This window comes from Mesorhizobium sp. M0659 (assembly GCF_040320605.1).
Lineage (GTDB): Bacteria > Pseudomonadota > Alphaproteobacteria > Rhizobiales > Rhizobiaceae > Mesorhizobium.
The window spans coordinates 1-57,671 of sequence record NZ_JAMYPY010000027.1 but is presented as its reverse complement, the minus strand read 5'-3'; the positions used below and the strand labels follow the sequence as shown (position 1 = coordinate 57,671).

The 57,671-nt window shown below is 59.4% G+C and carries 39 protein-coding genes, 17 pseudogenes and 1 riboswitch (1 of these 57 running past the window's edge); of the genes and pseudogenes, 25 read left to right on the top strand and 31 right to left on the bottom strand.

What is annotated here, in order from left to right; translation table 11 throughout:
• Both NKI31_RS28195 and NKI31_RS28190 read right to left on the bottom strand, forming a co-directional pair.
• Positions 1-165, bottom strand: partial view of a recombinase zinc beta ribbon domain-containing protein gene (locus NKI31_RS28195; protein WP_352653137.1) — the 5' end (the start) only. Its footprint begins 870 nt before the window's first position; the window shows 165 of its 1,035 coding nt (coding positions 1-165); its start codon is at positions 163-165; its stop codon lies beyond the left edge, outside the window.
• A 162-nt stretch (positions 166-327) separates the two neighbouring features.
• The gene (locus tag NKI31_RS28190; RefSeq protein WP_352653136.1) at positions 328-453 is read right to left on the bottom strand and encodes a recombinase family protein; all 126 of its coding nucleotides are present in this window, start codon (positions 451-453) and stop codon (positions 328-330) included.
• Here NKI31_RS28190 and NKI31_RS28185 point away from each other — a divergent pair.
• The 4 genes and pseudogenes from NKI31_RS28185 to NKI31_RS28170 form a co-directional block, all read left to right on the top strand.
• Positions 441-893, top strand: a pseudogene (locus NKI31_RS28185) (transposase); the annotation flags it as partial. The gene NKI31_RS28190 and the pseudogene NKI31_RS28185 sit on opposite strands and share 13 nt — an antisense overlap.
• A gap of 26 nt (positions 894-919) precedes the next feature.
• A complete protein-coding gene (locus NKI31_RS28180) occupies positions 920-1,249 on the top strand; it encodes a hypothetical protein (RefSeq protein WP_352653134.1) in 330 nt (109 codons plus the stop codon).
• Positions 1,246-1,695, top strand: a complete 450-nt coding sequence (locus tag NKI31_RS28175; protein ID WP_352653133.1) for a hypothetical protein — start codon at positions 1,246-1,248, stop codon at positions 1,693-1,695. Before NKI31_RS28180 ends, NKI31_RS28175 begins: the two co-directional genes overlap by 4 nt.
• A gap of 83 nt (positions 1,696-1,778) precedes the next feature.
• Positions 1,779-2,063 (top strand): hypothetical protein, encoded by a 285-nt coding sequence (locus NKI31_RS28170; protein ID WP_352653132.1) that lies wholly within the window; start codon positions 1,779-1,781, stop codon positions 2,061-2,063.
• Between the two features lie 884 nt (positions 2,064-2,947).
• On the opposite strand, the gene NKI31_RS28165 is transcribed toward NKI31_RS28170, so the two are convergent.
• From NKI31_RS28165 to NKI31_RS28120, 9 genes and pseudogenes are all read right to left on the bottom strand, one after another.
• The gene (locus NKI31_RS28165; protein ID WP_352653130.1) at positions 2,948-3,163 is read right to left on the bottom strand and encodes a transposase domain-containing protein; all 216 of its coding nucleotides are present in this window, start codon (positions 3,161-3,163) and stop codon (positions 2,948-2,950) included.
• Positions 3,160-4,353: pseudogene (tnpC, locus tag NKI31_RS28160) on the bottom strand (IS66 family transposase). The gene NKI31_RS28165 and the pseudogene tnpC overlap by 4 nt, the downstream one beginning before the upstream one ends.
• 308 nt (positions 4,354-4,661) lie before the next feature.
• Entirely contained in the window at positions 4,662-4,847 is a 186-nt protein-coding gene (gene tnpB, locus NKI31_RS28155) for an IS66 family insertion sequence element accessory protein TnpB (protein WP_352653141.1), read from the bottom strand.
• A gap of 165 nt (positions 4,848-5,012) precedes the next feature.
• Positions 5,013-5,471 (bottom strand): annotated as a pseudogene (locus NKI31_RS31890) (hypothetical protein); the annotation flags it as partial.
• A 118-nt stretch (positions 5,472-5,589) separates the two neighbouring features.
• Positions 5,590-6,888, bottom strand: a complete 1,299-nt coding sequence (ectB, locus tag NKI31_RS28140) for a diaminobutyrate--2-oxoglutarate transaminase (RefSeq protein WP_352653127.1) — start codon at positions 6,886-6,888, stop codon at positions 5,590-5,592.
• 1,025 nt (positions 6,889-7,913) lie between these two features.
• Positions 7,914-8,249, bottom strand: a pseudogene (locus tag NKI31_RS28135) (alanine dehydrogenase); the annotation flags it as partial.
• Positions 8,250-8,286: 37 nt separating this feature from the next.
• Positions 8,287-8,524: pseudogene (locus NKI31_RS28130) on the bottom strand (ATP-binding protein); the annotation flags it as partial.
• Between the two features lie 427 nt (positions 8,525-8,951).
• Positions 8,952-9,647 (bottom strand): OmpW/AlkL family protein, encoded by a 696-nt coding sequence (locus tag NKI31_RS28125; protein WP_502899207.1) that lies wholly within the window; start codon positions 9,645-9,647, stop codon positions 8,952-8,954.
• Positions 9,648-9,885: 238 nt separating this feature from the next.
• A pseudogene (locus NKI31_RS28120) lies at positions 9,886-10,482 on the bottom strand (prolyl oligopeptidase family serine peptidase); the annotation flags it as partial.
• Positions 10,483-10,892: 410 nt separating this feature from the next.
• On the opposite strand from NKI31_RS28120, the gene tnpB (NKI31_RS28115) reads away from it, so the two are divergent.
• From tnpB (NKI31_RS28115) to NKI31_RS28090, 6 genes are all read left to right on the top strand, one after another.
• Positions 10,893-11,456 carry an IS66 family insertion sequence element accessory protein TnpB gene (gene tnpB, locus NKI31_RS28115; RefSeq protein ID WP_352653126.1) on the top strand — a complete coding sequence of 188 codons (564 nt, stop codon included), beginning with the start codon at positions 10,893-10,895 and terminating at the stop codon, positions 11,454-11,456.
• A 955-nt stretch (positions 11,457-12,411) separates the two neighbouring features.
• Entirely contained in the window at positions 12,412-12,768 is a 357-nt protein-coding gene (locus NKI31_RS28110; protein WP_352653124.1) for a hypothetical protein, read from the top strand.
• A gap of 778 nt (positions 12,769-13,546) precedes the next feature.
• Positions 13,547-13,930, top strand: coding sequence for a hypothetical protein (locus tag NKI31_RS28105; protein ID WP_352653123.1), 384 nt, complete (start codon positions 13,547-13,549; stop codon positions 13,928-13,930).
• 9 nt (positions 13,931-13,939) lie between these two features.
• Positions 13,940-15,244: a lysine N(6)-hydroxylase/L-ornithine N(5)-oxygenase family protein gene (locus tag NKI31_RS28100; RefSeq protein WP_352653122.1), complete on the top strand. Its 1,305-nt coding sequence runs from the start codon at positions 13,940-13,942 to the stop codon at positions 15,242-15,244.
• A 496-nt stretch (positions 15,245-15,740) separates the two neighbouring features.
• Positions 15,741-16,520: a phytanoyl-CoA dioxygenase family protein gene (locus NKI31_RS28095; protein ID WP_352653121.1), complete on the top strand. Its 780-nt coding sequence runs from the start codon at positions 15,741-15,743 to the stop codon at positions 16,518-16,520.
• A 323-nt stretch (positions 16,521-16,843) separates the two neighbouring features.
• Positions 16,844-18,847: a class I tRNA ligase family protein gene (locus tag NKI31_RS28090; RefSeq protein WP_352653120.1), complete on the top strand. Its 2,004-nt coding sequence runs from the start codon at positions 16,844-16,846 to the stop codon at positions 18,845-18,847.
• Between the two features lie 800 nt (positions 18,848-19,647).
• On the opposite strand, the gene NKI31_RS28085 is transcribed toward NKI31_RS28090, so the two are convergent.
• The 4 genes from NKI31_RS28085 to NKI31_RS28070 all read right to left on the bottom strand — a co-directional run bounded on the left by NKI31_RS28085 (position 19,648) and on the right by NKI31_RS28070 (position 23,191).
• The gene (locus NKI31_RS28085; RefSeq protein WP_502899208.1) at positions 19,648-21,105 is read right to left on the bottom strand and encodes an NAD-dependent succinate-semialdehyde dehydrogenase; all 1,458 of its coding nucleotides are present in this window, start codon (positions 21,103-21,105) and stop codon (positions 19,648-19,650) included.
• Positions 21,106-21,276: 171 nt separating this feature from the next.
• Positions 21,277-21,570 carry an insulinase family protein gene (locus NKI31_RS28080; protein ID WP_352653118.1) on the bottom strand — a complete coding sequence of 98 codons (294 nt, stop codon included), beginning with the start codon at positions 21,568-21,570 and terminating at the stop codon, positions 21,277-21,279.
• Positions 21,571-21,657: 87 nt separating this feature from the next.
• The gene (locus NKI31_RS28075; RefSeq protein WP_352653117.1) at positions 21,658-22,107 is read right to left on the bottom strand and encodes a hypothetical protein; all 450 of its coding nucleotides are present in this window, start codon (positions 22,105-22,107) and stop codon (positions 21,658-21,660) included.
• An 829-nt stretch (positions 22,108-22,936) separates the two neighbouring features.
• The gene (locus NKI31_RS28070) at positions 22,937-23,191 is read right to left on the bottom strand and encodes a hypothetical protein (RefSeq protein ID WP_352653116.1); all 255 of its coding nucleotides are present in this window, start codon (positions 23,189-23,191) and stop codon (positions 22,937-22,939) included.
• Between the two features lie 343 nt (positions 23,192-23,534).
• On the opposite strand from NKI31_RS28070, the gene NKI31_RS28065 reads away from it, so the two are divergent.
• On the top strand, positions 23,535-23,747 hold the full coding sequence (locus tag NKI31_RS28065; protein ID WP_023671852.1) for a cold-shock protein: 213 nt from the start codon (positions 23,535-23,537) through the stop codon (positions 23,745-23,747).
• Between the two features lie 227 nt (positions 23,748-23,974).
• On the opposite strand, the gene NKI31_RS28060 is transcribed toward NKI31_RS28065, so the two are convergent.
• The gene (locus NKI31_RS28060) at positions 23,975-24,448 is read right to left on the bottom strand and encodes a Ros/MucR family transcriptional regulator (protein WP_023693512.1); all 474 of its coding nucleotides are present in this window, start codon (positions 24,446-24,448) and stop codon (positions 23,975-23,977) included.
• Positions 24,449-25,609: 1,161 nt separating this feature from the next.
• On the opposite strand from NKI31_RS28060, the gene NKI31_RS28055 reads away from it, so the two are divergent.
• Entirely contained in the window at positions 25,610-26,614 is a 1,005-nt protein-coding gene (locus tag NKI31_RS28055) for a glycosyltransferase family 10 domain-containing protein (protein WP_155924293.1), read from the top strand.
• 136 nt (positions 26,615-26,750) lie between these two features.
• Here the strand turns inward: NKI31_RS28055 and NKI31_RS28050 are convergent, their stop codons facing one another.
• On the bottom strand, positions 26,751-27,104 hold the full coding sequence (locus tag NKI31_RS28050; RefSeq protein WP_352653114.1) for a hypothetical protein: 354 nt from the start codon (positions 27,102-27,104) through the stop codon (positions 26,751-26,753).
• A gap of 911 nt (positions 27,105-28,015) precedes the next feature.
• On the opposite strand from NKI31_RS28050, the gene NKI31_RS28045 reads away from it, so the two are divergent.
• Positions 28,016-29,071 carry a cytochrome-c peroxidase gene (locus NKI31_RS28045; RefSeq protein WP_352653113.1) on the top strand — a complete coding sequence of 352 codons (1,056 nt, stop codon included), beginning with the start codon at positions 28,016-28,018 and terminating at the stop codon, positions 29,069-29,071.
• Between the two features lie 438 nt (positions 29,072-29,509).
• Here the strand turns inward: NKI31_RS28045 and metE are convergent.
• The 5 genes and pseudogenes from metE to NKI31_RS28015 form a co-directional block, all read right to left on the bottom strand.
• A pseudogene (metE, locus tag NKI31_RS28040) lies at positions 29,510-31,861 on the bottom strand (5-methyltetrahydropteroyltriglutamate--homocysteine S-methyltransferase).
• 94 nt (positions 31,862-31,955) lie between these two features.
• Positions 31,956-32,157, bottom strand: a riboswitch (cobalamin riboswitch).
• A 407-nt stretch (positions 32,158-32,564) separates the two neighbouring features.
• Complete coding sequence (locus NKI31_RS28035; protein WP_352653111.1) at positions 32,565-33,557, bottom strand: adenosine kinase; 993 nt, start codon at positions 33,555-33,557, stop codon at positions 32,565-32,567.
• A gap of 108 nt (positions 33,558-33,665) precedes the next feature.
• Complete coding sequence (gene metK / locus NKI31_RS28030) at positions 33,666-34,841, bottom strand: methionine adenosyltransferase (protein ID WP_352653110.1); 1,176 nt, start codon at positions 34,839-34,841, stop codon at positions 33,666-33,668.
• Between the two features lie 53 nt (positions 34,842-34,894).
• Positions 34,895-36,230: pseudogene (gene glyA, locus NKI31_RS28025) on the bottom strand (serine hydroxymethyltransferase).
• A gap of 619 nt (positions 36,231-36,849) precedes the next feature.
• The gene (locus tag NKI31_RS28015) at positions 36,850-37,194 is read right to left on the bottom strand and encodes a recombinase family protein (RefSeq protein ID WP_023690648.1); all 345 of its coding nucleotides are present in this window, start codon (positions 37,192-37,194) and stop codon (positions 36,850-36,852) included.
• Positions 37,195-37,582: 388 nt separating this feature from the next.
• On the opposite strand from NKI31_RS28015, the gene NKI31_RS28010 reads away from it, so the two are divergent.
• Both NKI31_RS28010 and NKI31_RS28005 read left to right on the top strand, forming a co-directional pair.
• Positions 37,583-37,885 carry a hypothetical protein gene (locus NKI31_RS28010; RefSeq protein WP_023671839.1) on the top strand — a complete coding sequence of 101 codons (303 nt, stop codon included), beginning with the start codon at positions 37,583-37,585 and terminating at the stop codon, positions 37,883-37,885.
• Positions 37,882-38,358, top strand: a complete 477-nt coding sequence (locus tag NKI31_RS28005; protein WP_352653108.1) for a type II toxin-antitoxin system VapC family toxin — start codon at positions 37,882-37,884, stop codon at positions 38,356-38,358. Before NKI31_RS28010 ends, NKI31_RS28005 begins: the two co-directional genes overlap by 4 nt.
• 793 nt (positions 38,359-39,151) lie before the next feature.
• Here the strand turns inward: NKI31_RS28005 and NKI31_RS28000 are convergent.
• Positions 39,152-39,646, bottom strand: coding sequence for a MaoC family dehydratase (locus tag NKI31_RS28000; RefSeq protein ID WP_031198898.1), 495 nt, complete (start codon positions 39,644-39,646; stop codon positions 39,152-39,154).
• 394 nt (positions 39,647-40,040) lie between these two features.
• A complete protein-coding gene (locus NKI31_RS27995; protein ID WP_280803210.1) occupies positions 40,041-40,316 on the bottom strand; it encodes a hypothetical protein in 276 nt (91 codons plus the stop codon).
• Here NKI31_RS27995 and NKI31_RS31885 point away from each other — a divergent pair.
• A complete protein-coding gene (locus NKI31_RS31885; RefSeq protein WP_280791082.1) occupies positions 40,203-40,727 on the top strand; it encodes a hypothetical protein in 525 nt (174 codons plus the stop codon). The two genes, NKI31_RS27995 and NKI31_RS31885, sit on opposite strands and share 114 nt — an antisense overlap.
• 31 nt (positions 40,728-40,758) lie before the next feature.
• On the opposite strand, the gene NKI31_RS31880 is transcribed toward NKI31_RS31885, so the two are convergent.
• The 3 genes and pseudogenes from NKI31_RS31880 to NKI31_RS27980 all read right to left on the bottom strand — a co-directional run bounded on the left by NKI31_RS31880 (position 40,759) and on the right by NKI31_RS27980 (position 42,503).
• A complete protein-coding gene (locus NKI31_RS31880; RefSeq protein ID WP_023822887.1) occupies positions 40,759-41,046 on the bottom strand; it encodes a beta/alpha barrel domain-containing protein in 288 nt (95 codons plus the stop codon).
• Between the two features lie 33 nt (positions 41,047-41,079).
• Positions 41,080-41,342 (bottom strand): annotated as a pseudogene (locus tag NKI31_RS27985) (thiazole synthase); the annotation flags it as partial.
• An 18-nt stretch (positions 41,343-41,360) separates the two neighbouring features.
• Positions 41,361-42,503 (bottom strand): porin, encoded by a 1,143-nt coding sequence (locus NKI31_RS27980; protein ID WP_352653107.1) that lies wholly within the window; start codon positions 42,501-42,503, stop codon positions 41,361-41,363.
• 937 nt (positions 42,504-43,440) lie between these two features.
• Here NKI31_RS27980 and hemN point away from each other — a divergent pair.
• The 4 genes and pseudogenes from hemN to NKI31_RS27960 all read left to right on the top strand — a co-directional run bounded on the left by hemN (position 43,441) and on the right by NKI31_RS27960 (position 47,568).
• The gene (gene hemN / locus NKI31_RS27975; protein WP_352653106.1) at positions 43,441-44,853 is read left to right on the top strand and encodes an oxygen-independent coproporphyrinogen III oxidase; all 1,413 of its coding nucleotides are present in this window, start codon (positions 43,441-43,443) and stop codon (positions 44,851-44,853) included.
• Between the two features lie 421 nt (positions 44,854-45,274).
• A pseudogene (gene ectA / locus NKI31_RS27970) lies at positions 45,275-45,787 on the top strand (diaminobutyrate acetyltransferase); the annotation flags it as partial.
• Between the two features lie 81 nt (positions 45,788-45,868).
• Positions 45,869-47,185 carry a diaminobutyrate--2-oxoglutarate transaminase gene (ectB, locus tag NKI31_RS27965; RefSeq protein WP_352653139.1) on the top strand — a complete coding sequence of 439 codons (1,317 nt, stop codon included), beginning with the start codon at positions 45,869-45,871 and terminating at the stop codon, positions 47,183-47,185.
• Positions 47,182-47,568 carry an ectoine synthase gene (locus tag NKI31_RS27960; protein WP_352653105.1) on the top strand — a complete coding sequence of 129 codons (387 nt, stop codon included), beginning with the start codon at positions 47,182-47,184 and terminating at the stop codon, positions 47,566-47,568. Before ectB (NKI31_RS27965) ends, NKI31_RS27960 begins: the two co-directional genes overlap by 4 nt.
• A 468-nt stretch (positions 47,569-48,036) precedes the next feature.
• Here the strand turns inward: NKI31_RS27960 and NKI31_RS27955 are convergent.
• Positions 48,037-48,162, bottom strand: a pseudogene (locus NKI31_RS27955) (winged helix-turn-helix domain-containing protein); the annotation flags it as partial.
• Between NKI31_RS27955 and NKI31_RS27950 the strand changes: the two are divergent.
• From NKI31_RS27950 to NKI31_RS27940, 3 pseudogenes are all read left to right on the top strand, one after another.
• Positions 48,160-48,519 (top strand): annotated as a pseudogene (locus NKI31_RS27950) (coproporphyrinogen III oxidase); the annotation flags it as partial. The pseudogenes NKI31_RS27955 and NKI31_RS27950 sit on opposite strands and share 3 nt — an antisense overlap.
• A gap of 145 nt (positions 48,520-48,664) precedes the next feature.
• A pseudogene (locus tag NKI31_RS27945) lies at positions 48,665-49,862 on the top strand (IS256 family transposase).
• 71 nt (positions 49,863-49,933) lie between these two features.
• Positions 49,934-50,095 (top strand): annotated as a pseudogene (locus NKI31_RS27940) (coproporphyrinogen III oxidase); the annotation flags it as partial.
• 822 nt (positions 50,096-50,917) lie between these two features.
• Here NKI31_RS27940 and NKI31_RS27935 read toward each other — a convergent pair.
• From NKI31_RS27935 to NKI31_RS27925, 3 genes and pseudogenes are all read right to left on the bottom strand, one after another.
• Positions 50,918-53,452: a two-component system VirA-like sensor kinase gene (locus NKI31_RS27935; protein WP_352653104.1), complete on the bottom strand. Its 2,535-nt coding sequence runs from the start codon at positions 53,450-53,452 to the stop codon at positions 50,918-50,920.
• 636 nt (positions 53,453-54,088) lie between these two features.
• Positions 54,089-54,465 (bottom strand): annotated as a pseudogene (locus NKI31_RS27930) (type IV secretory system conjugative DNA transfer family protein); the annotation flags it as partial.
• A 357-nt stretch (positions 54,466-54,822) separates the two neighbouring features.
• Positions 54,823-55,172 (bottom strand): annotated as a pseudogene (locus NKI31_RS27925) (DDE-type integrase/transposase/recombinase); the annotation flags it as partial.
• Between the two features lie 342 nt (positions 55,173-55,514).
• On the opposite strand from NKI31_RS27925, the gene NKI31_RS27920 reads away from it, so the two are divergent.
• Positions 55,515-56,168 (top strand): aldehyde dehydrogenase family protein, encoded by a 654-nt coding sequence (locus NKI31_RS27920; RefSeq protein WP_352653102.1) that lies wholly within the window; start codon positions 55,515-55,517, stop codon positions 56,166-56,168.
• A 283-nt stretch (positions 56,169-56,451) separates the two neighbouring features.
• Positions 56,452-57,671 (top strand): annotated as a pseudogene (locus tag NKI31_RS27915) (hypothetical protein); the annotation flags it as partial.

The window sequence follows — 57,671 nt, the reverse complement described above, 5'->3', positions numbered from 1 at the left end:
ACGTTTGCGGCCACTTTCGATGGTGATCCGGCTGCCGGTCCGGCCAAAGGCATAGGCACCGGCGTCAATCGGGTTGGTAAGAATGTGATGCACGGTGTTGTAGACGGGTAGCTTCCACACGATCGTCCGCCCGGCCGCGCGGGTGTAGTTGACGGCCGGCAGCATGATTCCCTCATGGCGTAGCGACAGATGCACCTGGCGAATGCTCTGCAAGGCGGGAAAACGCGTAAAACGAGCGTGATCGCTTCGCGCACGCGCAGATCGGGGTCCATCTCGATGCGGTCATTGCCCGCCTTCACGTAGCCGACAGCCACCGCCAGAAACAGCTCACCGCGCCTTGTTCTTTAGCGCTTCGAGCGAGCGGGCGCGCAGGATCGAAAGCTCAAGTTCGCTCATCGTGCCCTTCATGCCGAGCAACAGCCGGTCATTGGGATGACGCGCTGAAGCGTTCAAAGGGTGGTCAGTTCGCCATGCACGCCATGGCACTTCCCGGGAACCCTTACGACGGGCACACGCTCGAAAAGATCATTCCTGCGATGGAAGACACCATCGGTGCCGAGATCGAGCGCATCCTCGCCGATGCCGGCTACCGCGGCCACAACGCGCCGCAAAGCCACAAGTTCAGGGTCTTCACCGCCGGTCAGAAGCGCCGCGTGACACCGGCCATCAAGCGCCAGATGCGGCGGCGATCGGCCGTCGAGCCGGTGATCGGCCACATCAAGGACGAACACAGAATGGGCCGCAATTACCTCGCTCACACCCAAGGCGATGCGATCAACGCCATCCTGGCCGCAGCCGGCTACAACTTCTCCCTCCTGCTCAGGTGGCTGAAGACGTTTTTGTGGCTCTTGATCGCCGCGTTCCTGAACCGGCCGAAGCAGCTTGCTGCTTAGCGATCAAGATTGTTCACGGTCGACGAATGAGTTCAGCGGTTCGCCGATCGGTGCCGGTGCGCACCTTCGGGGACTGGAATGATCCGCCGCCCGGTTACGTCGAGGTCGATTTCGTGGGGCATTCAGGCACATCTTCGTCCGGCAGCTTTGTGCAGACGATGGTGTTGACCGATATTGCCACGGGGTGGACCGAATGCGTTCCAGTCCGCACGCGCGACAGCGCCAATGTGATCGTGGCGATCAAGCAGGCCCGCTCGTTCTTTCCCTTCCCCCTGCTGGGCGTAGATTTCGACAACGACAGCGCCTTCATGAACGAGTTCGTCGTCTCCTGGTGCGAAGTGAGGAACTGGAAGTGACGCGCTCTCGCGCCTACCGAAAGAATGACCAGGCGCATGTGGAGCAGAAGAATGGCGCCATCGTGCGTCGCCTGGCGGGGTATGGTCGGTTTGTCGGCGCGGAGGCAACAGCTACCCTTGGTCAACTTTATGCTGTGGTGCGGCTTTACGGCAATCTGTTCCAGCCGTCATTCAAGCTTCAGGAGAAGACGCGGATCGGCGCTCGTGTGATCAAGCGCTATCATCCACCAGTTCCGCCTGCGGCTCGTGTCCTTACACATCCTGGTGTGGCCGAGGCCAACAAGCAGCAGCTACAGGCAATGATGGAAACCGCCGATCCCGTGCTGCTGTTTGCTGGTATCCGCGCCGCGCAGGAGGAGCTTGGACGACGGGTCGATCGTCGTGGCCTGAATGCGAAGATTGAGGAGCCGGCCGTTATCGATCTGCGCGCTTCGCCGCGAATCTGAAGACGGCCTGGAAGAGTGGCGAGACGCGACCAACGCATCGGCGGCCGTATCGGCGGACCAAACCCTATCCGAAGAGACCCAGCATGTACGAGCCGTTCGAGGTGCAGATCAAGGCATGGCTCGAGGACGAGCCGGCGCTCTCGGCAGCAAGTGTGTTGCAACGCCTGACAAAGATCGACCCGTCGCGTTTCAAGGAAAAGAACCTGAGAATGGTGCAACGGCTTGTGAAGGCCTGGCGCATGGAAATGGCTGGGCTGATCATCCTCGATGGCGGTTGGATGAAGAGCTGGCCGCTATCTTCCTCCGCCGCGACGGAGGGAGATAGGGGCCATGTCGGCCCCATCGCGCTCGGTAACATTCCTCGGTGAGGCAATAGGAGGGGTCAAATCCTCACTTCGCTTGACACTTGAAGAGTTCGATCACCTACGGCCGCGATCAAGGCTGTTGAGGTCACAGGGCCGATGCCTTCGATCTTTCCAAGCCGCTGACATAATTCGCTCTTTCGAAAGAGCTCCCGAACCCGTCCTGCTATGCGTTTGTCCAGTTCGGCCAACTCCGTTTGCACTTCTCGTATCAGCACCGCACCAATTCATTGAGACCACCGTCGCTGCCCCGTGATATCAGCAAGGGCCTGGCGCAGCCGTGGGATGTCGCGGGCAATGACCACTCCATGCTCGGCTAGAAGTCCACGAACCTGATTCCCGCGGGTCACTTCAAATTTCCCCGGTTAGGGTCAGTCAAACTCCTCCACCCGCAAGGCAGGACAGAAGTGGATTTGTTAGTTTGACTTTGTTTCCCGGGCAAGGGCTTCAGCGGCTTCTTGAGGCTATAGCTGCGGATTGATCGGGATAGGGGGACGCCTCGCGACGCCGCCCCTCCACACCATCGGGCATACGGTCCGTACCACGGCGGTTCGATCGGGGTATAAGAACCAGATGACGGTTTCGAACGGTGCTCGAAAAAGGACGGGAGTTCCTAAATCATCGCGTCGTGAAAACGTGGTCCTCGATTGGCGAACCCATTGCCCACGCGCCGCGCCTTCGCGGCCCGAGGAAGCGATGGCCCGGCCGCAACGGTCACGCTTTTAAAGTCTCGTTCTGGCTGGCTACGCTGTGTGGAATGAATTGCAATCATGCCTATCAGCGAGGGATTGGGTATGCGGCGTCTCCGCCCCATTGATTTTTTGGTTGCAACGGTCAGGTCTGGCGCTTGCAGATGTTCCCATGAGCACGTCGGGGAGTCCCGGACGTGCTCATTGTGAGGCGCTGATCCCCTGCGCATAGGCCCAGGGCATGAGGGCTTCGATGTCTTTGGCGAGGTGGCCATTGGCGAGGCTGATGAAGAGATCGTGCAGGTAGGCGTATGGTTCAACGCGGTTTATCTTGCATGTGCCGATCAGGCTGGCGAAACGGGCCCAATTACGGCCGCCTTCATCATGGCCGGCAAAGAGAGCATTGCGGCGGTTCATGGCTGGACTTCTGATCGCGTTTCGACGAGGTTGGAATCGATGTCGACGCGGCCGTCGTCCAGGAACAGCCGGAAGCCGGCCTGGCGTTTCAGCATATAGGCCATGGCCTCGCCGAGATCGGACTTGCGCGAGACGCGTGCGGCCTGAGCTGTCAGCCAGGTAAAGAACTCGTCCACCAGCGGGCGGGACAGGTTCTGGCGGACAGCCCGGCGATGATCGGGATCACAACCTCGGATGCTGTCCTCGATCTTGTAGAGGGCGGCGATGCGCAACAACGCCTCGTCGACGATGGGCGAACCCTTCTTCGGCTGGGACTTGATCAGTTTTCTGCGGCCATGCGCCCATCAGAAGGCCAGCCTCAACGGATCGCCGCCCGTGCGTTTTGGCGTGGCGAGGTGGGAGTAGCCGCCATAGGCATCGACCTGGATCGTGCCGTTGAAGCCGTCGAGGATTTCTGCGGCATATTCGCCTTTACGCCCAGGCCGATAATGGAACACCACGCCCGGCGGCGCAGATCCGTTCCAGCCGCGGTCGTCGCGCAGAATAGCCCAGAGATAGCCGGTCTTTGTCTTGCCGCGCCCGGGATCCAACACCGGAGCCGTGGTCTCGTCGACATATAGTCGTGAGCCACCCTGTTTTCAGGACCATGGCCATGTGGTCCACCACCGGCGCGATCACAGCGCCCGTTCGCCCATCCAATCCGCCAAAACCGAGCGGTCGATCGGCACCCCGTGCCGGGCCATGACGAGCGCCTGCCGGTTCAGCGGCATCTGTTCTGAATGCTTGGACACGGCGATCTGCGCCAACAATGCCTCGGTCGGCCAGCTGGCTTCCAGCAAATGCGCCGGCGCCCTGGCCTGAACCACGCTCGTGCGCCCCTTGGGGCAAGCGTATTTCGGGCGGATCGTGACGATCACCTGATAGCGCGCCGGGATATGATCGAGCCGCTCCGTCCGGTCTTCGCCAATTCGGACCATGTTCCCGCAACCGCAGGGGCAGGCAAGGCTATCAGGCTCGATCACCTGTTCGACGCGCGGCAGGCTCTGGGGCAGCGCGCGCGCCATGCGTTGCCTGCGTGAAGCAGTCTTTTCGCAATTGGCTGTGCTGGCCGCGATCTTTTCCTCGACGAAGGCGATCTGGGCCTGTGTTTCGGCAATTGCCGTCTCCAGGTCCTCCAGCGCCAGTTCCATCTGCGTCGGATCGAGCTTTTCCGATTTCGGCCCGAACTTCGTGCGGCGGTAGTCCTGAACTGGCTCTCCAGCTTCTCGATCAGTTCCTTCAACTCGGTGATGAAGGCGTCCTTTTCAGCCACCACCGCCTGCTCATGCTGGCGTGCCGCACGATCGACCGACCGCTCGAACTGCACGGCCGCAAAAGCCGTCACCACCTCTAAAGGAAGGTCCGGGAACCGGCTGAGATCGATAGGCGCAGACATGCGCCTTCATAGCAAATCGAAGCAAAAAGCCCAATAAAACAACGCCAAAACCGAACCGGTGAGTCACCCTGCCGCAGTCGGCGGCGCTACCCGCTGCGCCACCACGCGTCGCCAGTCAAGACCTTCGAACAAGGCTTCGAACTGCCCCCGCGACAGCCGCATCGTTCCATCCTGCACTTTGGGCCAGGCAAAGCTGCCCTGTTCCAGGATTTTGTAGGTCAGCACCATTCCGGTGCCATCCCATACCAGGATTTTAGACGATCCCCGCGCTTCGACCGGAAGATCACAGTGATCCCGGAGTGCGGATCAAGCTTCAACTCGGTCTGCACCATCAATGCCAGCGCCTGGGATGGCCACAGCGGAAGTCCACCGGCCGCGTCGCGATCAGGATCGGTAATCGTTGGCCCGCGACGATCATGCCGTCCCGCGCATCGCGCGCACCAAGGCCGCGACCCGATCAACCGGTACATCGCCGGCGGCCTGGAAGACGGACCCGACTTGGCCTTTCACGTGGGTTCGGGTGGTGATGCGCTTGCCATCCTTCTCGATCATGACCTCCTGCAGCCGGTCCAGGTTGCGCAGCAGATCGCTCCATTCGACGCTGAAACCTGTGGCGGCGCAAGATCCGCCAATTCCTTCTGCAGCAGCAGAGCCAGGAACGAGCAGAACACGTGACTGCGGATCGCCTCATCCGAGCTGTGATAGATTGGCCGGGTGCGCATCAGCGCTTGGCCCGGCGGAATAAAACCTCTACCTGCAGAAGTTCGGGCAGCGAAGGACCGCCTGCTGGGGCGTGATCCTGGCGTTGGTCCTTAAGACGAAGATCCCGTCATAGCGGGCCTCTTGGGCCAGCTTGCCGAGATCGATCTCGAAGATAGGCCCATCCCATGGTTCTTGAGGAAGCAACCGCCCGCTTCCCAGCTCGACGTTTTCGACACGTCGGGCTGTCAGCTTCTCCTCATAGAAATCCCTGACGATCATGATTCATCTCTTACGCTGCCGTGTTCACTGTGCTGCCGATCACGCTTTCGATAGCGCCCTCGAGGATGTCGAGGCCTTGGCTAAGCTGATCCTCCCTAATGACCAGAGGTGGCAGACACTTCACGACCTCGTCTTTGGGGCCGGCGGCCTCGACAATGAGGCCCCTCTGGAAGGCGGTGCTGATGACCTGCCCGGCAACCTCGCCAGACTTCAGATCGATGCCCCGCATCATGCCACGACCTTTGGCCGACACTCGCCCTGGATCGTACTTGCGCGCGATCTGATCGAGGCGGCTTTTCAGCAGGTTGCCTTTCTCCCTGACAGACGTTGCCAAGCTGTCTGTCCGCCAGAAGTGCTCCAGGGCTGCCCGGGCGGTGACGAAAGCATGACAATTGCCGCGGAACGTGCCGTTGTGTTCTCCCGGCTCCCACTTGTCGAGTTGTCGATCAATTAGGACAAGGGCCATAGGCAGGCCATAGCCCGATATCGATTTCGCCATCGTGACGATGTCCGGGCGGAGACCGGCCGCCTCGAAGCTGAAGAAGGCATCGGTTCGGCCAACGCCGGCCTGAATGTCATCGACGATCAGCAGAGCTCCGTGCCTTCGCGCAATGGCTGCTACCTTGCGCAGCCATGCCATCCCGGCGACATTGAGGCCGCCTTCGCCTTGAACCGTCTCGACAATCACCGCAGCCGGCGCGTCTACGCCGCTCGAGGGATCCGAGAGCAAGTGATCAAGGTAATCGGCAGTGTCTACACTGGACCCAAGATAGCCGTCATAGGGTAGCCGCGTCACGCCGCCGAGCAGCTGGCCGGCGGCAGCGCGGTGGTATCGACTGCCGGTGCAGGAGAGAGCGCCAAGGCTCGCGCCATGAAAGCCATTGGTGAAGGCTATAATGGTGGGCCGACCAGTGATCTTGCGCGCTAGCTTGAGGGCTGCCTCGACCGAGTTCGCGCCGGTCGGGCCCGGACACTGGACGACGTAGTCTAATTGTCGCGGCCTAAGGATCGTCTCGTGGAATTCCCGCAGAAAAGACTCCTTGGCTTCGTTATACAGATCGAGGCCATGGGTGATGCCGTCGCCCGCAATGTAGTCTATGAGCGCGGCGGGGGGATTGTGCCCGTAGTTTAAACTCGAGCAGCCCATGAGAAAGTCGAGATAGGCCGTCCCATCTCGCGCAAACAGCTGAGCCCCACGTGCCCTCGCGAAAACGACTGGAAATCTGCGGGCGTAGCTGCGAACTTCAGACTCGAGATGGTTGAAGATCGCGAATTCCTCCTCGCGATCCGGTGCACTTTGGTGAGTCATCGTTGCCTCCTTTTTGGGTATGGCTAGGCATATCGGCGGGAATGCCTGCAGGGCTGATGGAGCGTTCGATGGACTGATGGCTATCGTGTACTCGCTCTCACGCTGTCCCTTGGTCTCGCGGTCGAACCAGAGCTTGCCGGATTGGTGCACCCAAATCCCGAGCCACAACTGCGAAGAAATTTAGATGCCCTTTCGGGAGTTCACCGTGCCTTTGATGGGCGTCACGCCCTCGGAAGCCGGGTCGTTCAGGGCTGAGAGGATGAGTTCCTTGCCCCCAAGCGCATGTTGCGTAGCTTAGGTTGCACAGCCAATGCCAAATGCAGACCGTGGAGCGGTCGCTCCGCGGGAAGGCCGACAACCAGCCAACCACCTCACCATCTCCCCCAGAAAGCACGCAGGTGGCGGCGAAATCACTGCGAGTAGCAGCTCGTAATACAGCAAGTTGCGGTCTAGTTGCGGACACTTCGCGATTAGTTCCCAATCATCGGCTGCATTAATCTCCCCGGTCTTCGGAATGTCATTCGCGGCAACTGGACGTAGCGTGGCACCGAGAAGCTCTGGCTATAAATGACCATCCGGATCCTCCAGGCGAACACCAGTGCGTGTCGCGTTTCACGAAGAGGACTGATCAAAAGTCATGCCAATTGCGCCGAGGGATCCTTAGAACTATTTTCTGAGTTTTGCACAATGACTTGACCTGGAGCGCAGCAGGCACCCAGGCCGAAAACAAAGTGTCGCGGATTCGACAGACACGACAGTAAGTGTTGGTTGCCCGACGTTTTTTCAGGAATGGCGACGGGGCTTAACAACGGGACTGGTAGCGGATCATCTTGCGACTGAGGACGGAGCAGGTCCGCCGCTCCGACAGGCGTTCAGCTTCATCGTCGACCAGCGTTTCGCGCCGACGAGCTTCACCGCGGACATTGACGGAAACAACAAGGGACGACGCCTCTGCCGATCGTCGGCAAAAAAGCCCGTCGGAACGAACCGGCGGGCGAGACGGGAGGAAACGGTTGTAACTGGAATCAGGTAGCGAGAACGGCCTTAGGCTTGACCAGTTCGTAGCCGAGCCCTTCGGCAACCGCGCGGTTGGTGATCTTGCCCTTGTGGACATTGAGCCCGTTGCGCAGGTGATGGTCGTCGATCAGCGCCTTCAGGCCCTTGTCGGCAAGCTGCAGGCCGTAATGCAGCCTCGCGTTGCTGAGGGCATGGGCCGAGGTGACTGGCACCGCGCCCGGCATGTTGGCGACGCAGTAGTGGATGACACCGTCGACTTCGTAGGTCGGATCGGCACGGGTGGTGGCATGCGAGGTCTCGAAGCAGCCGTCCTGATCGATGGCGACATCGACGAACCATCGACCGTTCCATCCCCACCTGCGCCAGCTCGACGACATCTTTGGCCGCGACAGCGGAGCGCTGTTTTCGCATGCTCTCGCCGGTCAGATCGATGCGATAGGCGTTGTGAACGAGGTGATCCAGGATGGCATCGGCCAGAGTTGGGCTTGCGATAATTTCGTACCAGCGATCCAGTAGTACTTGGCTGGTGACGATCGTTGAACGATGTTCGTAGCGATGATCTCAAGGAGATCGCGCCGCTGGTCATCGTTGAGTTTTCCGGTCCCCAATCGTCGAGTAATGTTGCGCTTCACATTACACCTCAGACATCACGTCCGGGACTGATGTCGGCAAGCATCGCTGGCAGGGACCTTCCATTAACAGCGACAAGCCATTCCTGCTCCAACGTGCGTCCAAGCACTTCCATTTGAGGCGTGAGTCGAGGCCGTGTCGGCCAGTGGTACTCTTCGTTGTCCGGTGGAAGCGGGGAGCCGCCCCTCGACAACGCTTCTTCAAGTTTCGCCCCATAATGGCTGCTATGCATCGGATGGTTATCTAGAAAGTTGATCAGAACGTTGCTCCGATTTCGGACACCGCCCCGCCCAGGCAACAACGCGACCTTTCGAATGATCCGGTCCATTCGCCCGTTCAGGGCCGACGGAAAAAGGGCGCACAAGGCGCGCCCTTCATTTCGGTCGGCTATCAGCAGCCGCCTTCACCTTTCGTTGTTAGAAGCGGTAGGTGACACCTGCGCCTATCAACCAGGGATCGAGGTCGGCCTTCCCCGTCAGCTTCGCGCCGTCGACCGTGACGTCGAAGTCTGGCTTTAGGAAAACCTTCTTCACGTCGAAGTTGACGCCCCAGTGCTGATCCACCATGTAGTCGAACCCGACCTGCAGCGCGGTGCCGAACGTGTTCTTAACATGGAGAGCATCTGCACTGCCGACGTCCTGGTTATAAAAGATCGTGTAGTTCACGCCGGCACCGACGTAGGGCTTGAATGCGCCGAAATTGGTAAAATGATACTGCAATGTGAGCGTGGGCGGCAGCAGCCAAACCTTGCCGACATTGCCCAGCGCGCCGATCGCTCCTTGGCCCTCAATGTTGGCATAGGTGGTGCCGAGGATAAGCTCCGTGGCGATGTTGTCCGTGAAGTAATAGGAGATATCGAGCTCCGGCGTAACCGTGTTTGAATAAGAAAGACCAGAGCCGGGCACTGCATTGACGTAGCCCGAATCCTCAGTGACGACCCCCAATGCTCGCAGCCGGATCTGCCAAGGGCTTGGCGCTTCCGTGACCGAGGCTCCAGCCTGCGGGACGCTCGCGGCTTGCGCAAGCTCGGCCGCCACGGCCTGCTGTGCCATCAGCATCAGGACGATGGCCGCTGTTACGCCCCGCCCCACGCCCATTCGCTTTCTCGCCATGATATTCTCTCCTTGCTCTTCAGAAATGATGCGGTGCACTATGAAAAAACCTGCTGGAACCGACGAAGCGCTCATGCGCAGTTTTGCCCTTTGTCTCCGTGCACCTATCGAACGCCATCGACTTGCCAGCCGATCGCACTGCGAAGGAAATTGGTGCCCAGGGCAATGAATGCGGCCCGCTCACGATTGTTCTTGCCGGAGACGTGCCCCCTGCGTCGGACTCGTAGAAGTAGGCGGGATAGCCGCAACGGGTGGCCATGCCATCACCAAGCGCACTGGAAAGCAGAAGCGTGTCAGGGTCGAGCCAATTAACCCCGCCCTTGGCCTCCGCGAGGTTGAAGCCGTCGACGACGAAGCTAAGAGACTCCAGATCGAATCCGCGATGCACGACCGCCTCGCTGCCGCCGCGCGACAGGCGCAGAACGGCTCTTTCCCGTCTCTCCGGCTCAAGGGACGCGCCGCCCCAGATCCAGTCCTCTCCGTCGCTAGCCGTGAGGGCGTCTAGATCAAGCAGTAGCTCCCACTGGGGCTCAACTTTCATGTAGGCGGCAAGGGTGCTCCGGCGCCACAGTCCGCGCGGATTTCCGGCATCTTGCCAGAAAATGTAGAGGTACGGGCCGCGGCGGGTGATCAAGGGAATCTTGTCAGGACGGTCGAAGATCGCTGTCAGGGCCTCACGGTCGCGATCGAACTGCGTTCCACCGAACTGCCCCTGTGTCCTGGCCGACTGGCTGGCGGTCCAGTCAACTGCCCGTTCGCCTTCTATATCTTCAAGCCAAAGATAGGAATCATCGTCGGGAGCATTCAGAGTTGGACGGAAATCGAACGCGGTCATGTCCGTACAACCTGAAGAATGAAAGCGCAAAGGCTTCCTTCCGCTCGGGAAAGCTCAGTGTTTGCGGCGGCGACCGCATGCTCGGCGAGCGTGATCATGGATGAGTCTTCTTAGTTGGTGCGGCGCGGCAGTGCGTTTGCGCATAGGACTTGCATGTGTCGTGCCAACCAGGAAAATCTTTTCAGAACAATACGATCACTTTGATAGCGCTGTGTCTTATGTCCGACATCGTCGTAGTTCCGACAATGACGGCAACGGTAGGCGCCTGATCGATATAGTGTAAGCGCGGAGCCCATCACATCTGGCGCGGCATCAGATGATGGGCGAGAGATGATGACACTGAAAGAGATGATGACACTGAAGGAGCGTGGACCTTGCGGTGTCAATTTCTATATCTGCGCCTATGTCTGATGATAGAAGTTTCCATGTTCTTGAGGCGGTTCCGAACCGGAGGCAAGCCCGCAGCGTCTGCGGCGGTCGGCGCAAGCGAAGGCACGCTGATCGAGGCGACGCTGAAGCCGGGCGCGAATGTGTCGGCGATCGCGCGAGAGGCTGGAGTGGCGACCTCGCAGCTGTTCGGCTGGCGGCGCCAAGGCGATCAAGAGCGGTGCGGTGACGCCGCAGCGGGATGCGGATCGAATTGGCTTTGTCGAGGTCACCCAAGCGGCGTCTTCAACGGTAAAGATCTGTTTGGGCGATGTGGTCATTCGGGCTGGCGCCGATGTCGGCCAGGATCATTTGGCCAGGATTATTCGCGCGGTCCGCCAGGCATGATCCCGGCCGGCGTGAAGGTGTTGGTCGCCAGCCATCCGATCGATTTTAGAAAAGGTCCCGACGGCCTTCTGGCACTGGTGCGCGATGCCAGCTCGGAGCCGTTCAACGGCGCGGTTTACGTCTACCGCGCCAAAAGAGCTGACAGAGTAAAGATCGTTTGGTGGGACGGGTCTGGGCTTTGCCTTTACCCTCGTCATTGAGGGCAACGACATGATCCCGGCGACCGTGCGTTCGGCACTGTTGCCGTTTGGTGCGCCAACTGAGCGGACTTGATGCCGAGATCAGGCAGAGCGATCAGGCTATTCTGGCCCTCGCCAAGACTGATCAATGGCACGCCGTCTGTTCCATCGCAAGCGTCCCGGCGATGCGTTGACAAACTGGGCGGATCGCTTGATGGAGACAAAGCCCTTCAAGCTGTGTCGCCGTGGCGACCGCAAACAAGCTCGCCCGTATCGTCTTCGCACTTATGCGCGACGCAACACACTATGCCGGCACACCGGCGTACCAACAGCATCGGCAAAGGCCGCGAACCGGAATCGAGGGTGACAATGACGATGGGAACAGACGAGGACACATCCTGAAAGTCTGCAGCATAGTCGGAGCTTCGAGCTCGCTCTCTTGATCAGGCCAAAGGATCAGCGGATACCATCAGGGCCAGCAGTCACAAGACTCCAGCAACAGGCCGGAGACATGACCTCACCCGCGACCATCCCATCGCTGAAAACAAACCCTTGATCAGCGGGCGCCGTCCAGACATGACTATTTTGTATTGCTCGACGGACTGCCTCTGTCGTCGTGGCGCTGCCGTGGAGAACCTGGCCCATAGTGCCTCCTTCCATTCGGAAGAAAATAATGCACCATCAAAGCTCGGGACCAAACACCTAGAGTGCCATTCAGCTTGTAGACACTCCAGCTGAAATGACGCTCTTGACCCTGCCGCTCTGAGCGCGGCACCCGTGGCAGGCGGCGCTTCCATCGTTCACTTCGCGGCACTAGGCCGATGGCGGCTGAGGAAGTGATGAGGGCAGCGCAAACCAAAAAACGTTTGCCTCGCGGCTTCGGTCCTCGGCCCTTGACTAGTTGGCGGCGATGTACAGGGATTTCCCGAGAGCCTACGTGCAAAGGCCTGCAACTGCTGAGTGAGAGGAGGGACGCTTGGACGAACACGATCCGAAGGAAGAGCTGATCGAGACGATTTTTCGCAACGGCACAATCACCGTCGTCGGCATTCTGCTTGCCTTTTCGCTCGGCTTCGTCACGCATTGGGCGGCGAACCCCATGCCATGGCGGTTCTACGACCTGTTCGCCGTTGTGCCGATCCTGGTCGGCATAACGTTGCAGTTGCGGGCGCTGTCCCTGCTACTCGACATGAGTTCGTTGCGCCGACCCATCTACGAACGCGCCAACCGCATCTTCATGGCCGGCCTTATCCTGACCGCGTGCGGCGTCGGGCTGGCCATCCTGCTCGATGTCTTCGCAATGTCGATGAAGGGCACGCTGCCCGGCGCTTGACGGCCTGTCCCTGCGCTTTGGAGCTGCCGCAATCGGCCGACGCGACGCGTCAGATCCGAGGGTTCCTAGTGCTTTCCCCAAGCAGCTCAGCCTTCTTCCCGAAGAACGCTTTCTCTAGATTGCATTAGCGGTTGTTTAGAGCGTGGGCTTGCCGGAAATTACGTCCTCGGTGGCATAACCCGCACAGCTTTTAGGGTGTTGCCAGGAAGACCGATTCGCGGGCGTGGATGGATAAATGCTTGCGTCAGGAAGAGGCTCGGCAGGTTGCGTGCGCGCATTGCCGATCTGGAGCGCGATCTCGTGGCGATTACACCTCAGGGGCGCCATCGGCGTTTCGAAGCCGGACATGAACTTCGCTATGCGAAGTGCCGCCTGAAGCGTCTCGAGGAATGCATCGCTGAAATACCGGAGAAATGTGGCCGTTAGCGCAAGCTTCGCCGCTCTCAATCTTTGCCACGCGGTCAGCTGGTCGGCGGGGAACAGATGCCGATCGTGCGGGTACTCTGTCCCGGCAGAGACACAAGGTTCTGCACTGTCCGTTCATGAAGACGTCGTGCTAGTCTCCATAAGAGAAGTATTCTGGTGCAGAAAGTGCCCGATTAGCTATTCGGAAAAAGGCGACATCGACGTGCAAATCGGGCGCCGCCGTGTGGCGTCCCCCTCAATGTCGGATTTCGGACAGGATCGTAAATCCGCCAACCCATTGTTTGATAAAGTTTACCTTCTCTGGCACGGCCCATGCATGGGACTCTGCGAACGCACCAGCGAGACGTCGTCCATGATCATGCGCACCGAAAATGCTGTCGCCGTAGTGAACACCGCGCTTTCGCCTGCCATCAAGCCGCCGAAAGGCCGGCGCGTCATGGTCGGGCCGGCGATTGGGCCGGCTTCAAACACCTTAATGGGCCTGCAAAGCGTCTCGCGTGACGGCGACGCGGGCATCCAGACGAACGGAAAGACATACGTCGTTGCCCCACGTCGCCGGCCTAACCCCTCGATTCCACCGCGCTGGAATGCTCCGGTCTACATTCGACGACGCGAACGCGCTGGGCAAATTCTCGCAAACCCGGTCGGGACCGGTGCTCCGAACGTCCGCGAGGGGGGCCAGCGGCTGCGGCCGATATTCGCCGCGAACAAACCGCCTAGTGAGAAGACTCTATAGGAGGAAGCAGTGGAGTTATCTTGCGTTGGGATCGGTGCTGGCCCGTCCAATTTGAGCCTCGCGTGTCAGTTACACGAGCAAGTTGGGAAAGGGGCCGTGTTCCTGGACCGGCAGGTCGACTTCCGCTGGCACCCAGGCAGTGCATTCGATTCCTCGGAGCTCCAGGTCAGCCACTTCAAGGACCTGGTCACTCTGGTGAATCCGCGATCAGCCTACACTTTCGTAAACTTCCTGCACGAGAACGGGCGTCTGTATCACTTCCTGAACGCACAGTTCGAAGCCGTGCTCAGAGTGGAGTTCGAACAATACCTGAAATGGGTCTTCCACAGGAACCCACTTGTGCGTGGCGGCGAGACAGTGCGCGAAATCCGCTTTGACGGCGAGTTTCGGGTGCAGACGGATAAGGCGGTTCTCGGCGCCAGAGACGTCGTGGTCGGCATTGGCAAGCAGGCGCAAATTCCGCCTCAGTTCCAGGGCTGGACTGGACGCAACCTGTTCCACTCATCTGTTTTACTGCACATCCGCCCTGAGGTGCGGAGAAAGCATGTCTGCGTGGTCGGCGGAGGACAATCGGGAGCCGAGGTGATGTTGCATCTTATCGGCCTGCCGAAAGAACGGCGGCCTGCCTCGATCACTTGGGTCTCGCAGCGCGAAAACTATCTGCCTCTGGACAACAGCCCGTTCACAAACGAGTTGTTCATGCCCTGCTTTTCGGATCGTTTCGCGGCCATGAGCGAGTCGCAGCGTAAGCTGCTCCTGCGGCGTTTCGTGCTTGCCTCGGACGGCATTTCAGAAAGCACGTTGCGGGCGATCTATCAGGCGCTCTACCGCCACGCATTTTTCGAGCCAAACCGATCCGACATCACACTGCGGCCGGGCTGCACCGTCTCGCACTGCATCAACGCCGGCGCGGGTCACAGGCTGACCCTGCAGCACGGCATGGTCGAGGTCGAAGAAGTCGCGGCTGACATCGTCGTGCTGGCCACCGGTTACGAGAACGCGATCCCAGACTTCTTCGAACCTATCGCGCACCGGCTGGAGCATATCGACAATGAATTAGCTATTCGCGAGGATTTTTCGGTGAGCTGGGACGGACCGCGTGACAGACGCATCTTCGTACAAAATGCGAGCCTCGGGCAGCGCGGCCTGGCCGATCCGAACCTAAGCCTGCTGGCCTGGCGCGCGCGCCGCATCCTCGGTAGCCTTATTGGGCGCGCGCCATGCGCGAACCCCGAGCATCCTGGCTTCATCAGCCATACCTCGATCGAGAGCTGGCCCGCCCCCGCAGCCGAAGAAATGGGCAGCGGGATATGACTCGTAGACTTTTGATCATCGGCGGTGGCATCCTAGGAATGATGTCCGCCTCCGCTGCGGCGAAGGCCGGAGGCTTCTCCGAAATTGTGACCGAACAAGTTCTTGGACCAAGCGGCGCATCGCATTATTCTGGGGGCGTGCATTTCCCCTACGGTTGTCAAGACCGTACCAGGTCGCTCACTCGAAAGAGCGCCGTGGTGTTGGCGGCCATGGCTGGGTCGGCGGTCGGATGGTGCCGGCCTCTAGCGACGCGTGTCGCGGCTGGACCGGGTGAACCGAATGATCCGGCCCAGTTTACCGAAGCCCTGGACCCGGCTGAGCCTGACATAGGCAGTCTCGCGCCGAGCTTCTGCGGACAAAATCCGTCGGAGCGGAACGCACTTAGCATCGCCGTCCCACATGCGCGGGACCGTCTCCGTGGACCCGCAACTTGCCAGCGCCCGACTGCCCTAATTGGGGTCCGACCAACCAGTCTTTCCAACTGGAGGCTTTTCGCATGTTGACTGATACACAAAGAGACAAGTGGCAGAAAGACGGATACGTCAGGCTCGAAAGTTTCTTTGCGCCTGCGGCTCAGGAAGATATCTCTAATTTTGTCGAAGATGTGTCACGCTGGGATGTCAGCGATGATAAATGGCTCATGTGGTTCGAGAAGACGACGGACAATCGAAAGATCATATCCAAGATCGAGAATTTTCTCGACTTCCATGATCCATTGCGTCGTTTGCTATTAGAAGATCAGCGCATAAAGTCAGCGGTCGAAGATTTGCTTGGCGAAAATGCGCGCAGGCTCAAGGAGTTGCTTATTTTCCACTACCCCGACAGCGGCGGCTATCTCCCGCATCAGGACATTTATCACATTCCACACAAACTCCCCGACCGGATGGTCCATGCGGTGGTTGCCATAGGCATCGACGATTCCGACCCGGAAAACGGCGGGCTTTTCTTCAGCCCCGGCAACCACAAAAAGGGGGTCTTTCCCATGGATGCCGGTGGGGTGATCTATCCTCAAGTCGCCGAAACGTTCTCGTGGGAACCCGTAGTATGGAAGGCTGGCGACATCTTCATCTTCGACGATTACGCACCGCACTACTCACGACCGAACAAAAGCAATCGTTCTCGGCGGACACTCTACTTGGTGTTCCAGCGTGCCTCAACCGGTGGGCCGACCCGCGCTGAATATAACGTGCTCAAGCGCGCCCTTAACCCGCCCGAGGGCAAAGTGGCCGATCTCGACAATCTCAAGCCCCCAAATGGCATCTTCTATCGCGATTGAGCTCACGCAGCCAGGCGGAGGCAAGCACACGAAACTGATCGACCGCTCAAAGATGCGCGGACGGTATGGCGGTCTGATTTCCGGGCTCGCGGAGCATCGGACGCCTTGGCACGTGGATTGTGGACGTGGTTGCAGGCGGTCTTCTGTGTGCCTTCAGCCCGACTAGCGCCCCCCTTGGTCGCCCGCCTGCCGGCCCAGAGCTGCACTATCCTGGCCGGGCCGCCAACGGGTCGGGCTGCCGTTTCTCTCCATGAAGTGCACTTGAGGCTGTTCGTTGGCAGCCAAAGGTCCGTCCCACTCTTCAAAAGCTTAGGTTCGTTGTCATGCGCAAATACACATTTTCTCGAACGGAGCTGTCGCGAGCGTTCGGTATCGACACGGCCACGCTTGGAACGGGCAGCGCTCGCACGGGGTTTTCGTTCGGAAAGGTTGGACCCGGGGTCACATCCGAGCCCCATCGGCACGACGAAATCGAGGCCTTCGTGGTCCTGTCTGGTGCGGGCAAGGTCACCACCGACCTTGGGGAAATCTCGGTCGGGGCCGGCGACGTCGTTCTGTTCCATCCTTTTGAAGCGCATGTGCTGCGCAATGACGGGAACAAAGACCTGGATTTCGTCGATGTCTACTGGCGGGACGGCGAGGCCGCCCTTGGTGCCGCTGCAAAGACCACGGCTCCACGCGGGCCGACCTTCGTCTTCTCCGCGCCGCCAACGCCAAATGGCGATCTGCATCTGGGGCATCTTTCTGGCCCCTATTTCGGCGCTGACGTCTATACCCGTTTCCTGCGCATGAAAGGAGTCGAGGCGTATCACCTGACCGGAAGCGACGATTACCAGAGCTACGTCGCGACACGCGCCGCTACCGATCAATGGACGCCTGCAAACGTGGCGCGCTACTATTCCGAAGAGATTCGCGCCACGCTCGCACTTCTCGATTGTGACGTCCACAGCTTCCAAGCCACAATGGGCGATGACGGTTACCGCGAATTTCAAGCCGCGTGTTTCCGAACTCTTCTGAGCAGCACGGCGGTAGATCTGCGCCAGAGCCCTGCGCTTTTCGATGCTGTGACAGGCCACTATCTTTATGAGCCGGATGTCAGAGGCCTCTGCCCCGATTGCGGCGGCTCCGCCGCCGGCAACATCTGCGAGGAATGCGGCGCCCCAAACCTTTGCCACGACCTGGGTGCAGCGCGGTCACGGCAGTCTGCCGAAGCGCCGCTGGTCGGCTCCCTCCGCCGTCCGGAACTTGCCCTGGACCGCTGCTACGACAATATCGACCGGCATCTAAGGGCATCAGGCGTCCCGCTACGCATCTTGGATGTCTTCGCGCGCCTACGCCAACGCGGCGAATTTTCAGTGCCCATTACCCACCCCTCGGACTGGGGCCTGCCGGCCGAAGGGTTCCCGGGTCAAGTGATCTGGGTCTGGCCGGAGATGGCCTTCGGTTTTCTTTACAACATCCAGGCGCTCGGCCGCTCGCTGGGTCGTGACTGGAAGGCGGAGGTGCCCGGCAGCGATTGGCAGATTGTCCATTTCTTCGGCTTCGACAATTCCTTCTACCACGCGCTACTCTACCCCGCTCTTTACGCCGAGGTCTTCTCCCACTGGACGCCGCGCATCCACTATCACGTCAACGAGTTCTACCTGCTCGACGGCAAGAAGTTCTCAACCAGCTGCCGCCATGCGGTCTGGGGTAAGGAGGTTCTGAGCCCAAAGACAGTCGACGTCGTGCGCCTCCATTTGGGCCTGACACGCCCGGAAGGGGAGCGGACGGATTTCACGCTGGACGGGCTGCGCCGCACGGAGAAGGAGGTCTTCCAAGGGATTTGGCTGAACTGGCTTGATGCGTTGGACCAGGAAATCAAGCAGGATTTTGCCGGCCGTGTACCCGATGCAGGCGACTGGAGCCCAGCCGACCGCGCCTTCTTTGCTCGGATAGAGATCTATCGCGCGGCGATGGAGCGGGCATATTCGGACGAAGGCTTCTCGGTCCGGCGCGCGGCCGCTCAGGTCTGCGATTTCGTGCGCGATTGCGTGATCTACCGTCGGGCGCGAGACTATGCGGCTGCGCGATGTTTGTATCCCGCCCGCAATCGAACTTCGCTAGCCCTTCAGACGACGGCCGCTGCGATCATGGCACCGACAGTCGCTCCGTTAATGCCCCGGTTCGCCAGAACGCTGGCGCGAGGCATCGATGGCGTCTCAACCGAAACATGGCCCCGGTCCGTCCAGCGCCTTGCACCCGGGACGCGCTTTGATCTCAGACCCGTGTTGGTGTTCTACGCCAAGTCCGGCAATCCTCATCTCGATGAGGAGGAAGCACTATGAGCCCGAAGGTGCACCAGTGAGCTGTCCCAATCTCGACCAGATTTGCGCGGCAACCAAAGCCGACCATGCCAAATATGCTGTCACTGGGGCGACCGAAGCCGCTATCAAACGGTAGAGACCAGATTAGCGGCCCTGAACCAGCGCGTCGTCGACAACCCTGGCCCGCGCCTTCGAGGACCGCTCGGCCGATCGCTTCCCAGCCCTTGCTGTTCGTGCCGCAATGCCGTGTGGGCTCGACTGCGCTGACAACCTCTGCGGCATCGGCATTCCGTCCTCCAGCCGGTCAAGGCTGTCATGCGATTCGACCCGCTTGGTCAACCTGGCGCCCTGGAACGTGCGCCGATCACCAATGTGAATGCGAATGCCTGCGTGATGCTATCTTCTATTCTGTCCGAGACCGTACCAACGCGGCATTCAGCCGAAGAACAACTGAGCTACTGACAATCGGAATGTAGCAGGTTCAAATTCGGGTCCGAAACAGAATATTGCTCACAACCAGAGTTCAGCATCCGGCATGGTGCACAAGCTTCCAATCAGACCCGCGCAACGCACAGCCCTTTGCCTGAAGTATTCGGCGAGGGCTGCCAAATCGCAAGCGTATCCTCCTTAACATTCACGAGGTCTTCGCCGAAAATGCAGACGCTTGTCGCGGGAGAGATAGATGCCTAAATTATTAGGGTGCTCCTCAGGATTGCGTGTTTGCTCCGGTATGACGGCCCTAATCGAGGAGCGATTCTACAATTTACATGTTTGGGGATCGCTCGCTGGGTACTCGGCCTGTGACCCTGCAAGCCGATGCTTCAGATGCCGCCCATGCAGAGATATTTCATTTCGAGGTAGTCCTCGAGGCCATGGCGGGAACCCTCCCGCCCGATTCCGGACTGTTTTATCCCACCGAACGGCGCCGCTTCCGAAGACATCCGGCCGGTATTTACCCCCACCATTCCATATTCCAAGGCCTCGGCGACACGCCAGACACGCTTCAGGTTGGACGCATAAAAATAGGCCGCGAGGCCGTAGATCGTTTCATTGGCATCACGCACGACCTGATCGGCATCTTTGAAGTGAATAATCGGTGCGAGCGGCCCGAATGTCTCTTCGCGCGCGACGGTCATCTCGCTGGTGACACCGGTCAGGACCGTTGGTTGGAAAAACGTGCCATTCGTGCCGATGCGTTTACCCCCGCATCGAATCGCGCCGCCTTTAGCTACGGCATCGGCAATATGGGATTCAATCTTGGCCAAAGCCTTCTTGTCGATGAGGGGTCCTATGTCCACTCCGAGCGCGAAACCGTCACCAACTTGAAGTTGGCGAGCCCGTTCAACGAATTTCTCGACGAACTCGTCATGAACGCCCGACTGGAGGTAAAGTCGGTTCGCTGAGACGCAGGTCTGGCCGGCATTGCGGTACTTCGCCTGGATGGCACCATCCACCGCGGCATCGATATCGGCGTCATCGAAGACGATGAAAGGTGCATTGCCGCCGAGCTCTAGGCTGACTTTTTTGATCTGGTCCGAGCACTGGCGCATGAGTAAGCGCCCGATCTCAGTAGACCCGGTGAAGCTGATCTTGCGGACCTTGGGATTTGTGCAAAGTTCGCGGCCGACCGCGTCACCTTCGGATGCGTAGATCAGGTTGACGACGCCTTCGGGAAAGCCTGCCTGATGGGCGAGGGCGAACATTGCTCCAGCCACCAGCGGCGTCTGTTCAGCGGGCTTGAGGACGATCGTGCAGCCCGCCGCCAAGGCTGGCGAGATTTTGCGCGCCACCATCGACACCGGGAAATTCCATGGTGTTATCGTGCCCACGACCCCGATGGGCTGCTTGATCACCAGCATTCGGCGGTCGGCCGATGGTGCGGAGATCGTCTCGCCATAGACGCGATTTGCCTCCTCGGCGTACCATTGCAGATACGCCGCAGCATGCGATATCTCCGACTTGGCTTCCGCAAGCGGCTTGCCCATCTCCGCGGTGAGAATTGCAGCGAGATCGTCGGCGTGGTCGATGATCAACTGATGCCATCGCCATAGAACGTCGCTGCGCTCACGTGTGGTAAACCCTGCCCATCCAGGCTGCGCGACATAGGCCTTGTCGATCGCAGCGCATGTCTCCTCGACACCCATATCGGGTAGTTCTGCCAGCACTTCGCCGGTCGACGGGTTGAGAACCTCAAATGTCCGCTCGCCCATCCGCGTGCCAAGTGCCGGCAGGCGATCGATGGGTCCAAACAGGTCAGGGGATCGCAGGTGACGGATCATCGGCAGGCACAGGGGCAATATCCGATTCCTCCTCAACGCGGCAGGTGTCCATAGCAGGTGCGGTGTGTATTCCGGACGTAAAGGTTCCTTATAGGGCCTCGGCCATACAGCTAGCAGACCACGGTACCCAAGTGGGAGGGAGAATACGCTACAAGACGCCTAGCGGTTCTACTAGTCGGGCTCGACCAGTCGGTTGCGCGGTGGCAGGTCCGGCCCGCGCGCAACCTTGCCATAGGTCTTCGCGGCCAGCGCCTTCACCGTCTCAGGCTCTGCGTCGCCGGCCACCACCAGCACGGCGTTGTTCGGTCGGCGGTATTCGTTGCACATCGTGAACCGATCGGTGCCGTTCAGCTTCTCCATCTCCTGCGTCCAGCCGTTCACCGGAATGCGGTAGGGCTGATTCGGCCGCAACGTCGCGTTGACCTCCTCGTCCACCAGACCTGAGGGTCCGTCTCTCTGCGCCAACGGCGCTCCTCCAGGATCACGTTTCGTCGGTCTCGATATCATCGTCGTTGAGAATGAGGTTGAACATGCGATCGGCCTCGAAGCCCATCATCTCGCCCAAAGCGATTTATAGGCAATGAGGGCGGTATTGTAGCCGCTGACTGAGACGGCTCCGTCGAACTCGCTGTCGGGGCGGTTGGGCGTCGCCCTGAAGATCAGACGCTCGAGGGAAGGGGCAAGTTCCGTTTTGCCCGGTGGCTCGTCGGCGCTGCGGACCTTGTGCCAGATCATGTGAGTGACGATTTGCGCGGGGTCATGTCGACCGTTCCATGCCATCATCGAGCAGGAAATCTTGCCGCCGTCGGTGGCGGCCAGAGCCGGAGCGGTCGTCGCCAGGCCAGGGCGGTGGCAGTGAACGGCTTGCGCAGCCAGGGGGTGATCGATGGCTCCGGTTGGAAAGGCAAGTTTCGAGGCAGTGATTTGTTCCTCATTTTCATGAACGGGCCGCGTCTTCGATCCCGTGGGAGGATCGCGGGCAGGCCGAGCCAGATGAATCATGCGGCCAGGGCTCACTCGAGCCTCATCTTGGGATGAGCCCAGGAGACCGGCGGCGGTGTTCTTGGGGGGATGGTCATTTGGAGGGATTTTCCTTGATCCGCGACGCCTTGCGGACGACCACGCATGCACCGTGCCAGATCAGAAAACATTCGAGGCATGTGGACAAGTCAGTCTGACATGTTGTGCATCCGACATTGTGGGCCATCGAACAGGGCTGAAGGCGACGCGAGCACGGCTGAGAATATCTTCTTCATTGGAAGACGATTGGGCGCGCTGCTGGGGAAGGGGGACGGGATGCGCTTCGAAGGCCGCTGCACCGACGGTCAGAATTGAAATGTTGTCGCTCCAGCGGACCGATGTCCTCGACAGTCAGACCGGGCGGTGCTGAAGGGTAGAGGCGTGAGCAGCGTAGCTAAGTGGGCGCGGACCCAGCTCGCGCGCGAAGACGGACCTGAAAAAAAACGGCGGGTGGCGACATTCGCGAGGCGCTGGAAAACGAGGTCGTAGGACTGGGCGGGAAAAACGATGCCGTTGCTGTCTTCTGGCGTGATGGCCTGCCGCGAGGCGGTTGAACAGTGATGAGTTGCTGCGGAAAGGGGAGTGTTTTCGCGGGACCTTGGTCAACGTAAGAAACAAACGTCGAGCTCGCCTTGGATGGGGGCATGCAGCACATTTGCCGCTGCAGGACAGCAGCACGGAAGCTGTCCGCGCTTGCCGTCGTCCATGGGAACCAAACAGCAGAATTTAGCGGTCGCGATTGATTTCATGTGCATAAAATACCGCCTGGTGCGCTCGGCTGCAAATGCACCCTGGCGAGTGGTCGCTTAGGTCAAGAGCATCGCGTGAGTAACAGCCTTACCCTGCTCAACCTGATGCGCGCTAACCGCCTCGCCGGATTGTGGAACTGCTCGCGGGTGGCTTCTACCACAAACAGCAAGGTCATGAAATCAAGCAGGAAGTCGTCAATCGCTTGGGCGATTGTTTCTGACTTGCCCTTGAACTGGTCCAGCAAAACGCGCGCGCTATCGATCGCTTCCACGCTGGTCGCATCGATCAACCCCTCGACCCTCTTGAAACAATCCAACTCGAAACTCCTTAAGGCGCTCCCAAGGTTTATGCACGAAGGCAGCTCCGTGAACTACCCGGCCTTTTGACCTGGCGGCACGAGCAGCGGTCGGCCTTACGTCCCGCGCCTCCAAACACGAGCCATCGACGTGGCGCTGAGGAGCGTTGGAGGAAATTGGGCGCTTCCGGCCACGCTCGAGCGGTAGTATAGGACACTGCTTGCTGGCGGCTACGCCCACAATGGAGTGCGCCAGCTGATCGGGGCTTAACAATTTTTCGCTTTTTGCTGCGCCCAACTCTCGGCTATGACTCGGACAGGCCTAATGGCCGCCCACGTGCATTGTAGAAGAAGGAACAAGTATATGACGACTGGAACGGTAAAGTGGTTCAACAGCACCAAGGGGTTTGGATTTATCCAGCCCGACAATGGCGGTCCGGATGTTTTCGTCCACATTTCCGCTGTCGAACGCGCGGGCCTCTCGACCCTCGCTGACGGCCAGAAGATCAACTATGAGATCGAGCAGGACCGCCGCACTGGCAAGTCCTCAGCTGGCAGCCTGAGCAAAGCTGGTTGAAATTTTCTCCTGCGAAGTCGCAAGAGTGGGCGTGTAGGCCCGGAAGTGCTCACTGCCGCTCGATAGGGACGAGCAAAAAGTGAGGGCAGCAGATTGCTGCATGGGTCGCGAATTCCTCATGAAACAAGTTGTTGGAAAGGAAGGCGGGGTTGGCCCCGCCTTTTTTATGCGACGGCCAGATTAAGCCGACGGCTGCAACGCTGCAGAAGGAATTTCAATTGCCGCAATCAAGCCGCGACCTTCTTGCGAGTTCGCTTCGTCGGCACCGGCGCTTCCGGCTCTCTCGGCGCTTTCGGTTTGCGGCCGAGCCCCATCGTTTTCGCCAGTGACGAACGCTTCGCGGCGTAGTTCGGCGCCACCATGGGATAATCCACCGGCAGGCCCCATTTGGCCCGATATTCACCCGGCGTCAGCCCATAGTGGGTCGACAGATGGCGCTTTAAAGATTTGAATTTCTTCCCGTCTTCAAGGGAGATGATGTAGTCCGGTGTCACCGACTTCCTGATCGGGACTGCAGGCGTAAGGGCAACCGGCTCTTGTGCAGAGATACCTCCGGCCGTCGCTCTCAGAGCCGCATGCACTTGGCCGATGAGGGCAGGGAGATCCCCCACCGGGATCGGATTGTTGGACACGTAGGCCGACACGACATCGGCGGCAAGCTCAATGAGGGTGTCGACGTTTTTTCCGGCTTCTTCTGTCATGAAACTCTCCAGGCGGTGAAACATAGTCAGCGAAGCGTCGCTTCATAGGGCCGGTTGCCGCTGAAAGCAACAATGTCTCTGACTGCGTTATTGCCAATGCTCGTCCAGAAGCGACATCGATGCGCCATATTTCGCGGCGTGACCGCTGAGCCACTCGTTGTTGGCGACCCTGCCGAGGTGCGTGGCGCGTGCCGCTCTAACTTAGCGCCGAAGTCGCTAGTAGCCTCGAGGCTAAGCGCGCTGTTTTTGTCTCGCTTTGCTTCTTTGGACTGTGAAATCGAGCGATAGTGGTCGCTTGATGGTGGGCGTCAGGGACGATGGAACAAACGTTCATTGGCAATGGCCAAAGTGATGTAAGTTCATCGCCGGTGAGCCACTCTTGCAAAGGGGCTGGGAACCGCCGCTGATAAACCTAGGACATCAATGTATTTCGAGGCGTTTCTTAGCCGGTCCTGAAGAGGCGGCAATGGCTGCGGATGACACCTGTTCCACGATATCAAACAGCGCGGCGACCGGCAGCTTCTCGAATCTGGAGCGGCTTCTCGCAAGTTGGCGCCGCGCCGAGAGGCCGGGCAAGGACAGTGAGCCGCCTGCATCAATCATACGCATCAACCAGCCAGCGACGCGTCCTCATACAGAATGCCGCGACCGGCCGTGTGATCTCGCCGGTAGTCGCCGAGGCCCTCTGCATCAAGCCTCCGGATGTGCTGACGATCAACCAGGCCAGAAGGGTCGACGTCCTGAAGCAGGGATGACATGAGTTTGCCACTATGCGCAGGCTTGCCTTGCCCTTCCGCGGCATTTTGCGGGGCCTGTGAGTTGGGCAAGCTCGGCACTTCGATCGACTTGGCGTCACCCGGCTCATCGCCATCACGCGTTTCGGTCTGGTCCTACGCCGTGACGTTGACTCCGTTCGCGATGCCATTGAACTGCCGTGGAGAACGGCCGAGGCGGAAGGGCTGATGAACCGCCTGAAGACGATCAAACGTACCATTAGGCAGCGCCGGCTGCGAACTCCTTAGGCACGCATGCTGCCACTCAGCCGGCCTAATCACCACACGAAGCGAGGAAGAACCTGGTCAAGTGCAAAGCGACAATTGCCTCGACAGCAGGTCCCGGAAGGTTTATGCTGCCCGATGTTACCGCAATCCTGGATGGCGATTGAGTACCTTCACGAGTGAAGGGAGTGGAACTGCTTTGTCGGCCAAATTGTTGACGGAACGCCCGGCGCCCATTGTTGCTACATGTCTAGATTCTTGGGGCGTTTTGGATGATGCAATCCACCACCTCACTCCAAAGGGCAGTGGAATCTGGAACAATGTCGCTTTTGTACGCACGACATCCTTCGTGCCCGATTGGCATATTGTCTTTAACTCTGCTTCTCTTTTTGGGCTCCCTGTTGATATCGAGGCGAGCCCCAACAGGACAATTTTTGCAATCGGCGAACCGCCGACGAAAGCTCATCGTGCATTTCATGAAGGGCAGGGGAAAAATACTATCGTCCTGACGTCTGACGCAGAGTTGGTTGCTCGGCAGAATGCAGCTCGCCGATTCGTTTTGTCTCCACCGATCACTCGGTCTTGGTCTGTAAACAAGACATATGACCAACTTCTGGTCAGCGAAGTCATGGATAAGCCACTTCGGCTCTCATGGATTACCAGTAACATCGCCCTGCTTAAAGGACATCGGTATCGGCTGGCGTTTCTGGAACGGCTAAGAAAGGAGCTCGATTTTGACCTGTTCGGCCGAGGTTTTCGGCTGATTGGAGATAAATGGAACGCACTCGCACCTTATCGCTACAGTATAGCGTTCGAGAATACTCGTGCTGATTACTATTTTACAGAGAAGCTTATGGACTGCTTCGTCGCTGAAACAATGCCGATCTATTACGGCAGCCCGGCAATCACGAGGTTCTTCCCTTCGGACTCTATGGTTCTGATTGACCCAGAGGACAAGAACGTAATCCAAAAAATTCAAGAAATTATCAACTCAGACCTCTGGAAGGAACGTCGCGGCGCAATAAGAGAGGCGAAGCGGCTAGTCCTCGAGAAATACAATACGTTTGCCTATCTCGCGGGCTTCATCGAAAGCGTTCAGGATAAACCCTTACCGCCAGAAATTATACACATCGAATCGCCTGAAGTTGATTTTTCGATAGACGAATGAAGTACTCCAGCGCTCGCTCCGCGTGCCCGGCGGTTGGTGGTCTCACGAGATCGGTGCGGAACGCCCGGCGGAGAATGCCTGCTGCGCAAACGGGCCGGCACGGGCGCACAAGGTCATGCGCCCCGGCTGCCGCTAATCAGACGAACTGGGGAAGGCCAGGAACGGAATTGAGGACCTCGTCCACGAGTTCGTCGCCGGCATGTTCCTTGGCGCAGGCGATCGTCTCGTTGGCGAGGGCGGCGATCTTTGCCATGCTGAGACCCTCACTCATCAATTGCTGCCCGAGCCCCATAAGGCCGCCACCCTCTGGGTCGTCCCCATGATACTTCGCTACTAATTCCGAAGCTCCCGGAATGGCCTCGATCATGCGCGCGCCGGGACCGTCGGCCGCGTGGCTCCGCAGGAAACCCAGCATTAACCCAACGGCCTTCTCTGCGACAGCCGGGCCGATGCTGGCACCAGTGGCGATGCGCGGTAAGATTTCTTCCATGCAGGGTCTCTCTCTCTTTGATTACGTTTACAAGGGGCCGGTCCGGCGCCCCGCGCCTTTGGCCGAACCACAATTGAACTCCACAAAATAGGCCAGCGGAGGTGCTATTGCGCCTAAAACCGCCTCTGTCAACGCAAGCTGCGTCGGACGTGCGTGTTTCCCAAACCGAAGATCATTCCAATTCACTTCATTACGCACTGGCAACCGCACAGTTTGCCGTGGCTCGCTTATGAGCCAATGCCCCGCGCCCGTCAAATGATGACGACAACATGGTCATCGCCTAGGATCTGTGGATCAAGGTGTGAGGCAGTTGCAGCGGGTGGACCTGCTCAAGCGCCGCGCCATCCTCGCGTGATGGGATGTTCGTAGAAGCGGAGCTATATGCCGGTGTGACGATCGATGAAGGCAGAACGGCTATTCCGCTACGACCTCCATACTGTCGCATAGACCGTCGCTGCTTAGGTATTGAAACCGCCATCGCTGGTGACATCACAATGTGCAGTCGGCGGGTGTCGACAAGGCCGATTCACGCAATCAGCAGGTCAGGAGGAACGAATGAACCCTGACGTTTCAGAAGCTCACTTTTCGCGAGGCGTGCAGCGCACATCGTGCAAGAGATTGCCAGTCTTGCGGATGCTGTCGACTTTCTCAACCTTGGCTGGAAGATCGCAGTGACCGAATCTACGAAGCCGCCCTCAGGGCGTGCTTTGATGCATAAAACCGGTTGCCAACCAGGGATACTCCTCCTCCCTGAAGTCCAATCGAGAAGAGCGATCACTTCCAAGAGGGTCCCAGCTCAGCTGCGAAAACAGGTGTGAGACCCCGTCCTCTCCCTCAAGCTGATCTAGCTCAGGGCGTTCATGAGCCGCAGATCGCATAATGGCTGCGTGGACGACGCAGGAAGACCAATTATGAAAATCCTATTCAGTACGATGGCTGTCACCTTGCTGGCACCCACCGCCTTTGCTGCGGATTGGATCCCCACCGACCTCAGAGATACGGCATTGGCCACCTTCACGGCTTTGCCATCCACCACGCCGACAGTCGCCAATAACCCGATCACCCCGGAAAAGATCGCTCTCGGCAAGGCACTGTTCTTCGATCCACGCGTCTCCGCGTCAGGCGTCTTGTCGTGCAATTCATGCCACAACCTGGCCACCGGCGGCGACGACAATCACGAAACCTCGATTGGCCATGGTTGGCAGAAGGGACAGCGCAACGCGCCGACTGTACTGAACGCTGTCTTCAACATCGCCCAGTTCTGGGATGGTCGTGCCGAAGACCTGAAGGCTCAGGCGAAGGGACCGGTCCAAGCCGGGATCGAAATGGCCAATACACCGGGCCAACTCATCGCCACTCTCAAGTCCATGCCGCAATATGTCGAGTGGTTCGATGCAGCTTTTCCGGCTGAAGCCGATCGGGTCACCTTCGACAACTTCGCCAAGGCGATCGAAGCCTTCGAGGCGACACTCGTCACACCTGCCCCGTTCGACAGCTTCCTGAATGGTGATGAGGTTGCCATGACTTCCGAACAGAAACAGGGCCTGGTGCTTTTCATGGACAAAGGCTGCTCGTCCTGCCATGCCGGCATCAACGTTGGTGGGCAAGCCTATTACCCATTCGGCCTCATGGAACGGCCCAGCGCCGAAGTCCTGCCGGACAAAGACAAGGGCCGATTTGAGGTCACCAATGCAGCCGACGATTCCTATGTCTTCCGCGTGGCGCCGCTGCGCAACGTTGCACTCACCGCGCCATACTTTCATTCGGGCAAGGTTTGGGATCTGAAACAGGCCGTCGCCATTATGGGGACCACCCAGCTCGGCGTAGTACTGGCGGACGAAGAAGTTGACCTGCTTGTTGCCTTCCTCAACTCGCTGACCGGAGAGGCACCTGACGTCGCCTATCCCATCTTACCCTCAGAAACGGCGACAACGCCCCGGCCTGTAACGCAGATCTCAGGAAAATAAGGGCCAACTGGCTGCGGACTCGCAATCGAAAATGATTGGCGATTTTTACTTGGCGACACGAATTGCGACGTCCATCTCCGAATTGGCGGGACGCTAGCGATACCCGAACCCTGCCACCTCGCCCGTAGTCTGCGCGATCAACTGGGGGCGGACAGACGCAGCACCATATATTGTCGCTGCCTGAGCGAACGCGCCAAGCAGTCTACTTTGAGAAACGACGCGTGTCCGATTTGTTCGAGGCGCGGGGCCTGTATGTCCCCAAGGAACCGATATTATAGCGTAGTGCCACATTTATATTTCTGCGGGATTAAGACACGTGCCGTAGGGAAATTGCACATTTGCGCCGAGTGGCTCATTTCCAGGAGTGTGATCGGTTTGGCATATTCCCGGCCGACATCCGCCAGCCGGCAACTCCCCACACGGTGAGGAAGAGAAGCCTCACGCCTGCACTTTCTGCCGGAGCGCGCGTGCTGCAGCGACCATGTTAATGAGGGCAGGGCGGACCTCCTCCCATTTGCGTGTTTTGAGGCCACAGTCCGGGTTTATCCACAGTTGGCCGTCGGACAGTCGCTCGCGGGCAAGCATGACTAAGTCCGAAATCTCGCCGACTTCCGGGACGCGTGGTGAGTGAATATCATAGACGCCAGGACCGATTTCGTTCGGATATTTGGAGCTCGTGAAGGCGTCCAACAGTTCCATCTTCGAGCGCGACGTCTCAATCGAAATGACATCCGCATCCATTCCAGCGATCGCGTGAATGATCTCGTTGAACTCCGAATAGCACATGTGGGTATGAATTTGAGTCGCGTCCTTTACACCCGTTGAAGCGATCCGGAAACATTCGACAGCCCAGTCGAGATAGACTTTCCAGTCAGATTGGCGCAGTGGCAATCCTTCGCGAAACGCGGCCTCATCGATCTGGACCATCCTTGCGCCGGATCTTTCGAGATCCGTCACTTCGTCGCGGATGGCGAGCGCGATCTGGCGGCAGGCTTCGGAGCGGGGTACGTCGTCGCGAACAAAAGACCAGTTGAGAATGGTGACTGGGCCTGTGAGCATTCCCTTCACGGGCTTTTCCGTAAGCGACTGGGCGAATTGCCACCAGCGCACTGTCATCGGATTGCGCCTCGATACGTCGCCGAAAATGATGGGGGGACGCACGTAGCGCGACCCATAGCTTTGTACCCAGGCATGCTGGGTGAGCGCGAAGCCGGACAACTGCTCGCCGAAATGCTGTACCATGTCGTTTCGCTCGAACTCACCATGCACCAGCACGTCCAGCCCGATCTCTTCCTGTCAGCGAATTGCAGCCTCGATCTCCTTCTTCAGGAACGTCTCATAGTCGACATAGCTCAGCTGGCCCTTCGCATGAGCGGCCCGCGCCTTGCGTACCTGCGGCGTCTGCGGGAAGGACCCGATGGTCGTCGTCGGGAACGGCGGCAGCCCGAGTGAGCCGGCCTGGACTCTGGAGCGCTCGCCAAAAGCGCTCTCTCGTCGCTTCGCGCTGTCCTCAATGCTAGCGATCGGCCCCTGAACAAGCGGGTCATGGATCCTCGTGGATGTCACGCGCGTGGCGGCAGCCTCGGCAGACGCTTTCAACGCGCCTGCCACCGCATCCCTGCCTTGGGACAGGGCCCGGGCCAGCAAGACCAGCTCGTCGGTCTTCTGGGCCGCGAAGGCGAGCCACGACCTGATGTCCGCGTCGAGTTCCGTCTCCATGCGCAGATCAATCGGCACATGCAGCATCGAGCAAGAAGGCGCGATCTCGACGCGGTCCAAGGGCCAGCCGGCGACGATCGGTTTGATGCGGTCGAGAATGGCGGGCAGGTTCGCACGCCAGACGTTGCGGCCATCGATCAAGCCAAGCGAGAGCACCAGATCCTTCGGAGCGAGCCGAGCCACCGTTTCCAGCTGCTCGGGAGCGCGCACGAGATCAATATGCAGGCCGGCCAGGGGCAGAGAAATCGCGGTTTCGAGATTGTCTCCCAGCGACCCGAAATACGTAGCCAGCATGATCTTCAGCTCGGGCGCGGCTTTCGACAGCTGGCCATAGGCGAATTCGAACGCAGCTCGTTCGTTCGGGTTCAGATCGAGGACAAGCGCTGGCTCATCGATCTGCACCCAGTCGGCTCCCGACAGCTTCAGCCTCTCCAGAAGCTGCTCGTAAACCGGCAGCAGCCGCGGTAGGAGCGCGATGGGACCGAACCCCTCGGCAGGCGATTTCGCCAGCTTGAGGAAGGTGATGGGTCCAAGGATGACTGGGCGTGTGTGAATGCCGAGAGCTTTAGCCTCGAGGAAGTAATCGACCGGCTTCGATGACGAGAGGGCGAACGTCTGATCATCATCGAGTTCCGGCACAATGTAGTGGTAGTTGGTGTCAAACCACTTGGTCATTTCCATCGCGGTTACACCAGGTCCATGAGCCTCCTCCTGGTAACCAGCGTGTCCACAATCCTCCGTCTGACCCTGGTTGCCGCGCGCCATTGCGAAGTAGATGTCAAGTGGGACCTCGCCGCTATTCCAGCCGTAACGGGATGGAACGGCCCCGACCATGGCTGCGGTGTCGAGCACATGGTCGTAAAGCGAGAAGTCGTTCGACGGGATTTTCGACACGCCGCGATCGCGCTGCTCTTCCCAGCTAGCGGCACGGAGCGCCTTCGACGTCGTGAGAAGGTCGCCAGCGGACGATGTTCCGGACCAGTAGCTTTCAAGCGCGAATTTCAGTTCTCGCCGACGACCGAAGCGCGGCACGCCGAGCGTTGCTACAGGAATTTGCTGAGAGACAGTCATGTCATACCCCGATGATTGGGGCGTCGGTGACAAGGAAGGCGCTAGCAGGCCGGCATCAACGCCGGGTTGCAGCGGCCACCGAGACACCCCGCCCGTGGACGTAATTCGCGTGGCAGGTCTCCTGGCTCGCGGGGTCATAGCCTCTACCCGTCTTCCTGAGGGTATTCGCCTCAGTGACGTGATTGGGGTTGGCTCGCCGCTAACAGTTGCGGGGGCAGCGCCGGCATCGCACCGGCTTCCCTCTTAGCTCCGCTGCGGCAGCGCCGCACGCGAGAACCACGACACGCAGACAATCACAGCAGTTCGCTCTCTTGTCAATGACGCATAACGAAATGTTTATGTCGTTATGTGATCGCGCTTTTACGCCTTTGTCTAGCATTGTGAAATATTCAGTCTGCTGCCCGCATTCGGCATCGTGGGACGTGATCGCAAGTCAAGTCCGACGGACGCCGCGAGTTCTCCGTTACCTCAGGAACCTTACTGGCCTTCCCCAAGCTGAGCTTCTGAAAATGCTGGTGACGATCTGGATGACGGTGAATGCCGTCATGGCAAGCACGCCTTGCACCGCTCCTCCAGCGAGCTTCACGGCAGCAGCATGGGTCAGTTCTCCGAAGCGAATGGCTGTCGCTATCAGCGAGCTTTGACACAGTTCCGCCACTGCGGTCATCGCGTCAGTAGGGCGGCTGATTAGTTGCCCGCGCATCTACAGCAACCCAGCCCCTTCCGCCTCGCGGCGCAAATTCTGCCTTGGCCTTGGGCCGATCTGCTGGATCACCAGGCCGGCCGCCAGCGAGCCAAGGTCGCCGCAGGTCTTGAGGTTGCGGCCCTGCGTGTAGCCATGCAGGAAACCGGCGGCGTAGAGGTCGCCGGCGCCGGTGGTGTCGACCAACTCCTTGATGGCGGTCGCCTCGATGACCACGGTCTCGTCGCCGCGCACGATCACCGAGCCTTTTTCGGAACGGGTGACGGCGGCAATCTTGCAGTCCTTGCGGATCTGAGCCAGCGCCTCGTCGAAGGATTTTGTCTGGTAGAGCGACTTGATCTCGTGGCTGTTGGCAAAGACGATGTCGACAGTGCCCGAGCGCATCAGCTCGAGGAACTCGTCCCGGTAGCGGTCGACGCAGAACGAATCCGACAACGTCATCGACACTTCGCGTCCGGCCTCGTGTGCGAGCTTCGCCGTCTGCCGGATCGCCTCCTTGGCGCGCGGCGGATCCCACAGATAGCCCTCGAAATAGGTAACCTTGGCGCCGGATGCCTTGTCGGCCTCGACATCCTCAGGGCCAAGCTCGACGCAGGCGCCGAGATAGGTGTTCATCGAGCGCTCGCCGTCGGGCGTGACGAAGATCATAGAGCGCGCCGTCGGCGGCTGTCCCTCAAGCGGCCTGGTGTCGAAGGCGACACCCTGTGCATGGATATCGTGCGCATAGATTTCGCCCAGCGCATCGTTGGAGACCTTGCCGAAGAAGGCGGCGCGTCCGCCGAAGCTGGCTAGGCCGGCCGCCGTGTTGCCGGCACTGCCGCCGGAGGCCTCGATCGCCGGGCCCATGCGGCTGTAGAGCAGTTCGGCGCGGCGCGTGTCGATCAGGTTCATCGCGCCCTTGATGATGCCGTTGATCTCGAGGAATGCCTCGTCGCACTGGGCGATGATGTCGACAATGGCATTGCCGATGCAAAGCACGTCATAATCCGGCATCAATGTCTCCGCCAAAAAAACCGAGCCGGCTTCTCGCCACGCCTGCCAGGCGCGGGTCTGCTCGGTGGAAATGGGCTTTCCGCTTGCCAATCCGTTCGCCGGCGGCTCTCACGGGGCGGCGAGTCCTGCCTCGCGACGCAATTCGTCCGCCCTGTCTGTCTTCTCCCAGGTGAAATCAGGCTCTTCACGGCCGAAATGGCCATAGGTCGCTGTATTGCGATATATAGGGCGTAAGAGATCAAGCATCTTGATAATGCCTTTCGGTCTGAGATCGAACAACTCAAGAATGAGGCGCTCGATCCTGCTTTCCTCAACCCTGGCTGTCCCGAACGTGTTGACCATGACGGAAACCGGACTGGCCACGCCGATTGCGTAAGCAAGCTGCACCTCGCACACGTCCGCAAGTCCGCTAGCGACGATGTTCTTTGCGACATAGCGGGCTGCATAGGCAGCCGAGCGGTCAACCTTGGACGGGTCCTTGCCCGAGAAGGCGCCGCCGCCATGACGACCCATCCCGCCATAGGAATCGACGATGATCTTGCGTCCAGTGAGACCGCAGTCGCCGCGCGGCCCGCCGACTACGAACCGCCCCGTCGGGTTGACCAGAATTCTGATGCCTTCCGTCTCCAGGTGGGTCGGCAGGACAGGCTTTATGATTTCCTCAATGACGCCCTCGCGGACAGTCTCTTGCGAGACCTGCTCGTCATGTTGCGTCGACACGACGATGGTATCCAGGGCGACCGGGCGCAACCCCTCATAGCGCACTGAGACTTGGGATTTCATGTCAGGACGCAACCAGCCAAGCTGTTGTGCCTTCCGGACATACGCCTGCCGTTTCGTCAAGCGATGAGCGAGCTGGATCGGCAAAGGCATCAGGGTATCGGTTTCGCGGCATGCGTAGCCGAACATGAGGCCCTGATCTCCCGCTCCCTGCTGGAGGTCTTGCCCTCTTCCCTCGTCAACGCCTTGGCTGATGTCGGGCGACTGCTCGGTGAGGGCATGAACGACGGAGCAACGCCGGCCGTCAAAGCCGACGGCCTCGTCGTCGTACCCAATGTCGAGAATCGTATCGCGCGCAACTTGGCTGTAATCCACCTGGGCATCGCTGGTGATCTCGCCAGCCAGAACGACTATCCCTGATTTTACCAACGCTTCACAGGCGACGCGCGCCTTGTGATCTGTGCGGAGGATGGCATCGAGGATGGCATCCGAGATGTTGTCGGCCAACTTATCCGGGTGCCCCGCGCCAACCGATTCGGAAGAGAACACGAACTGCCTAGCCATGAATACCTCGCTTCGGATGTTGGATGTGGTATGGGCATTTTGCTTGGCCCACCTTAATTGTCGGAGATGCCCGGGACCTCGAACGCAGCGCACAAGTCGGCAACGTCTCTTCGCACGCAGGCATGGAGATCTTCGTCGTCTGGCCGCTGGAGGACGGAGTCAATGAAGCCAGCAATTTGCACCATTTCCACATCGCGCATGCCCATTGACGTCACTGCTGGCGCCCCCAGGCGAATTCCGCTTGTGACCGCCGGATGCCGCGGGTCGCCAGGCACCATATTAAAGTTTGTGATGATTCCTGCCTTTGCTAGTCGCTCGGCATAGGCCTTGCCCGATAGTGGCCGATCGCGAAGATCAAGGATCAGCATGTGATTGTCCGTCCCCCCGGTAACCAGGTCATAACCTCGCTCAAGCAGTGCATGTGCCAGAGCCTTGGCATTCTTGACTGTCTGTTGGCCGAGCTTCGGAAGGACGGGTTCGCGGCTTCGTGCAAGGCAACCGCTAGCGCAGCGATGGCATTCATGTGAGGTCCGCCTTGCAGGTGAGGGAAGACCGCCCGGTCTATTCGTCTGGCGAGATTGTATTTGCTCTTTGTATGATACAGGGCCTGATAGCGATCTTCGTTCCTTGACAAAATGAAGCCACCGCGGGGACCGCGGATCGACTTGTGGGACGTGCTGCTGACCACGTCGCAATGGCCCACGGGATTCGGGTGCGCTCCCGCGGCAATCAGGCCGCTGATGTGCGCAATGTCGGCTACGAGATAGGAGTTCGCTTCCAGGGCAATTTCTGCCATTGCCGAGTAATCAAAGACACGCGGGTAAGCGGTTCCGCCGACCCAAATGAGCCGCGGCCGTTCCCGCTGGCTGTCTCGCGCAAGCGGTCATAGTCAATCTGCTGTGTCTTTTCATCTAGTCCATAGGGCACGCGTTGATAGTCAGTTCCGGAAAAGTTGATGGCCCAACCATGAGTCAGATGGCCCCCTTCCGGAAGGGGCAAGCCCATGACTTTGTCACCGGGACTCAAAAGCGCACGATAGACAGCCTGGTTGGCCGGCGAGCCGGAATAAGGCTGGACGTTGGCATGCTCGCTGCCAAATAGCGTTTTCAGGCGCCCAATGGCCAGATCCTCAAGCTCATCAACGATCTCGTTTCCAGCGTAGTAGCGCGCGCCGGGGTACCCCTCGGCGTACTTGTTCGTGAAAATCGAGCCGTTCGCTTCCAGCACGGCCGAGGACGCAAAGTTCTCTGAGGCGATGAGCTTGAGGGTCGTCCGCTCCTGCCGCTCCTGTCTCAGAAGCAGCTCGTGGACGCGGCAATCAACCGCGGCCAAGGAAGACCGCCCGTGGGTGTCCGGCTGTGCGATCGCGCCGTCTGCGGAGTTGTCCATGGTAGCTTCGCGCTCCAATTGGATTGACCTATTTCACGATCAAGCACGCGGTCCCTTTCGGCCGCGTGTCTCGTACCGCTTCGAGCCGCTGCAGGTCCTGTTTATGATAGCCGTCGCGATGGGGCAGGAGATCGACCAATAATTGAACCAGCCCGCCGTCGTTGGATCCTGCGTTGAGATGGTACGAGCGCCACGGAGGCTGTTCGTTGCAGCAAAGAAAGTCGGCTCTGGCGAGCAGCCGGACGTGTCGCGCAACCCGCTCTCGACACACGCTCAGAATCTCCGCTAGCTCGCAGACAGTTAGGTCCGCATGCGCACAAAGGCCCAGGATTCGAAGGCGGTCAGGATGCGCTGCCATGCGTAGGCGACTAACCAGTGTCATCATGGCTCAGGACCAAGTCCTACCGAATTTCTCATTTCGCGTTCTCCGCAGAAGTTGCGATTTCGAAGGGTTGTCCAACGACCGGACAAATCTCGGTGGCCGTGACGACCGTCGATATCCTGTGTCGAACAACAAAGGGCGTTCTTTTGCCTTTAGCCGAAATTGCAAGCAGTTCGGCCAGTCGAAGACAAGCGGGGCCACGGTTTGGAACCACTGACCTCAGACGTTGCAATAAGCCTACCATTCACAGCGAGCCGGAGTTGCTAAGAGTCTATGAATTTCCTTGAAGGATCTGTTGCAACGTTTGCCCAGCCTGGCCTGCTCCCGGTTTGCAGCGGTCATGGTCAGGCGATCCATCGCCTCTGCGAGCACGATCAGGAATTTGCCCTGCATCGCATCGCTGATCAGCTCCTGAAGGCCGGGACGCAACAGCGACCCGCCGCAGATCGCGCGGTGGGTATTGCTGTCGACGACTGTCCAGCCTTGCTTTTCAGCACGCAAGCAGCAGAGCCGCAACTGATCCTCGATCGAGGCGTCTCGGTGATTGTCAGTTGAGTAGCGAGCGCCAAGCGCGACCTTCATGAGGCGGCCCCTTACTCCGGGACGCGGTCTCGCGTCTGGCTATCCGTTTCGGCTTGAACGAAATCCCGTGCGGCCTGTCGTGCCAGCAGCCGGACCAGATGACGAAGCGTCGATCGGGCTTCGGCGACGCAGACACAGCCGATTCGCGGGCCGCGCCGGCGACCACACGAAGCTTTTCGGCTGTTGCCGTTTCGGCGCGCTATGATCGCGTTCCTGTCCTGACGCGAAATACTCCGTTTCGCGACAATGATGCCAAGTCAGTGCTTCGACAAGCTGGAATTCTATCAATAGCGCGCGTCGCGCAGGAGCCAGTGCTGGCCGATGACGGGGCACCTTGTGCTCCGAAGAAGCCATGGCTATATATCCGGATAGAGAACGGAGGCACGCGATGGGCAACACTGCACAGAAGAGAGCCATCGAGAATTATCGCTCTCGCCTGGCTGAGCGCGGCATCGCGCGGTTCGAGATCCAGGCGTTCGACGCAGACCGCGATCTGCTGCGAACTCTTGCCCGAAAATTAACGGAGAGCGGGCCGGATGCCCGACAGCTTCGTCGGACCATACAGCAAGCCGTGGCGGGTGAGCCACCGAAAGCGGGCAGCATTCTCGCCGCGTTGCGTCGCTCGCCTCTGGTTGGCTCCAATCTCGACCTCAGCCGGCCGCGCGAAGAGGGGCGCAAGATCGACCTGTGACGCGCTACCTTCTTCATACCAATATCATCAGCAACGTCATAAAGCCGGAGCCTTCGGGCTCGTTGCTGGCCTGGATGGGCGCGCAGAAGGACGAAGACCTCTTCATTGCTTCGCTTACTGTCGCCGAAATTCGCCGAGGCATCCTAGAGAAGCCGAAGGGGAAAAAGCGCAGCAGCCTTGAAACTTGGTTCGAGGGCTCCGAAGGCCCGCAAGCGCTGTTCGCTGGCCGCGTGCTGTCGTTCGACGAGAAAGCTGGCCTCGTGTGGGCGCGGCTGATGGCCAACGGCAAAGCCAGAGGCCGTTCGCGGAGCGCCCTAGACACAATCATTGCCGCTGTAGCCGAAGTCAACGAGTGTGTCGTAGTGACCGACAATGAAAGGGACTTCGAGGACGTTCAGGTAATCAACCCGCTCCGTAGCTCTGGAAGCCACGCGGGTGATGATAGCTCCAACGGTCCGGCCGATTCAATTTGAGGATTTCAGCGGCACGGAGTCCGAACGTCTCGTTCGCCTACCTTTAGCGATGGCTGGATTGATCTTGCTTAGTTCGGCCAGGGACGTCTTTTACAGTTCCGCTGAATAGCATCCCGGTTCATCTAGTCAGCTCAACCTACTACAGTTCGCACGCACGAGCGCCGCGGACAAGGCGCGATCGCAGGGACTGCGATTCGCGTGTCGAGCTCGTCCATCTTACACTCGATCTCGCCTTCGAAGGCCTCTCGCCAAACGCCACTGTAGTCCATCCCGCGTGCGCCTCGGGGGCCTTCTCATCGAGGGTTTCTCGCCACTGGTCTGGCGCGCTACCAATGGCAAGTTCGCCCGCTGGGAACTCGTCGGTCTGCACTCCCAGCTCTGGGCATCCACATCAACTGCGGAGCTCTTCATAGCCGTGTTCTGCCGTTAGCTGGCAGCTCTCGAGCTCGACGAGCAGCCGATCAGCGACACCCGCGACCTCAAGTTCGACCCGGTTGACTCGATAACACCCTATTGGCAGTTTCAGTCCGGGAGGATCTGCCCACTCCAATCACAAGCCGATCTTTCGACCCCGTGGTTGGGAATTCTCCATGAACCTTCGTGAAGAAGGAATGCAGCGCCGAAAGCCGAAGCGCTTCCGATACATCGAAGCCCCTTCCGAGTCGGAGCCCCGATTAGGCATTCCTGCCACTCTATCTAGCCGACCCCCGTGGCCGCGTTGCCGATCGGTGCGCTAGTCGCCTACATCGCCCCGGCACGTGAAGATCGTCTCTGCTGATGCTCGTTGAGCAATTCAGGCCGCCTCCGGCTGGCGTTTGATCAGCGTCAGCGTCAACCAGCGCGCGGTCAGCGCCGGCTTTTTCGAGCCCTCGATCTCAATCGTCACGCCCAGCGCCGTCTGCACCCAGCCCGACGGCCTGACCTTGACGTCGGCCAATACGAAACGGGTGCGGATGCGAGATCCGGTTTTCACCGGCGCCAGGAAGCGCAGCGATTCGAAGCCATAGTTGACACCCATCTTGCAGTTTTCGAGCGGCCGCATGGTCTCGAAAGTCATCGCCGACAAAAGCGAAAGCGACAGGAAGCCATGTGCGATGGTGCCGCCGAACGGCGTCTCGCGCTTGGCGCGCTCCGGATCGCAGTGGATGAACTGGTGGTCATCGGTGGCCTCGGCGAACTGGTCGATCATCCGCTGCGAGACCACCCGCCACGGCGACACGCCGACTTCCTTGCCGACGCTGGCCAGAAGCTCGTCGAGACTGATCGGTTCCAAGCTAATGTCCTCCATTTCAACCGTCCGAAGCGCGAGCGGCTTCATTCCGAACAGTGTCAGCCCATGCTGCACCGACTGCCGGCCATCCATCGGCAGGATGGCGCCGGTGAGATGACTGCCGTCACGGCTGCACAAATAGAACGTTCCGCCGGCAATCTCATTCGGCGCACGATGCAGCCGATCCGAACATGGCCGCAGACGGGCTGGCTTGTACCTCGGTCGCGGTGCGCGTCCTACAGGCCACCGAAAGCAGCTCGTCTTGCTACCGGTGAACATTCCGCCGGCGCCGCTATGCGGTATTGTCGCAGATTGATAAAATCAATTGTCTGGATAGGAACCATCCGTGTTTCGAATTTGGAGGAGTCCAGCAGACGGGATGGCTTGTGGTCCTTGTTGAACCGCGCCGGCCTCATTCACCAGTAGCACTGAGCCGGCAAGAAGCCCAGGTCAATGACATTGGGTGTCGACTCGGCAAAGCGGCATCAGATGCTACTTCATGATGCGGGATGGCGCTTGCCTCAAGAACCGCTCGGCCTGACGTGGAAGCCAGCACCGGATCTGGATTGTCGGTATGCGCGGATATCGCGCAGCACAGCGGCAACCGCAGCGACGATCGGATCTCAGCCGTTGCGAGCATGCCGATCTTGGTGGCGGCCACTCTGTTAGGCTGAAGCGTAGCGCGCATCTGATCCGCCACCGGACGGGGTTGCGTAACTTGGATTTCCAGGCGTGTTCATGGGTTTGCACCGTCAGCGCGCTGACAGCAAGGCAGGTGCGCACGCCACTGGAAGCGATCGTCTCGATCTCGCGGGCAATTCCAGCCCCACCGCTGGAGTCTGACCCGACAGCAACGAGCACATGCGGTTCTCGCCTCAGCGCCACTGCTCTGTCTTTCGATCCATTCTCGCGTGCGCGCTTCTGGGGCGTCGTTCAGCGCAAAGTCGGTGACCACGGCTGCGCTTTCCGCGCCAGCCTCGAAAACGCCTTCGAGACGGTCAGGTTGATGCCGCCGATGGAGACCAATGGGATCGGCGCGACCTGGTGCTTCCACTCGCTGATGCGCTCGAGTCCTTGCGACGCCCATTCATCTTCTTGAGGCTAGTTGGATAGCCTGGGCCGAGCGCCACTTACTCCGGCTCGGCCACTGGCGCCGTTTCCAGTTCGGTGCGATCGTGGATCGACAGGCCGAGCTTCAATCCGACGTATTTCATCGTCAGCATCGGCGGCAGCCAAATCCCTTTGACCAAGATGGACGAAGTCGCAGCCTTCCTCGATTGCCGTGCGCCAATGTCGTTGACGCTCACTTGGCAACCATGGACCGCGCAGGCGTCGTTCGCGCGGCGGATTTCCGTCTGCAGTCCTTTCTCGTCCATATCCTTTATCCGGAGCTGCACCAGACTGACGCCGAGCGGCACCAGCCGGTCAATCCAGCCCGCACGTCCACGACTTCATGAGAAGACGGCCCTGCCGATCGTCGGTGGGTAGCGCCGTTCGAGCATTCCCGAGCTGAAAGCTTCACGACCGGCATCGACCGCTTTGCCGAACGCACGCGCCATGCCGACGGATCGGCCGCCCTCGGGACCGCCGTGTTCAGGAGCATGGCGTCAAACCCGAGCTCCATGACGGTCGCCGCGTACGACGGCCGTCCGAGCCGTGCATCCACAATCAACGGAATGTATGGGGAATGTCCGTGCATCAACTGGACCTCGGAGCTCAACGCTTCATCGCATTAGAATGAGCGTTCGAAACGCAGGATACCGCCGACACTGCTCTTCTTGTTGGCATTGGGCCAGTTCACTTCGGAAGCTTTCACCTTTCCGACGGCGGAGCCTCCGTAGCGGTCATAGTCGAGTTCAGCCGTAACTGTGAAATCTGGAAGGAACGCATAGGCGACGTTCGCAGCGACACCATAGTTGTTGAGCTCATCACCCGAGAGCTGAAGGTTGAACGAAGCTGACTCGGTGAGCTCGTAACCGGCGCCAGCCCAGAAAGCCCAGTTCCCGCCCCAAGGTTTATAGAAACCGCGACCATGAGCGTCTACCGAATTCGTCGAGCCGTAATTGAGCTGGCCATGGGAACCGTAGCCCAACATTCCGGATAGCAACAGTTCGTTGGTGACATTGATGTCGACACGGACCTTGGCGGCCACCGATTCGTAGTTGCTATCATAAGCTGCAACGCCGGTGATCGCTCCCCAGCCATGTGCGTATTTCAAGCCGCCTACTATGTGGGGAGCGTAGCTGTCGATTGTGCCGACCACGTCCGAGCCTTGTTCCAGCGAAACCACGGCCGAAAAGCCGTTCCCTGCGTCCAAGTAGTACTGAACCACATTGGTATCGAAAGCGCCGTACGGAGCCGGCGTCTGGTTCAGTACATCACCCGCGCAGCCAATAAACATGTCGAAAGCCGACCGGTCCTTACCAACTCGCAGGCCACCAAGCTGAATCCAGGCGATAGTCAGGCTGCTGCCTCCGTTCAACGCATAGGACCGAGAACTGTCCGAAACCGATGTCTGGTGGCTGCCGAAGTTCACGCGGGTTTCGGTGTAGGTCTTCAACGTCCCGCGTTCGGTCTCCTGGCCGGTCCAGGTTTTCAATGTGAAGCGTGTGTTGTTTTGCCACGCGCTCTGATGCTCACCAGTCCTCACATCCGAGGTTCTTGAGTGGTCAAACAATCCGACGTTGTAACGGACAGAGCCGCCGATTCGCAGGCAGGTCTCGGTGCCTGAAATGTAGACGTAGCCCGAGCCGTAGACGTCGCAGATCTTGACGTACTCAGTCGGGTGAGGCTCGGCGGCGGTGGTGACGGCGCGGGCGTTGGAAACGGCAATCAGTGCCGCAGTCGAGCCGAGGAGGAGGCTCCTAATGGTCATTGTCGATCTCCGCATTGCTAATAAAGTGATGGGCGCGAGTGATTCTGTTAACAACTTTGAAACGTGCGCAGTTTTGCTGAGCCGTCAGCTAAGCCCTGAAGGAAGATCTAGGATGTACTATGGTCAATGTTGTTCAGTATTTGGTTTTAGCTGCCGATAACATAATTATCGGCGAAATGGAGGTATGCAAAATTTTGTACAATCATCACAGTCTACTCAGCTGGTAGAGGTAGGCGTGACAAAGGGTCCTGCATTCGACCGCAAATGACGTGCCAGCCTGACGACCAGCTGCGGCTTGAAGCTCAATTGTGCGGGCGGACCTTGGTTCGCACTTCCTTGTTTTTGCCTTGCGGATCCACCCAAGCACGAACGGCAAATGTTTCGGCTACGGTTCGACTGTTCGCTTCGCGACAGTTTCGTTCAATGGGGACAGCATTGTTTGTGGTGAGCCCGACGTTGAGGCATCATGCGGCGGCACCCCTCGGCGCGACGCTGTCATTTTGGCGAGCTGATGGTCGACAACTACGCGCTGCAGCCTTGCACCAAAGCCAGTAGGGCGCCTGCCTTGGCATTGCGGCGGACCGGACTGTCGCGTCGAGCAGGTTCTCGTCCTGAAAGCGGCGCGCCACAGTTAATGCATCTTGCCAGCAATTCAAACAACGAGCTCATCGAGACGGCAGAGATCATTATTGGCGGCGCTAGCTGGCGTGCAAAGTCCGGACCCAACACCGTATTGTCTCAGCGTGTGAGGGTTTCGGCGGGAACACCATCGTCAGTCGCTGACCGAGAGCGCTCTGACCATCGCTGTCCAGCCAAGACTGAACGCCGCCCCATTGCTAAAAAATTTCGAGCCCAAAGCAGGACGGACTGACATAGCGCAACGACGCAGGCGAGCGCAGCGGTAAGGTTGGATGTTACCAGCATGGGACCGTGACCGTTGCAGACCACGAAATTTCGAGAGGCCCGGCTGCCTTGGTACACTATCTATCCAGCTGTGTCGGAGTTCTCTGGGGCGGTCGGCGCCGAGGCTTATGAGGAATGGCTCAGGAACCTGCCGGCGGATGATCCGGTGTCACTCTATCTGCACGTTCCGTTCTGCCGATCAGCCTGCTGGTATTGCGGCTTCCCAACCACCATCACCCGCCATGATGCGCCCATCCTCAACTATCTGGCAGCGCTGCGTGACGAGACCAGTCTGGTTTCGGAGCGAGTGCCGAAGACGCTGCCCGTGAGCGACATACATTTCGGCGGCGGAACGCCGTCTCTCATCGGACCAGCCGAGTTCCTCGCTCTGATGGAGTTCCTGCGATGCCGCTTCGCCATCTCGGAAACAGCTACGGTCGCCATCGAGATCGATCCACGCACGCTCACGCCCGAGATGGCGGAAGGCTTGGGAGCGGCCGGCGTGAACCGCGCGAGCCTGGGCGTACAGAGCTTCGATCCCATTGTTCAAAAAGCGATCAACCGAATCCAGAGCGAGGCCCAGACGTCGGCTGCCGTGAAAGTGCTGCGCCGGCATGGAGTAAACCGGATCAACTTCGACCTCATCTACGGCCTGCCGCGTCAAACGGCGGAGTCGTGCGTCGAGACGGCGAGGGCGGCGGTCGCCATGCGCCCCGACCGGCTTGCCTTGTTCGGCTACTCGCACATCCCATCCCAAATAAAGAATCAGCGCCTCATCGAGGCGGAATTTCTTCCCGACAGCGCTGCCCGCGCTGAACAGTATGCGGCTGTGGCCGTGACGCTGATTGCCGCCGGCTACCGACAGATCGGGCTCGACCATTTCGCCTTGCCGGACGACGAGCTCGCGCTGGCACAGGAAACAGGTCGCCTGCGACGTAACTCGTTGGGCTACTCGGCCGATACCTGCAGAACCCTGATCGGTTTGGGCGCGTCGGCTATCGGCCGCATCGGCCAGGGGTACGTTCAAAACGAAGTTACACGGGATTTCTACATCAAGCACATCGCAGCTGGCCGACTGGCGACATCGAAGGGCCATCGCCTCACAGACGACGACCGCGTGCGAGCCGCAATCATCGAGCGATTAATGTGCGATTTCGAGGCTGACGTGCCGGCAATCTGTGCCGCCCACGGATCTGATCCGATCCGTCTTCGCGGTTCAGATGAGCGTTTGGCGATGCTGGCCAAGGACGGAATAGTGGACTTCGAAAACGGTTTTGTCCGCGTACGGCGGGAGCATCGCTTTGGGATTCGCGCTGTCGCTGCCGCATTCGATGCTTTTAGGGATGGCCTTATGTATCCCGCAGGTGAGGGCAAGCACACAACGCGGAAGATAACACAGGAGTATCTTTTGCCGGAGAGAACGAGTTGCCGTAGTGAAGCGCCGTAAAATGTCGACAGAGGCGTTGGTGGCGACAGGCGCGACAACGCGCATGGCGATCCTAGCGTGATAGCCGACACGATGCCGGCCTGTTCCAGTTTGCGCAGCCGCATCCAACACGCACTTATACCTTTCCGGCCTGTAGCAAGCTCTGTCGGCAGCGCCGATCGCAAAATGATCCGCTACCCGTCCAGTTGTTAACCCCATCGCCATTCCTGAGAAAACGCCAGCCCGACACCTTACGGTCGTGGTTGTCGGATCCGCGACACATTGTTTTCGGCCGTACCTGCTGCACTCCGGGTAAAGTCATTGAACAGAATTCAGAAAAAATGTTCCTAAGGCTCCCTAGGCGCAATTGGCATGAGTTTTGAGAAGTCCTCTTCGTGAAACGCGACGCGAGGCGGCACTGGTGTTAGCAAGGATGATTTGAATGGTCAGTGATAGCCAGAGCTTCTCGTTGCTGCCCAACGTCCAGTGGCCGCGAGTGACATTCCGAAGACCGACGGAATTTCATGCAGCCGATGTATGGGAACTCATCGCGAAGTGCCCGCAACTAGACCGCAACTCGCTGTATTGCGAGCTGCTGCTTTGCAGTGATTTCGCCGACACCTGCGTGCTCGCTGAGCGTGCCGGGGCGGTGGTTGGCTGGTTGTCGGCGTACCGGCGGCCGAGCGACCCATCCACGCTGTTCGTGTGGCAGATTGCTGTGCATCCTGAGGTACGCAACACAGGGCTCGGTAAGGGACTGATCGTGTCAGCCCTGAACAGACCATCTTGCGACGGCGTGACGCACATTAACGCCACGGTGACGCTCAGCAACCCGACCTCCGGATTGTTTTTCGCCGCCGTGGCTCGGGACCTAGCTGCGCCAATCCGGCAGGCTCTGTGCTTCGACCGAGACATCCATTTTAAGGGACAGCATGAGAGCGAGTACACGATAGCCATCGGCCCCATTGTACGCTCCATCAGCCCTGCAGGCCGGCCCGCGGGTCTGCCTAGCCAATACCTAAATAAGGAGGCAGCGATGACTGACCGAAGCACACCAGATGTAGGGGAGGAATTCGCGATCTTCAACCACCTCGAGTCCGAGGTGCGCAGCTACGCCCGTAGCTTTCCCGTCGTTTTCGCGAGGGCACGAGGGGCCCAGCTGTTTGCGCGAGATGGGAAGGCCTATCTCGACTTTCTCATGGGCTGCTCGAGTTTAAACTATGGGCACAACCCCCCGGAGCTGAAGTCCGCGCTCGCAGACTACATAGCGAGTGACGGCATCACCCATGGCCTCGATCTGTATAACGAAGCCAAGGAATCTTTTCTGCGAGAATTCTACGAGACGATCCTGAGGCCGCGACAACTAGACTACGTCGTACAGTTTCCGGGTCCGACCGGCGCCAACTCGGTCGAGGCTGCCCTCAAGCTAGCACGCAAGGTCACTGGTCGGCCCAACATCATAGCCTTCACCAACGGCTTTCATGGCGCGAGCCTCGGCGCTCTTTCCTGCACCGGCAACCGATACCACCGCGCGGCCGCCGGTCAGCTGCTCGGCGGTGTCACGCGACTACCCTATGACGGCTATCTTGGATCCGCTGTAGATACCGCCGATTACCTTGATCGCCTGCTCTCGGATCCCTCCAGCGGCGTAGACGCGCCGGCGGCGGTGATTGTCGAGACAGTTCAGGGCGAAGGCGGCCTCAATGTTGCCGGGACGGCGTGGCTACGCAAAGTAGCAGTCATTGCGCGCAAACACGGAGCTCTGCTGATCGTAGACGACATTCAGGCGGGTGTTGGCCGGACTGATGCGTTCTTCAGCTTCGAAGCGGCCGGTCTCCGCCCGGACATCGTCACAATGGCCAAATCGATATCTGGCTATGGCCTGCCGATGGCCCTCGTTCTAATTGATCGACAACTCGACAAGTGGGAACCGGGAGAGCACAACGGAACGTTCCGCGGCAATTGCCACGCTTTCGTCACCGCCCGGGCAGCCCTGGAGCACTTCTGGCGGACAGACAGCTTTGCAGCGTCCGTCGAGAAGAAAGGCAATCTTCTGGAAAGCCGCCTTGAGCAGATCGCGCAGAAATACGACCCAAGCCGAGTGTCAGCCAAGGGTCGTGGCATGATGCGGGGCATGGATCTCAAGTCTGGCGAGGTTGCCGGGCAGGTCATCAGCACCGCCTTCCAGAGGGGACTCATCGTCGAGACCTCTGGTCCCAAAGACGAGGTCGTGAAGTGTCTGCCACCCCTCGTTATTGGGGAGGATCAGCTTAGCCAAGGCCTCGACATCCTCGAGGGTGCTATCGACAGCGTCATCGGCAGTGAACACCGCAGCGTAAGAGGCGAAACATGATCGTCAGGGATTTCAATGAGGAGAAAAAGACAGCCAGGCGGGTTCAGACGACGAGCTGGGAAAGCGTGCGATTGCTTCTCAAGAACGATGGGATGGGCTTTTCCTTCCACATCACCACGATCCATCAGGGCGCTAGGCTCAAGATGCACTATCGGAACCACTTTGAGGCAGTCTACTGCATCTCTGGAACCGGTTCTATCGAGAATCCGCAGGCGGATGAGGTCCATGTCGTTCGACCGGGCATCATCTATGCACTCGATAAGCATGATGCTCACTTGTTGTGTGCAGAGACCGAATTGCTGCTAGCCTGCGTCTTCGTTCCTCCCTTGGCCGGCAGCGAGGTGCATGATGAGACCGGCGCCTATCCTCTCACTCCGAGGTGACTTGATCGCCAAAGGGAAGCTCAAACCAAAATGGATTGGGGCCCGGCAGAATAACGGTCTTGATTGCGGCGTCTTCGTGGTGGACGGCACGCGCGAGCTGGTTCATCGATTCGGGACGAAGAGCGGCCAGACCAGCTGCTGCCGCTGCACCTCAACTACTCATCGCCGATCGGCAGGCGCTGCAAAACCGACTGAGGGGCGGGCGCTTGCCGCACGAGCTTGCCGCAACCCCCGCGGAAGCTTTTGTAGCAGCTGGGTCGCAGGTGCACACGCAGTCTCGTAAGAGCAGCAAGCCCGACAAGTCGCGCCAGCGCCTTTTAAACGGCACTTGGGCAAGACGCGCGAGGCCCAGGACGGACTGACGAGTACACTTAACAGGAGCAACCTCGTGAACAGCAGGGCGTAATTGATCAGGCTGGCACTGTTGGAAGGCTTGATCAGCCTCATCACCCCAATCTCCAGCATAGCTCACTGCCACGCGGCTAACATGACTCCATAGTACCCTGCGCCACGGGATGCTTTGACCAGGCGAGGGTTGACCGCATCAGCCTCCAGCTTTCGGCGCAAGCGCATGATCAGGACATCGATACTTCGCTGATTGCCACCGGCTACCGAGAGATCGGGCTCGACCATTTCGCCTTGCCGCACGACGAGCTCGCGCTGGCACAGGAAACAGGTCGCCTGCGACGTAACTCGTTGGGCTCTGCCGATACCTGCAGAACCCTGATCGGTTTCGGCGCGTCGGCTATCGGCCGCATCGGCCAGGGGTACGTTCAAAACGAAGTTACACGGGATTTCTACATCAAGCACATCGCAGCTGGCCGACTGGCGACATCGAAGGGCCATCGCCTCACAGACGACGACCGCGTGCGAGCCGCAATCATCGAGCGATTAATGTGCGATTTCGAGGCTGACGTGCCGGCAATCTGTGCCGCCCACGGTCGTGTCCCATCAGGTGGTGTAGCTCGGCGGTAGCGAAGCCGCTCACGAGCGCGCCGTTAGTAGCGCTGTAGCGAGCGAGCGGCGTGTGGGTGGTCATCGGCGCTTTCCGGTAGGGTTTGGTTGTTGACGCCAACCCATTTCGGAAGGACCACCGATGACCGGCGACATGATGAACCTGCGCACGCTCATGGAGAAGACCCCGGATGCCGATCTGCTGCGGGAGATGATCGGCTTTGCCGCCGAGCGACTGATGGAAATGGAGGTGGGCGCGGCCACCGGCGCCAGCTATGGCGAGAAGAACCCGCTGCGGCTCGCCCAGCGCAATGGCTACCGCGACCGGGACTGGGAGACGCGGGCCGGCACGGTCGAGCTGCACATCCCGAAGCTCAGGAAGGGAAGCTACTTCCCAGGTTTCCTCGAACCGCGCCGCATGGCCGAGAAGGCGCTAACCGCCGTCATCCAGGAAGCTTATGTGCAAGGCATCTCGACCCGGTCGGTTGACGACCTGATCAAGGCCATGGGTATGAGCGGCATATCCAAGAGCCAGGTCTCGCGGCTGTGCGAGGAGATCGACGGGAAGGTGAAGGCCTTCCTCGAGCGGCCGATCGAGGGCGATTGGCCATACCTGTGGATCGACGCCACTTACCTGAAGGTCCGCCGCGGTGGGCGGATCGTCTCGGTCGCCGTTATCATCGCCGTCGGTGTCAACGCGGACGGCCGGCGCGAGGTACTGGGCATGGAGATTGGCACCTCGGAGGCCGAGCCGATCTGGACAGAGTTCCTGCAAGCTGACACGTCGCGGCCTGCGCGGCGTCAAGCTCGTCGTCTCCGATGCTCACTAAGGCCTCAAGGCGGCCGTCACCAAGGTGCTGTGCGCGACATGGCAGAGGTGCCGCGTCCACTTCATGAGGAACGTGCTGGCCCATGCCGGCAAGAGCGGCCGCAGGGTCGTCTCAGCCTTCATCGCCACCGCTTTCGCCCAGGAAACGCCCGAGGCCGCGTCCGTACAATGGCGCGCCGTCGCCGACCCGATCCGGCCGAAGGTGCCAAAGCTGGCGACAATCATGGACGACGCCGAGCCCGACGTGCTGGCCTAAATGACCTTCCCCAAGGAACATCGCGCCAAGCTCCACTCGACGAATCCGATCGAACGTCTCAACGGCGAGATCAAGCGGCGCACCGCGGTCGTCGGAATCTTCCCGAACGACGACGCGATCGTGCGCCTCGTCGGCGCAATCCTGCTCGAACAGAACGATGAATGGGCAGTGCAGCGGGCCACATATATGACTCTGGAAACGATCAGCCAGATGAGCGATGATCCCCTGATCAGCCTGCCAGCCGTGGCGCGCTGATCAGCCCGGCCCATGCCGGAGAGCACGGCGACTAATGCCGCCAGCTACACCACGCCGCGGGACACGATCCCGCCCACGGATCTGATCCGATCCGTCTTCGCGGTTCAGATGAGCGTTTGGCGATGCTGGCCAAGGACGGAATAGTGGACTTCGAAAACGGTCTTGTCCGCGTACGGCGGGAGCATCGCTTTGGGATTCGCGCTGTCGCTGCCGCATTCGATGCTTTTAGGGATGGCCTTATGTATCCCGCAGGTGAGGGCAAGCACACAACGCGGAAGATAACACAGGAGTATCTTTTGCCGGAGAGAACGAGCTGCCATCGTGCGGTGCCCGGTTAGTAGTGAAGCGCCGTAAAATGTCGACACAGGCGTTGGTGAACTGGACCGAACGACGAGAACAGCCTATCCAGTGTGTTGTCGGCAGTTAGTTCGAAAGTCCTGCTACACCCGATCCGATGCCTCTCAACGCCGAGGCCGCACCTCCGTGCCGAAGCCGGCCTCCCCAATGGTGGGTCGAGCCTTCGCTTACCCCGTGCTTGCCTCACAGATCCGCGACCGAGAACCCAGCCTCATGCTCCCGCCCTGCCGGGGCCTAGGTCCATCAAGCATGAAAGGAACACGTCGGAACCTGGGATATCGCTTGCCCGGCCGGGCGGCGATAGCCTTGTCGGGGCAGGCGAGGAGCCGTAGCCGAGTGATGAACGCACAGGAGAAGTCTGGCGTGAATGGGGCGATGATTGTCAAGCTTTGCTTTTCGTCAACCATCTTGCATGACCGATTGGCGACCATCTCCTCGTCCCCACCTTATATTACCCGTCGCCTGTCGCCGCCAGCGCGCAGTGACTTGTCAAGGATGGAGGCCCGCAGAACCCATCGCGCGGCGACTTGTCCTTGACGGTCACGAGCACGGCGGCAGGTTTGCCGTGGTCGGGGAGCCCTTCCTTGGGCGGAAGCCGGGTGCGCAGAGATCGTCCGACGCTCTTGTATTTGCTGGATCCCAGCCGGCTCCGCCTCCGATTGCCTCGGTAGCTCGGTAGCCTGAGCGCGTCGGCGGCATCATGCCATTATCATCCTACGAATTGCATGCTCCATCGTCCTGGACGAGACCGGTTTGGCTAGCCAAAGGACGAAGGTCTGATTACCAGATGTGATCGGCATGGGGTCGCTTCCACCAACGACGATGATCGGCACCGTCATCAGGGTGGTACGTACGGCTTCGGGCTGTCCTGGCCCGAGGAAAGTCGCTTGATCGAAAATGAGGAGGTCGGCTGCCTTCCCGCTCTCGATCCACTCGCAAAGACTTTCGAAGGTCGCGAAGCCGACAGGCTTATAACCAAGCGCGGCGATCTTATCGTTGTAGATCTCCAACGCTGCTGGATCGGGCTCCACGACTGCAATGATTTCTCCATTGCCAAGTGATCCATCGTATGGACCGGAAGCGCTATCAGCTCTGACCTGCTCCTCAGCGCAGGCCGGTAAGTAGAGATCGAAGCGTGTACCTCGGCCAACAGCCGAGGTGACGTCAAGGCATCCTGCGAGCGCGCTCACATGGCGGTCCACTGCAGCAAGACCCAGTCCGGTCCCGCCGACGCGAGAGCGCGTGGTAAAAAAGGGCTCAAAGATGTGCGGAAGCACCGAACTTGCGATTCCTTGGCCATCGTCGCTGATGGAGAGGAGAACGTAATCTCCCGGTTTCAAGGTGCCCTTAGCCACGGGCTTCGTTTGACAGACGTGAGCGCGAGAAACGCTAATCTGGACACGGCCCTCATTCAAGAGAGCCTCCGACGCGTTCTTGCATAGATTCATAAGGATTTGCTGTAACTCGGTCGGGCTGCCCTCGATCACCGTTTGCCACTCGTTGATCTTGAAGTTCAACTGAACATCCGCACGAACTGTAACCCGCAGCAATGGCGCGAGATCCATTACACTCTCCGAGACGTCGAAAGGCATCGTCACGCGCTTCCGAGTTCGGCTTAGTGACAAAATTTGATCAATAATCAGCTTGGCTCGGTTGCTGGCCAAGATAATTTGGCCGATGTGGCCCCGAATTCTCGAGGGGCGGCGCACAAGACCTTTAGCCATCTCTGCGTAGCCGACTATTGCTCCTAGAACATTATTGAATTCATGTGTAACGCCGCTTGCGATTGTGCCGACAGCCGTCAGCCTTTCCGCATGCTCCCATCGACTCTCAAAAAGGTTACGTTCCGTGTGTACACGTTGCATTTCAAGATGGTTGCCTAAACGCACAGTAGCGCTCGCCAGAACCAGGAGGTCGTCTGTGGAGGGTGGTGAGCGATCTCCTTCAAAAACAAGGATACAAACCGCAGCCTGCTGATCGGAGGCCCTGCAACCAACAATTTGACAAACACCGGTAGTGCCTACGGCAGTCCGAACCACTTCCGACGCCGGAACGACGCGAAACACTGGCTGTTCCGGGTGTACAAGTGAGACGACTTCATGGATTAGCGCGGCGTTCCAGACGCGCATGCGCTTGTTCGCGACAAAGTACTCGGTATTCCTGCTGATACTCGGATCCACCAGAGCAAGCGCGCATTGATCCGCATCGAAAACGCATTGAATGAGTCTAAGCGCTGCTTCGGTGGAGAAGCGCCGCGAAGCCTTCGTTGCTTGACTGTCGATGAAACAAGCTTCGATCTCACTCATCGCCGCTTCAAGCTCTAACCGCCTTTCCAACCGGTTCGTCCGCACATGCTGCGTGGAGGCTCGAATGGTCGCAAACAAGCAGAGGCATATGGACACCAAGCCAAAGAAAAGTCGTGTACGCTGCGCTTGCGCGCTGGCGAAGCTGTAGGCTTTCAGATGTTCTCGCTCCAATTCGGCAGCCTTGGCGAACGTGTCGAAGGATGGGATCCGATTGACAGCGCGGTCCAACCTCAACATTGAGGACAGGATAGCGCGGCCCTCGCGGGCAACATCCTCCGTGACTTGGTCCTGGCTAGGAGGAAGTCGGCGGAGAGACTGATCGATTTGTAATGCGAGGCTGAATCCCGGTCTGGCCGAAAATTGAAGGATCAGATTGGAAAATTCAGGCCTGTTCGACACTCCCCCCCGAAGGCGATTAGCCGAGCGAGCAAAGCGTACGAGAGAGCTTTGCAGAAGCTCATTTTGCGCGGCCGAGGCCGAGATGGCAGCTTCTGTGTTTTCGAGGGACTTTTTGAGCTGTGCAACCAACCTGGAGTGCACCCCGGAGCTCTCATTGGGCGAAATCTCAACAAGGCGTTGGTAGTTTTGAAGGTTCCTTTTTAATGCTTGCCCGGTAGAAGCAACGGAACGGAAGTCCAATACCATGTCGGCGCGGGCGACGTCTCGCTGGAGCAATGCGTAGTTGATCTGAATCGTCCGCAGTTCGCTTAGGACCGCCTCGTTGATCTGGGGGTCTTGCCACTGTATCGCGACCAAGAGCGCAACCGAGGCCACTAGGGCCATCACAGAAGCTTTGTCGGTACTGAGCCATTTTTCCCAAACGAACGGCGTTTGAGCCGCGGTGCGTGCCTTGCGAAGGTCCGATTTGAATTCTAGCTCCCCATCGCGTCGGTGTGCGGCCGGATGCTGCTGGAACAGGAAAGCCAAGTGTACCTCTCCCCCTCAAATAGGCGGTGTAGACACCGTTGCACTCTGCCCCCATGGCCCGCTGACCTTCCATTGAATCGCGGGCGTTTCGACCTCGACGGCGAGGCGCCAGCACAAGGCGGGCAACTGATCGCAGTTTTCGGAACTGGTCTTCCGAGAGATCATCGAAGGGGCATACAAGCGCACGCCTGCAGCAGCCGAGGATGATACCGGCCGGTCAAACGCAACTGGCGAGGGCCGGATCTGTTGTTGGCTGGCAGCTAACACTGGCGGGGCGGCGGCCTCGGCGTGCCTAGAGCCGGCTGCTGCGAAAGCGTCCGACACGCTTCCCTTGGGGTCATCCCGTCCAGCGGGCATCCTTGGATCGCTGAAAAAAGACGAGGCGGCTTGATGATCCTGCCCTCGCTGAAGCACCTCGCGAAACCCCTGTTCCAGTCGCAGAAGCTCCTCTGGACCGGTAGGCGGCTCGTCAGCTCGACCATCGAACAGCGGCCGGAGCGCCTCGGACACGTGCTGCTCAAAGCCCACTCGCCGGGCCTGGACCGCTTGCCCGTCTTCCAAGCCGGCGTCCTGCACCTGCGACAAAGCTGTTACACGGGATGGATTACTATTTCGCGGGTTCATACTAGCCTCACATCAAACTGTATCGTCAAAGTCCTGCGCCAATTCACACAGCGGGTCACCGAGTTGAGATTCTGCGGAGAGCGCCTCCTCTGCTCCCGTCAAGGGCGCCGGCTCCGGGAGGGCGCCTGTCTGGCTTTCAAAGATGCGTTTCAGAATGCGATCCGAAAAATATCGCACCTTCCTCAGTTTTAATGGTGGCAGACCTTGATGAGAACAATCTCGTACTCGTCATCGAGCAGCCGAACCTGTTCGGGACGCAACAGCGGTGCACCTTGATGTGAATTCTGAATGTTCCAGTCGAACGTTCGCGCCTGGCTGTAGGAAATCGATTGGGCTTGAAATGTGAATCCACCGATAGCTTTGGAAATGTAGTTCGGAGTCTCGTCATCTACCTCGATGTTCCTAGAAGCGCGCCGGCAGCCCGGGCGGGGGGCTTGGGGTTAGACTGCCAGCGCACGCCACTCATAAAGAGCGGCCTCTTTTCGCGGTTCGGACACCCATAGTCAACCCGGCAACGTCTGGATGCCCGCTGTGCTTTTTGCAAAGCGGCGATGCCGGGCATATCGGCCGATCCTGTCTAGGATGGTGTGGCCACTCTCGTCGGCCGAGTTGATGCTCCAGCCACTATCGCCTTGCCGACCAGCACGAGTTCGCCGCGTCGGTTTGGCGATTTGACGACATAGGTTTGTTGGTCGGGCTTGTCACGTTGTCTGAAATTGGCCGGCCGAGGGCTGCTGCTGCTGAATTCATGCGGGCGTTCCAGTCACGGCCTTCGATTCGGCGATGGCTTGCAAGCGATGAACATGTATGGCGAGAGCAGAACGTTTGGGGCGGGGCGGGACGAAGAGGTTGCGGAGGGCTGACAAGGTCGAGACGAAGCGTTGCAGGCCTCCCGGCGATCGGACCCCTGCATCATCCGCTCCCGTTTTCGCGGCGGCACATGGGAATTCTCCGCTCTGTTGTTCAACCCCTTGTGCGACCGGTGCTCGACGTCCGGCATCATCTGTCGCTTTGCCGCTCCATACGAGCGAAGCTAGTCGGTGATCATGCGCTTCGGCGCGAGCCCCTGCTTCTTCCACAGCCGCGTCAGCAAGCGCAACCTCTCGCAGGGTGCGCTCTCAGAATTCGTTCCTGCGCAGCGGCGTTGTTATCTCGATACTGGATAAGCGTCGACGAACCTACGCGTCAGCGGACGCGAAATCCTCACCATCCTTCTGCATCGCGCTATTTGGCCTGCCGAAAACCCAATTTCGCCGGCACGCTGCCGCTGAATACGATGATCATCTCGCATTCTTGCTATGGAGGCTGTCGTCCTTCCTGGGCACGCGGCTGACGGCGACGAAAGCGGGTTTATTCATGCAACACCCTTTTTGGCAGGCAAGCTGGAGGACTTCGGGATGTCGGGGGCGAATATAGCGAAGACTCCCGCCGCTCGCCGATGCATTCTGGACGCAACCGCATCGAGCCGATGTGTGTTCGAGACGCTTCGCGGCTGCAGTCGCCGAACGATGGCGTGGTTATGCGACCTGTTCGGCACGCCTACCCCCGTCCAGTCAGGCGTTCACGAAGGTGTTTGTCGAGAATTCGTGGAGAAAGTCCGCCACTTATCGTTGGCGAGGGCTTTGCTCCGGAGTGGCGATCGGTGCTGATCGACAGGCAGGCTCTGGCCAAAATCGAATCCCATATCGCAGATGCCGTCGCGAAAGGCCGCAGAATTCGATGCGGGGGCAAACGCATCGCGCGAATGGCACGTCGAACTATCGGTCCTGTCTCCAGCGAGATGACCATCGCGCAAGAAAGAGACATTCGGGCGGTTGGCGCCTGTGATTGCTTCGACGATGCGGATAGGTCGTGCATGAGGCCAACGACACGATCTACGGCCTTGCCGCCCACATTTGTGCCTCAAACGGAAGCGTGTTTGGCGTGTGGCCGAGGCCTTGGAATATGGCATGGTGGTATGAACACGGGACGCATGTCGTCGGAAGCCGCGCCTTTCGGCCGAGTGAAGCAGTCCGGCATCGGGCGGGAGGGTTCCCGCCATTGCCTCGAGGACTACCTCGAAATGAAATACCTCTGCACGGGCGGCATCTGAAGCATGGGCTTGCAGGGCTCGCAGACCGGTAAACCAGCGAGCCATCTCCAAATATGTGAATTGAGGATTGCTCCTCGACGGGAGCTGAGGGGCGGCTCCGCAAGCCTTACGACGCTCTTTGCGAGCCGTAGCTGCCGAGCTGGCAAAAGGCCGGGCTACGTCGCGCCAGCGCAATCGGCGCGCAGAAAATTAGGCCTACCCGCTCCGGGACCGCGGACCTCGTCAGCTTCTCGTAAGTATGCCCGAGTAGGTTGCTCAGCTGATCTGTGGACGTGAGGCTAGCGTGAACCGGCACAAATTTGACCTATCCAATGTAACAGGTTGGCGGCAGGTGCAGCCCCCGGCATCTCAAGAGCAAGCGGCACAGGCCGGGCAAGAGGGCTTTGAGCAGCGCTCGGGCGAGGCGCGCCAAGCCGCTGCCCAAATTCCCGCCCCCGGCGTTCCGGCTCTGCCAGACCCGTTCCATCCTCATCCGTCTCAGGGAGACCTGAACCTCATCGAAGGCGCGGCCCCATGGGAAGCGCAGCCCATGATGCAAGGGATCGGACAAGAACACGCCGCGGCGCCGTACGCCGGAGGCAGTGGGTCGATGCTGGGTGCCTCGGTGCTGCAGCCGGGTCACTCAACGGCGCGCCATCATCATGCGCCGGATTCGTCAGTGGTTGATCTGAATCCCCCCGCACGGGTCGAGTTGCGTGACCATGCTCGTTCTCTGCCGGCGGCGGTGCAGCCAGATCCTCCAGTAGTGGTCTCCGGTCGCGACAAGCGTCCTCTTTATTCCAACGATGCGACCGTTGTCGAAGGGCTGAGGTCAGCACTCTATGCCGGTAAGGTCGGGGAGCGCACGGTCACGGACCATGTAAATTCTCTTCTCGGCTTTGGTCGTTGGCTCTTTGATAATAACAAGCCGGGATTTGCTGCTCGGCTTGACGATCCGTTGCTGGATCAGGATCTCAAGGAGTACCAGCGCGAGAGTGGCTCCTCGAACGTGGCTAGAGCACTGGGTCGTCTCAAAGAGTCGGCGCGCGGAGCGCCAATGGTGGGCCGCGCTGCCCTGAATCCCGACCCTGTCGACGCCGAGCTCATCAGAGATTACAAAGCGGCTCTGGTCAAAAAGTACGAGGCAGCGCCTGCGACCGGGCCGAATCCCAAAACCATTCAGGACTATGCGGCTACTCTTAGACGTTTCAGTCAATACCTGCATGAAAACAACAGGCCGGGGATTGCGGCTCGGCTTTACGAGGGGTCGCTGGATGAAGATGCCAGGCGCTATTTGGACTCCAGTGGTAACCGGTGGATCAGTGCACTAGCTCATCTCAGGAAGTTCCCGCCGTACGCCGCACTCGGGCGCGAAATTGCCCTTGCTGCTCGTCCGGAAGACGCAGTCGACATGGAGGCTCGTGCCATTGGGGACGCCGCTGCGCAGCACAGCGGGCCGCAGGAGGAATACAGTTGGCCAGAGTATCTCCCCCCTGGGAAAGCTAATGAAGACGACGCTGTTCT

Coding starts and splice junctions, on each gene's coding strand:
- tnpB (WP_352653126.1), top strand. CDS start 10,893: ATGATAGAAGTTTCCATGTTCTTGAGGCGGTTCCGAACCGGAGGCAAG.
- NKI31_RS28000 (WP_031198898.1), bottom strand. CDS start 39,646: ATGGAGGACATTAGCTTGGAACCGATCAGTCTCGACGAGCTTCTGGCC.
- NKI31_RS28010 (WP_023671839.1), top strand. CDS start 37,583: ATGGGCAACACTGCACAGAAGAGAGCCATCGAGAATTATCGCTCTCGC.
- NKI31_RS28180 (WP_352653134.1), top strand. CDS start 920: ATGAGTTCAGCGGTTCGCCGATCGGTGCCGGTGCGCACCTTCGGGGAC.
- NKI31_RS28085 (WP_502899208.1), bottom strand. CDS start 21,105: ATGATCCGTCACCTGCGATCCCCTGACCTGTTTGGACCCATCGATCGC.
- NKI31_RS28050 (WP_352653114.1), bottom strand. CDS start 27,104: ATGGAAGAAATCTTACCGCGCATCGCCACTGGTGCCAGCATCGGCCCG.
- NKI31_RS27995 (WP_280803210.1), bottom strand. CDS start 40,316: ATGCGCGCTACGCTTCAGCCTAACAGAGTGGCCGCCACCAAGATCGGC.
- NKI31_RS28015 (WP_023690648.1), bottom strand. CDS start 37,194: ATGAAGGTCGCGCTTGGCGCTCGCTACTCAACTGACAATCACCGAGAC.
- metK (WP_352653110.1), bottom strand. CDS start 34,841: ATGGCTAGGCAGTTCGTGTTCTCTTCCGAATCGGTTGGCGCGGGGCAC.
- NKI31_RS28105 (WP_352653123.1), top strand. CDS start 13,547: ATGATCATGCGCACCGAAAATGCTGTCGCCGTAGTGAACACCGCGCTT.
- ectB (WP_352653127.1), bottom strand. CDS start 6,888: ATGACTCACCAAAGTGCACCGGATCGCGAGGAGGAATTCGCGATCTTC.
- NKI31_RS28045 (WP_352653113.1), top strand. CDS start 28,016: ATGAAAATCCTATTCAGTACGATGGCTGTCACCTTGCTGGCACCCACC.
- NKI31_RS27960 (WP_352653105.1), top strand. CDS start 47,182: ATGATCGTCAGGGATTTCAATGAGGAGAAAAAGACAGCCAGGCGGGTT.
- NKI31_RS28095 (WP_352653121.1), top strand. CDS start 15,741: ATGTTGACTGATACACAAAGAGACAAGTGGCAGAAAGACGGATACGTC.
- NKI31_RS28060 (WP_023693512.1), bottom strand. CDS start 24,448: ATGACAGAAGAAGCCGGAAAAAACGTCGACACCCTCATTGAGCTTGCC.
- NKI31_RS28125 (WP_502899207.1), bottom strand. CDS start 9,647: ATGGCGAGAAAGCGAATGGGCGTGGGGCGGGGCGTAACAGCGGCCATC.
- NKI31_RS27920 (WP_352653102.1), top strand. CDS start 55,515: ATGCATTCTGGACGCAACCGCATCGAGCCGATGTGTGTTCGAGACGCT.
- NKI31_RS27980 (WP_352653107.1), bottom strand. CDS start 42,503: ATGACCATTAGGAGCCTCCTCCTCGGCTCGACTGCGGCACTGATTGCC.
- NKI31_RS28075 (WP_352653117.1), bottom strand. CDS start 22,107: ATGATTCATCTGGCTCGGCCTGCCCGCGATCCTCCCACGGGATCGAAG.
- NKI31_RS28090 (WP_352653120.1), top strand. CDS start 16,844: ATGCGCAAATACACATTTTCTCGAACGGAGCTGTCGCGAGCGTTCGGT.
- ectB (WP_352653139.1), top strand. CDS start 45,869: ATGACTGACCGAAGCACACCAGATGTAGGGGAGGAATTCGCGATCTTC.
- NKI31_RS28035 (WP_352653111.1), bottom strand. CDS start 33,557: ATGCCGGATTATGACGTGCTTTGCATCGGCAATGCCATTGTCGACATC.
- NKI31_RS31885 (WP_280791082.1), top strand. CDS start 40,203: ATGCGCGGATATCGCGCAGCACAGCGGCAACCGCAGCGACGATCGGAT.
- NKI31_RS28065 (WP_023671852.1), top strand. CDS start 23,535: ATGACGACTGGAACGGTAAAGTGGTTCAACAGCACCAAGGGGTTTGGA.
- NKI31_RS28165 (WP_352653130.1), bottom strand. CDS start 3,163: ATGAACCGCCGCAATGCTCTCTTTGCCGGCCATGATGAAGGCGGCCGT.
- NKI31_RS28170 (WP_352653132.1), top strand. CDS start 1,779: ATGTACGAGCCGTTCGAGGTGCAGATCAAGGCATGGCTCGAGGACGAG.